Source organism: Peribacillus sp. NPDC006672 (assembly GCF_050274955.1).
In the GTDB taxonomy this organism is placed as follows: Bacteria; Bacillota; Bacilli; order Bacillales; family DSM-1321; genus Peribacillus.
In genome coordinates this window covers 57672-115342 of record NZ_JBNNOR010000007.1, presented here as the reverse complement: position 1 = coordinate 115342, position 57671 = coordinate 57672, and the positions used below count along the sequence as shown (strand labels likewise).

Below are 57671 nucleotides of genomic sequence, written 5' to 3'. Positions count from 1 at the left end.
AATTTACTGTTTGCCTGAATATTGGCTCACAACTGAAGCGAGTCCGACATCAGCTAGCAATCTTGAATGGTTTATTGATAAGTTCATGGTCGGAGAAAAGCTTGAGTATGAGAAACAAGGGAGGTCTGTGTATGATCTTTGCAATGAAATGGTGGATTCAACTGGGCCGGAGGACAGTAATTTGCTTTTTTTCCCTTTCTTGTTCGGGTCGAACACGGTACCAAATGCCACTTCTTGTTTTATTGGCATGAATAGTTGGCATAAGCAGGAGCATTTCGTTCGGGCCGTATACGAGGGAATCGTGTTTGGTCATATGCATCATATTGAGCGTCTGCTTAAATATGGCGATAAACCAGTCTCCTCACGCATTGCCGGGGGAGTAACAAAATCAGATGTATGGCTTCAAATATTTGCGGATTCCCTGCAAATCCCTCTTGAAATTGTTGAAGTAAAAGAACACGGTACACTGGGAACAGTAATGTGTGCCGCTGTAATGAATGGACACTATGGTTCTATTAAAGAAGCGTCTATTAAAATGGTGAATGTTGAGCGTATTATTAAACCGAATCTTGATAAAGCAAAAGTATATGCTGAAAAGTACAATCGGTATAAAGAAACCCTGAAACACATGGAGAAAATATGGAAGGTAGGTATTTAATACTATGGATTTAGGTATTCAAGGAAAAACGGCAATTATCACTGGCGGATCAAGAGGGGTAGGTCGTGAAATCGCCCTCGCCTTAGCTTATGAAGGTGCTAACATCGTCTTAACGTACCAAGGCAATCAAACAAAAGCACAAGAAGTGGTTGAGGAGATTAAGTCGCTCGGATGCGAAGCAGTCTCCTTTCAAGTAAACTTGGCCCACGCCGATACAGCTGTTGAGCTAATTCATAAGAGCATCGAGCATTTTGGTGAAGTGGATTTGCTTATTAATAATGCCGGGGTGTGGCCAACGAGCTATGTAAAAGATATGAGCTTAGCGGAATGGAATGAAACGATTGAAATCAATTTGACTAGCGTTTTTCTAACGTGTCAAACTTTTGCCAATCATTGCCTTGAAAGAAACAAACCTGGAAAAATTTTAAACATCACGTCGCAAGCTGCTTTTCATGGGTCGACGACTGGTCACGCTCATTACGCCGCAAGCAAGGCGGGGATGGTCGGGTTTACGATTTCACTCGCTCGTGAACTTGCCAAGAATGCTATAAATGTCAATAACCTTGCATTAGGTATTGTTGAGACCGACATGATCAGAGAATCACTTGAGAAGAATGAAGACTATTACGTCAATCGTATTCCACTTGGTCGGGTTGCTACAGCGAAAGAAATCGCTGACATTGCTAGCTTCCTAGTTTCTGAAAAAGCAAACTACCTTACTGGAGCGACGCTAGATGCCACAGGCGGTATGTTAATGCGCTAAAAGTATAAAAAATGATGGATAAGGAGTGTTAAATGGTGAAATGCTTAGCGATTGCAGATTTATTTATTACAAAAGATATGATGATACAGGGCTTAAAAAAAATGGTTGAAGCTGGAATAGACGTAACTGTCCGTGAATGGACACATGAGAGTTTAGAACAGCTGCAAAATGATAACTTAACTATTGAAAATGGAGGCAGCGAAGTTGTGGAGCTACCCGATTCTTTGCTTGAGGACATCGAGACATTTGATATCGTCATTACGCAATTTGCTCCTATAAACACGAAATTAATCCTTGCCGCTAGTAACTTGAAGTTGATAGGTGTCCTGCGTGGTGGCACGGAAAATGTCAATGAGGCACTGGCGAAAGACAGAAATATTGAAGTCATCAATACACCTGGACGCAACGCCCGTAGCGTCGCTGAATTTACAGTCGGTTTAATTCTATCAGAAATTCGTAACATAGCCCGTTCACACGCCTCTTTAAAACAAGGCAAATGGCGCAAAGACTTTCCTAACGGAGCTTTCGTCCCGGAACTCGAAGAAAGAACGATCGGTCTAATAGGATTTGGAAACATCGGACAACTCGTAGGACGTTTCTTAAGCGGATTCGATGCACGAATCATATACTACGATCCGTATTATAAAGGTCAAAACAACTTCGAACAAGTTGATCTTAACACATTACTTGCACAGTCTGACGTCGTTTCGATGCATGGACGACTAACTGAAGAGACAAAAAATATGATCTGTTACGAGCACTTCCAACAAATGAAGGACACAGCTATAATTGTCAATACGGCGAGGTCAGGCCTCATTAAGGAAGACGATCTCATTCAAGCATTACAAAATAATGAAATCGCAGGAGCAGCCATTGACACCTTTGATCATGAGCCTTTAGGAGACAACAGTCCATTCCTTCAACTTGACAATGTGACAATCACGTCGCATATGGCTGGAAGTACAAATGATGCCTTTCGAAACACGCCGAAAAAATTGGCGGAACGGCTGTTGGAGTGGAATAAGAAAAAATCATGACCCTTTATAAGAAAGAACCCCGGTAATTTTATGTGATTCCCCCATAGTAGACAGAAAGAAGAAAGCACACTAATCTGTCTGTTATACAGGGGATTTTTCTATGGGTAAAGTTAAGAAAACGTTTGATAAATCTTTTTTAAAACAGGTCGTTGATTTACACCTTAAAAAAGGAGATTCAAAGGAAGTAAAATGGGGGAATTATCTCGATACAATAGCAGGTTAATGGAATTTCACCTCAAAATAGTTGGTAATTCACTTTATAACGTGGCTTTGAAATAAAGCTTGATTGAAAATATTGGAAGAGCCTGCATTTTACAGAAAACTGAAAAGAATCCATTTTGAAAAAGATAAATCAAAATGGATTCTTTCCTTGTGATTTTGTAATTAGTTTTTATATTAATGTGCCGAAGTTAGACAGAATCTTCTGCTAGCTTTCAGCACTGTTGATTCACTTTTAATAATCACTCAGTCGTTTCATACTAAAAAAGTGCAACTATTTTTTTAGTATTCCAGTACTATCAAGAAATACGATGATAATTACTAAAGGAATAATGAACCTCAATATAATAAACCAAATATTAAATGCAGTTGCCCCTAAACGAGAATGTTGTAAGAGTTCCTCACGTAATGTGCTTTTCTTAATCTTAAGTGGTACGAAAATAGAGATTAAAAAACACGCCTAGTGGCATTAAAATAAACTAACTAAATAATCGGCTGAATCAAATAAATTCTTCGAGAAGATTAAAATATCAGCAAACGCACTATAGGATAATGAAGAGGGAATTCCTACTGCAAAAATTAAAACACCAATAATAAATGCATATTTTGTTCGCTTCTCCACTTTCCCTTTAATTAGAGATGCGACAATTATTTCTAACATAGAAAAAGCCGAAGTTAATGTGGCAAATAAAAATAGTGCTAAAAAACCTAATAAGAAAACTTCTCCAAAAACAATTTGATCAAACACAGCAGGCAGTACAACAAACAACAAACCAGGCCCTTCAGCTGGTTCTAAACCTAGTGAAAATACAGCTGGAAAGATTGCTAATCCTGCTAATAAAGCAATGAATAAATTCATTGTAACGATTGAAATAGCCGGTTGAATTAAGTTTTCTTTTTTTGAAAGATATGAACTTTAAGCACCATTACTGATACGCCGACACTTAAGGAGAAGAAAGCTTGACCTATAGCATACAGAATACTTTGAGATGAAATATTCGAGAAATCAGGTGCTAGAAAGAACTTCACACCTTCCATAGCGTTATCGAGTGTTAGTGAGCGAATGATTAGAACAAAAAATAGGATAAATAAAGCGGGCATCAAAACTTTATTTACTTTTTCAATGCCATTTTGAATCCCTGTTGCTACAACTAAAACTGCAATCGCCAAAAATGCAAATTGAGCTACAATCACCAAGATAGGATTTCCTATCGTCCCGTTAAAGACCGATCCATAATCTGCGCCCTCACTAATTATTCCGCCAAATAAACCTTTTACAAAATAGATAACAATCCAACCACCAATTACACTATAAAAAGACAATAAAAGAAAACAAGTAAATACCCCTAACTTTCCAATCCAATGCCAATTACTATTAGGAGCCAAACTGCGATAAGCACTAACTGCTTCCTTTTGTGTGCTTCTGCCAATTACAAATCTGCTAATAACAATGGAAAACCTATAAACAATGAAAATAAAATTAATAGAAGAAAGAATGCGCCTCCACCACTTATACCAGTTACATAAGGAAGCTTCCATATTGCGCCTACTCCTATAGCTGATCCTGCTGCTGATAAATTAAAACCAATCTTCGATGACCATTGCTCTGATGTTTGAATGATTATCAATCCAATCTATTTTTATTAGGTCCTGTCCTTTGTAAAACAAAGGAAAAGACAAAACAGCCACGTCTCTATCTACGATAGGGACGTGGCTGTTCACGCGGTACCACCCTAAGGGGCTGTCCCAAAAGTCATTTTCAATGACTTTTGGGACAGCCCCTTTTTATATCTATTTATAACAATTCATACAGGTGCAAAATAACGCCTAAAGTGGTAGCTTGTCTTTATTATTCTGAACATATTGTTCATTTTAAGTGTACATATATTGAGCTTTTGACACTCCTGATATATTAGGAGTGTTTCTTTTCAAATAGGATATTGTATCAGGCATTCTTAATGATACGAGAAACATATTTTTTATTTCATCTCTTTTAAAGGTTTCTATAAATCGTAATACATGATTTGTAAAACATCATTAGCACTGTATGGCTCACGAGGGAATTACTCGGACAAGTCAGCAAGAAAAACTTTCAATATTAATGCTTCTTTTCTTTTGAGCGTAAATATCAACGTCTATCTAAATACCATCTAGTTAAACCCAGTACCCCGATAATCTGTAATCAGGGGCACAGAAAGGTGTAAATGACTCATTTTAATTAAACTTCATATTTATCCATATGAAAACAGTGACAAAATAGCCATTTAAACCATAATCTACAATTGGCTGAACGAGTTATTAAACGTATTAAAAAATGAGTAGCTTTTTTTAATAACTAATGGAGGGCATTAGTGACATAAAAATAACAGAAATGATCGAACTTTTTTATAAAAAACTCCATAACTATTCACAAGAAAAGACTACATTTTGCTCAATCCTTTTTCAAAATGTAGTCTTCGTATTACCTTCCAAATAGGAATTAGCAATCTATTTTTAATCGAACTTTATTCTAAAGCTACACCACTTATGAATACTGATAAATTAGGCTCAGTCTTAAGACTGAGCCTTTGTGGTGTTTTTGAAAGAAAGAAGAATTCATCAATTATCTCGAATTATTCTGTCGACAAAACCTAGTAAACATGGGGGAGTGACAGGCACAGATTTTAAGTTTTTCATCACATGACTAAAGTAATAAGTACCAGTCCTGCGGACACCACGCTAAGGTAAGAAATTATAAAATGTTGGATGTGAATTTTCTGTAAATTGAAATTTACAAAAGCTTAGTGTTGGAATTATGTTTGCTTAAAATTTGTTTTGTATATTCATAGTGTGAAACAAAACAAAAACAAACATATTTAGGGGGAAATCCAAAATGTCTTGGAAACGTTATTGGAAAAAGGGAATAATCGGTGCAATGACTATGTCAATGTTAGCAGCATGTTCAAATAATACTACTAAAGAATCAAGTGCAGGAGAAAAAGAAGATTATAACAAATTGACATTGACACAGATAGAAGACAAGGCAAAAGTAGAAGGCAAAGTTAATTCGGTTGGGATGCCGGATACTTGGGCAAACTGGGTCGAAACTTGGGGTGAATTGGGTGAAAAATATAATGTGCAACATACTGATACAGATATGTCGAGTGCAGAAGAATTAGCAAAATTTGCAGCAGAAAAAAAAGATGCAACAGCTGATATTGGTGATGTTGGAATAGCTTTTGGACCTATTGCAGAGCAACAAGACTTAACGATTCCCTATAAAACGTCTTATTGGGATGACATTCCAGATTGGGCGAAAGATGATAACGGAGACTGGGTAGTTGGCTATACAGGAACGATGGCAATTATTACAGACAAAAATAACGTAAAATCGGCTCCGACTTCTTGGGAAGATATAAAAAATGGTAATTACACAGTTAGTATTGGTGATGCTCTAACAGCAAACCAAGCACAATTTGCTATATTAGCTGCTGCTTATGCTTTCGGTGGAGACGAAAAGAATATTCAGCCGGGTATTGACTTCTTTGCAGAATTAGCGAAACAAGGTCGTTTATCTGCTGGTGAGCCAAGTGTTGCTAATCTAGAAAAAGGTGAAATTGATGTTGCTTTACTTTGGGACTTTAATGCACTAGGTTATCGCAAACAAATTGATGAAGCACGATTTGATGTATTGATTCCAAAAGAGGCATCTGTTACATCTGGTTATGCCACAATCATTAATAAATATTCGAAAAACCCGCATGCTGCTATGTTGACTCGTGAATACATTCTTTCAGATGAGGGTCAAGAAAATTTAGCCAAAGGGTATGCACGTCCAATTCGTGAAAATGTTGAATTATCAGAAGAAGTTCAATCTCTTCTATTGCCGGATAACATGTATAAAAATGCCCAACCAGTTGGCGATCAAAAGGCTTGGGAAGAAACAACGAAACAGATTCCTCAAATGTGGCAAGAGAAGGTGTTAATCCATGTCAAATAATCGCTTAATTATGATCGTTGTAGATGCGTTACGTTATGATACAGCGTGTTCTCATATGGGTTTTATGCAACATCTTGTTGAACAAGGAAAAGTCGCGCGTTATGAAGTGAAATCGGAAGTCCCTTCTTTATCTCGGCCACTATATGAAACGATTTTGACTGGAACGCCACCTTTAGTCCATGGAATTGTTGGCAATGGAGTTGTTCGCTTATCAACACAAGAAAGTCTGTTTCATTTAGCAAGACGTAGCGGGAAGACAACTGCTGCAGCTGCTTACCATTGGGTAAGCGAGCTATATAATCATGCTCCATTTCGTCCTGAATTGGATCGAATTCAATTAGATAAAGATGCACCGATTGAAAATGGTCTGTTCTACTTTGAAGATCATTATCCAGATAACCATTTATTCGCAGAAGCTATGTGGCTCGTTTCAGAAAAGAAACCAGATTTCCTCTATATTCACCCGATGAATGTAGATGATGATGGACATAAATTTACAGGAGATTCTGTTCAATATCGAAATCGCGTTTTAGCAACAGATGCCTTATTGGCACTTTCGTTGCCAGAATGGATGGACCTTGGATACAACATTGTCGTGACAGCCGATCACGGAATGACAAGTGATGGAAATCATGGTGGGAATACGACTAATGATCGGCATGTTCCGTTATTTATTGCTTCGAATAAAGTGAAGCCGGTTGTACAGGATCAAATTATCCCACAGTTACAAGTGGCGCCACTTGCTTGCCATTTACTCGGAATCGATCCATCAGAAGCGATGGTCCCTCTCATCATACCTGGGGTCTAGTCAATAAAATAAAGGGAGACATCATGATTATGAATCGAAATAAAAGAGTACTTCTCATACTAGTCCCGTTCGCTTTGTTGATGACGTTCTTTTTTCTCGTACCACTCATTTACATGTTGATGAGTAGTTTTTCAAATAGTGAAGGGTTTACTTTAGAACATTATCAAGAAGTGTTAACAAGTTCTTATATTTTACAAGGGTTTAAAAACAGTTTAGCTTTGTCAGTCGTTTCAGCATTCGTCGCGTTAGTCGCTTCATTGTTAGGTGTGTATTCGATGACTTATTTTCCTGAACCGGTCCGTGAACGGTTATTGATTTTGTCCAATTTGACCTCTAATTTTGCGGGTGTACCACTCGCTTTTGCATTTATCGTCTTACTTGGAAATAGCGGGATCTTTACATTAGCGCTTGATTCTTTCGGTTGGGATTTATCTTTTTCTCTTTATAGTTGGTCAGGGCTTTTGCTCATTTATGTTTACTTTCAACTCCCGCTCTCAATCATGCTTTTATATCCGATTTATTACGGTATTCAGCAACAATGGAAAGATGCAGCTGCGTTATTAGGAGCTTCTAAATTTACATTTTGGAAAAAAATCGGACTGCCTATTTTATTTCCCGGTATTGCGGGCACGTTCACTATATTGTTCGCTAATGCGATAGGTGCATATGCATCTGCTTACGCATTAACAGGGAGTAATTTTAACTTGGCGGCAATTCGTATCGGTGCACTCATTTCAGGGGATATTTTTGCTCAACCAGAATTGGCGAGTGCCATTGCCGTTTTACTTGGTGTAATCATGATTATCGGGATGTTACTTAGTGAATGGCTCACCAAGAAAACGAGAAAGGGTTTGTCGGAACGATGAAAAAATTTACAATCGTCATGCTCATTCTGATCGGTGTATATTTAGCCCTACCAATTCTAGCGACCGCTTTGTATGCATTTTCAACGGAATGGAATAAAACCATTTTACCAGAAGGATTAACGTTGGAATGGATTAATATGTTATTTCAAGATACAAGATTTATGGAAGCATTCGGACGATCTGTTCTTCTTTCAGGTAGTGCAGTTTTCATTTCTATATTGTTTATTGTGCCGGCGATTTTCGTGATTGTATTATACTTTCCATCGTTAGAAAAGTGGTTTCAGGCAAGTGTTGTGATGGTGTATGCTTTCCCTGGTGTTATTTTAGCAGTTGGTTTAATTCGGTTTTATTCAGGAACTAGTTTACCGATGATCCTCGCTGTGATTGGGGTTTATGTCATTAGCGTGCTTCCATATATGTACCAAGGAACACGAAATAGCTTGCGGAATGTTCAAGGCCGTCAATTAATGGATGCGGCGGAATTACTAGGAGCTTCAAAAATGGAAGCTTTTCGTAAAGTGTTGCTTCCATCGGTTTATCCTGGATTATTTGTTTCAGCGTTATTATCATTCTCTGTTTTATTTGGCGAATTTGTTTTGATAAACCTCGTTGTAGGTTCTCGATTTGAAACAGTTCAAATTTATTTAATGTCAAAATTAAGTACAAGTGGTCATGTTGCGAGTGCAATTGTGTTCGTATACATCGTGTTGATGGGGATTTTGACGCTAGTAATGGCGACATTAACTAAAAGATCGAAAGGAATGACACGCACATGAGTTACGTAGTGTTAAAAGACGTTTATAAACAGTATCAAGATACAAAAGTTCTTTCTGGAATTGATATGAACATTAGAGATGGCGAGTTTGTCACGTTACTTGGACCAAGTGGTTGTGGGAAAAGTACTATCTTACGCATATTATCTGGACTAACAGATGCGACTGACGGTCAGGTGATGATTGATGGGAAAGATATGAAGAAAGTTCCGCCTAAAAACCGTAGAGTGGGTATGGTATTTCAATCATACGCATTATTTCCGAATATGACCGTATATGAAAATGTTGCGTTTGGATTAAAGATGCTCAAAAAAACAGAAACTGAAGTGGGAGAGCTAGTAGGGAAAATGTTAAACCTCGTTGGATTACAAGAGAAGAAAGGAGCGTATCAACATGAACTTTCCGGTGGTCAACAGCAACGTGTCGCGCTTGCTCGTTCGCTCGTCGTTCGTCCGAAAGTATTATTGCTTGATGAACCTTTAAGTGCGCTTGACGCTCAAATTCGTAAACATCTACAAGTCGAACTTCGGGCGATTCAACGTGAACTGGATATGACGATGATTCTTGTTACACATGACCAAGAAGAAGCCATGTCTGTTTCCGATCGTATTTTTGTCATGAATAATGGAAAAATTGCACAAGAAGGAACACCATCTGAAATCTACACACATCCTAAAACCGAATTTGTTGCCAATTTTATAGGACGATACAATGTTTTTTCAAAAGAGCAGCTAGGCAAAATAATTGGGAAAAATATAGATTTTTCCGCAGGTAAATATGCGATACGTCCAGAATCTATTCATTTACAAGCTCAGGTCTCCTCTTACAAATTAAGTGCAATTGCTGGCGATTCTAATATGAATGGAAATGTGATTCGTACAAATTTTCATGCGGACGATATGCAATTTACGACTGAACAATTGCATCATCGTGCCTCTACATTTGAAAAAGGTACGGAATATCAATTATTCGTAGAACCAGAGGATGTAATCGCCTTATCATGAATCAATTAAAGGAAGAACGCCATCGTTTAATTATTCAATGGGTGAATGAGGAGAAACGCGTATCAGTTGCACAAATGGCAAATAAGTTTTCTGTTACACCAGAAACGATTCGTCGAGACTTGACCGAGTTAGAAGAACTGGAACAGATAACTCGAGTGCACGGAGGAGCAGTTCTATATACAACATTAGAAAAAGAACAAGCTTACTTACGGAAACTCGATATCAATCGTGCAGAAAAAGAACAAATTGCATTCGAAGCGATATCACGTATTGAAGATGGTGATACGATTGCGATTGATGTTGGAACGACCACATTTCATATCGCTGATTTAATTCAAAATGTTCAAAATTTGACTGTTGTGACAAATTCAATTGCAGCAGCAGATCGCTTTAACCAAGCAATTGAAGAGAAGCGTGTGACGGGCAAGATTATTTTGTTAGGTGGTTTTACAAACCCTGCTCAATCCTCTGTCTCGGGTGCAATGACGTTGGAATGGTTAAGTCATATGCATATGGATAAAGCGTTTATATCCTGCGGTGGAATTGTTGCAGATACAATCTATGATTATGATTTAGATGAGTCACTTGTTTCAGCTAAAATGATGGCAAGAAGCAAGAAGAATATTTTACTTGTAGATTCATCAAAAATAGGTATTCCGTCTTTCTTTTCATTTGGTGATGCAAGCCATTTTGATGAAGTGATTAGTAATCAGCCTTGTCCGAAAGAATGGAAAAAATGGTATACAAGTTGGATAATAGCAAAAAGGAGTCGATCAGAATGCTAATCGATTATCATGTACATTTAGAAGAAGGCCCGTATTCTTTTAATTGGCTTGAACGTACGGCGAAAGCCCTTGGATCTTTTCAGTTAAATGAAGTGCAAGATTACGGCTCGAAAGAAAAAATTGAGAATCAAGTGAATCAGTTGCAAAAACGACTGAATGGTGGTTGTTACGGCGAAGAGTGGATTGATTTATATTTAAAAAAAGCGAAACAAATTGGATTGAAAGAAGTAGGTATTGTCGATCATTTGTATCGTTTTAAAGAAACGAAAAATTATTTTGAAAAGGCGTTAAATCTCGATCCGAACGATTCAATTGGTGAATTACAATCGTATTGGATAAAAAATGTTATGACTGAAAAGATGGATGAGTTCGTTGAAGCGATTGTAGCAGCAAAAAAACGCTGGGAAAAAGAAGGTGTCTCATTAAAGTTAGGAATTGAAGCGGATTATTTTGTTGGGCAAGAACAGGAGCTAGAAGAACTCTTAGAAGGAAAACCGTGGGACTATGTAATTGGTTCTATTCATTATGTGGATGGCTGGGGATTTGATAACCCACAAACCGCATCTCACTTTGAAAAATATGTTTTAGAAGAGCTATACACTCGTTTTTATGAAACAGTTGAAAAAATGATCCGTTCAAACATGTTTGATTTTGTTGCACATTTAGATAATTTAAAAGTATTTAATTTCAAAGTAAACAATGAATCTTTTAATCAAAAATGGTATGAACGCATTGCTGTTGCATTAAAGGAAACGAATACCGCCACAGAAGTAAATGCGGGTTTATACTATCGCTATCCGGCCAAAGAAATGTGCCCATCCATTGATTTTCTATCGACAATTGTTAACCAAGGTATACCGATTACCCTTTCTTCTGATTCACACTATCCAGATGACCTTGGAAAATATGTTGCAGAGAACAAGAAAATGTTGCAGCAATTAGGCGCCTCACATCTAGCAACCTTCCATCAAAGAGAAAGAAACTTAGTACAGATCGGGTAAAATGGGTCTTTTTTTGAGAACCTCCGCCCCTTAAAAGTAAGAGCACGAATTGAAGATCCAGCGACTTTAGCTACAAATTGTAACGGCCAAATATACGTGGCCGATAACAGTGTTCTTCCAACACAAGCTGCTGTTAGGCCAACCTAAAGGGGTACGTTAGTTGCCTAAGGATGAAACAGATACTTTTTATTACGACACATCTGCTTTTGTTTTAGAAAATGACAATGAATTACTTGAGGTAATCCAATTTATTAAAGAACATTAATGATAAAAATACAAATTTATAATATTAAATTAACATTTTTTTATTTTAATAGAGTAGAGTAATAAAACGATAGCAAGGAGATGTTTAATTTTGAGTAAAAATCTTTTTTCTAAGAAAAGAACTGCAATGGCACTCGCACTTGCATTAACTATACCAGCAATAATGCCTGCAGCAGCTGCTACTACAGATGATGTCAAAATTGATGCAGTTAAATTTAATAATATGGCTGCTCCAACTACTATTGAACAGATGGTTAAGACATACACAAATGCATCTGTGGAAGTGAAATATAGTGATGGAAAGATAAAAACATTCCCTTTATCATATAAAAGGTTATTCAAATCCGAGGATAAAGTAGCTACTGTAAAAGGTGAAAAAGTTGCGGCAGGTACACCGATTGACGTTAACGGTAATCCTATTGTAGATAATAGTATTCCTGGAGATCCACAATATTTTGTTTCGGATGCTCCGGATTCTAACAGCTTATTAAACCCAATTAAGGGCCAACTATACATGGTAACACATTATGAATATGACACTATTGATGCAGCTGGAAAATCAGCGTATGGCCTGGTACCAGCTTCCATGTCCTTAACACATTTGGGGCAAGATTCGAAAACAGGGGAGCTTCAACCCAAGGAAGTAAAGAAAATCGACTTCTCAGATGTGAACGGACTTTGGATTCCATGTAATGGGTCTACCTCCCCATGGAACACACATTTAGGATCTGAAGAGTATGAACCTGATGCACGCAGTTTTGAAACTGACCCTGCTTCAAGTGCAAGAACCTGGACTGAAAGCTTTGCACAGCTATACTTTGGTGATAAGTCAAAAGCTAACCCTTATTTCTATGGATATATCCCTGAAATCCATGTGAAGAAAGATGGAAAAACAAAAGTTGAGAAGCATTACAGTGCGGGCCGATTCTCTCATGAAGTCATGAAAATGATGCCTGATAACAGAACTGCATTCTTTGGAGATGATGGTTCCAACACCACAATGTTTATGTATGTAGCAGATAAAGCAGCAAACCTATCTGCCGGTACATTATACGCAGCTAAATTCCACCAAACAGGTGTTGAAAACGGTGGTTCTGGTAACCTTGAATGGATTAAACTTGGACATTCTACTGATAATGAAGTTAAGCATTTAATCGACAAAGGTATCAAGTTCAGCGATATTTTTGAAACCTCTGAAACACCAAAAGAAGGCTTTAAAGCAGTTAAACAATATTCAGCCGGTGGCAAAGTAGAATACTTGAAACTTAAACCTGGGAAGGAAAAAGCAGCCGCGTTCCTTGAGTCTCGCCGCTACGCAGCGTATATAGGAGCTACTTCAGAATTTAATAAGATGGAAGGTATCACATTAAACGAGAAAGACAAAAAAGTATATTTGGCTGTTTCAGATTTAAGCGGTGGGATGGAAAAAGATAAAACTGGAAAAGATCCAGTAGATGATATTCAGTTGCCAAAAAGTAAATCAGGTGTAACATACCAGCTGGATTTAAAACCAGGCCAAAAGGATAACAGTGGCAAGAGTATTGCAAGTGACTATGTAGCGTCATCCATGTCTGGATTGCTAGTAGGTGAAGACCTTCCAGTTGCGGATTCTTATGGAAACACTGCTAACGTCGATAAAGTAGCAGGTCCGGATAACTTGAGTTATTCCGAAGCGATGAGAACACTTTTCATTGGTGAAGACACTAGCAAGCACACAAATAACTTTGTATGGGCTTATAATCTCGACACTAAAAAGTTATCACGTGTGTTATCTACTCCAGCCGGTGCTGAATCAACTGGTTTATTTGCAGCAGATGACCGTAACGGCTTCTCTTACATCATGAGTAACTTCCAGCATCCTGGTGATGAATTAGATACGAAGGACATTACTGCTGTGAATAAAGATGAGCTTACAAAAGCTATTGATAAAGAAATTGGTATTAATAAAACTGGCGGTGTAGGGTATATCTCTGGACTTCCATCTCTTGTTTCAAAATCGGGCGTACAAGATAGTAAAGATCACAAAGACCACCACGGCAAGGAAGATAAAAGGAAATAAATTTTAATAGAAATAAATCAGCCCATGTTTATAAAACGGAGCCTACCTTTTTGAACTATACCCCGGATAACGGATACACATAAAAAAGTGTTCCTTATGGGGCTGTTGACAATCTAATAGGAATTTCTTAAACCTGTATAGAATTTATTCTATGCAGGTTTTTTATTGGAGGGATTTCTATGATGAGACGCAATGATGAGTACCAAAGCAAAATGGAGTTTATTGATTTAAACGATTTTGTTCCTGCTAATCATATTCTCCGCTTAATATTGGAGAGAATTGACTTCTCTTTTATATACGTTAAAATGGAAAGTTTTTATTCGAAACGGGGCCGGAAGTCTTTGGACCCCGTCCTCCTTTTCAAGATGTTGCTTATCGGCTATCTTTTTAATATTGACTCAGAACGCGAACTTGAACAGGAGGTTCATTTAAATCTTGTTCACGAGTAAAAGGGGTGAATTCACGAGTAAAGAGCGTAAACTCACGAGTAAAAGGCGTAAACTCACGAGTAAAAGGCTTGAATTCACGAGTAAAAGGCATAAATTCACGAATAAATGACTAAACTCGCGGTTAATGGCGTGAAATTACGAGTAAAGAGCAGAAATTCACGAGTAAAAGGATTGAATATCGATGGTTTTTAGGACTTGATCTAACTGATCGAATTCCCGACCACTCTACTTTTAGTCAAAATCTTCGAAGACGGTTCAAAGACAGTGCCGTATTCCAAGAAATCTTCGATCACATTGTTTCACTATGCATTGAAAAAGGATTGGTCACTGGGGAAACCATTGTGACAGATTCTACCCATATAAAAGCCAGTGCTTCTAAAAATCAGGTGAAAAAGGTTGAGAAGACTCCTTCCCAGTATTTAAATACTCTTGAAGAAGAGGCTGAGAAGCTTGAAAAAGAACTGCAGGAGAAAAGAGCAAACGTTGGCCTTAAACTTAAAACGAATGATAAAAGTAATGAACTAGCTACAAAGATATGAAGAAGAATAATAAATAAACAAGCAATTAACGATAAAAATCAAAATGGGGAAGGAGCAAAAGCTCTTCCCCATTTTGTCAACAGCCCCCTTATTCGGGGTTTTTTATGTTTCAATAGATGATACGAAAATATAAATAAGTTACTAAATATTACAGGTGTAGTTAGATTTATAACAAGATTCGGAAGAATACTAATTAATATCAACATTACAAAGTTTTCACGTCAATAGTTAGCAATAGTGAATTTTTAAGAACCTATGATAAATAATAAAAATATTTTTACAAAAAGATCCTATAATTCCACATTATGAAATTATAGGATTTTTTTTATTTTTAAGTTTAATATAATGAATTCATAATCAAAGAGTAGGAGGTGAAAAGATGGATGGGCGCGAGTTAAGAAATTGCTTTGGTAAATTCCCAACCGGAGTTACGATAGTGAGCTGGTTTGATGGGAAAGTTCAAAATGGCATTACTGTGAATTCATTCACCTCTGTTTCCTTGGATCCCCCGCTTGCTTTAGTGTCAATTCATAAAGAAGCAAAAGCCTGCAATAGCATGAAAGATAAATCATTTACCATTAATATTTTGTCGGATGAACAAGAATCCATTGCATGGCAATTTGCAGGCAATAAACGGGAAGCATTTGAAATTGACTGGGATAACAAGGGGATTTCGCCAAAAATAAAAGGAAGTGTCGCCTGGATGGAATGCAAACCATGGAAAGAATATGATGCGGGTGATCATGTTTTGTTCATCGGTGAAATCCAGGAATTACATTTCGAAGATTTGGAAGCGCTTACTTTTTATCAAGGGAAAATGGGGTCTGCTAAACAACTCGTAAAATAAGGGGGATTCTTATGGGCATTAAAACCGGCGAAGAATATATTAATAGGATTAAATCCAGAAAGCCAGAAGTTTGGCTTGGTGGAAGAGTGGTTGAGGATATTTATAATGAACCAATTTTTAAACAGCCGATACAAGAAATTGCGAAGTTGTATGACATTCAACATGATCCGGAATATCAAGATGAAATCACCCACATTTGTAAAGAAACCGGAGAACGTGTTAATAATGCTTTTTTATTCCCGAAGACTTCAGATGACCTGCAAAAAAGAAGTAAGTTATTTGAAGTGTATGCCAGGATGACATATGGACTTATGGGGAGAACGCCTGACTTTTTAAATGTTGTAGTCACTTCCATGGCACATAATTCCTGGTTCCTTGATAAATACAACAAAGACTGGTCTAAGAACATCAAGGATTATTATACCTATATTCGTGACAATGATTTATTCCTGACGCATGCAATCATTAATCCTCAAAATGATCGAAGTAAGGAATCTCATGAGCAAAAAGAAACATATACACACTTGGGGACCGTTGAGGAAAAAGAAGAAGGAATACTTGTCCGCGGTGCAAAAATGTTAGCAACCCTGGCTCCCATTACTGATGAAGTGATTATCTATTCTTTCCCGGGATTCACACCAGGAGATGAGCGTCATGCGGTAGCATTTGCGCTGCCGATCGATACACCGGGACTGCGCATAATCTGCCGGGAACCAATGCAGGACGGAACACGCTCGATGTTTGACCATCCACTGGCCTCACGCTATGAGGAAATGGATGCCCTGCTTGTATTTAATGATGTATTGGTTCCTTGGAATCGAGTCTTCTTATACAACAATGTAGAGGCGGCAAACCGCTTGTATCCAATGACAGGAATCGCTGAACAGCCTGCACACCAATCAGGCGTACGTGGATACATTAAACTGGCATTTGCCGTTGAAGTTGCTTGTAAAGTGGCAGACTCAATCGGTGTTGATGGGTTCCTGCATGTCCAGCGTGATTTGGGTGAACTTGTTCAATCCGTCGAAGTCATCCGTTCACTGCTTCGGGTAGCGGAATATGAGTACACGATTAATGACTACGGTGAGGCCCGGCCAAATCCGGATGCATTGGAATCGATTCGTGGTTTCCTTCCAGAGATGTATCCCCGTGCCATAGAGGTTATCCAGACCATTGGAGCTGGCGGGCTGTTGATGTCACCGACAGGGGCCGACTTTGATAATCCGGAATTGCGCTGTGATATTGATAAATATTACGGAGGACGAAGCGGAGTTTCAGCGGAAGAACGCGTACGGGTGTTTAAACTTGCCTGGGATTTATGCGGGGAAGCATTTGGGCAGCGCCTCCTTCAATACGAGCGCTATTACACGGGTGATCCAGTTCGGAAAAGAGCTATTTTTTATAATAAATATAAGAAAAACAATAAATTCACCATGGTAGATGAAGTGCTTAACAAACCGATGCAAGTAGCTATCGATGCGGTCAACCAGTAATTTTAATAGTTGAATAGGGAGGGGGGGCGTCATGATTTCGTCCATTGAGAAGGTAATAAAGATACTTGATTTATTCACAAATGAAGAACCCTCACTTGGAAATAAGGAAATTGCTGAAAAATTGAATATGAGTCCAAGCTCATCACATCATCTCGTGAAAACGATGTGTAAGGAAGGGATGCTGATCCAGGGCAAAGATCGAAAATACCGGCTTGGGTGGAAGTTACTTGAGTGGAGCAGTAAAGTCATGTATCAGCAGGATATTCATTATGAAGCAGGACCTATTTTAAGCAATCTTGTCCTGCAATTTAGAGGGAATTCTCATATTGGGATGTTTCACGAAGGCGAAGTCAGGTTTGTGATGAAAATGTCGTCCCCTCATGCAGAGCATATGACCACATATATAGGAGCAAGAAAACCAGCGTATTGTACGAGCAGCGGGAAAATATTACTTGCCTTTAACCCATCCTTTATTCAGCCTACGCTTGCAAAAGGGCTTTTGAAGCACTCAACAAATACGATTACTTGCATTAACCAATTGAATGAAGAATTAACGGTCATCCGCAAACAGGGATTTGCGATCAGTGATGATGAAAATGATTTTGGGTTATATGGGGTTGCTGCTCCCATTAAATCCTACAATGGTCAAGTTATTGCAGCACTTAACCTTGTCGGAGATCGAAATTATATGATTGGGAGAGAGAAGACGAATATTATTCAGTCTGTGATTCGGTCGGCACAAATGATTTCAAAACAGGTTGGTTATATGTCGTTAGCGTGAATTTTCGCGCCATTATGAAAATGAAAGCGAAAACGGGAGGTAGTTTATTTATGAAGGGATATGCTCAATCTTTAAAATTACAGGCTAGATCATTAAATCTAATGAAAGTAATTGAAGACAATAAGAATTTCTTGAAGCCGCCTGTTAATAACAAAGTGCTTTGGGAAGATTCCGAATTCATTGTCATGCTTCTGGGTGGCCCGAATTACCGGCGTGATTTTCATGTAGACCCTTCAGATGAGTTATTTTATCAGATAAAAGGCTCCTGCTATGTAGAATGCATCAACCAAAAGGGCGAGCGTGAAGTAGTGGAGGTGAAAGAGGGGGAAATGTTCATGCTGCCAGCTGATGTACCTCATTCCCCTCACCGGGTATCGGATACTTACGGCATTGTTATAGAGCGCAAACGTGCAATAGATGAGCTTGAAGATTTTGTTTGGTTCTGTGGGAAATGTAATCATGAGATGCACAAAGTTACTATTCAATTGACGAATATTGAGGTTCAGGTGAAAGAGGCCATTGAGGCTTTCAACGGAAGTAAGGAACTTCGCACTTGTCATGAATGCGGTCATGTTATGTCAGAAAACGTTGAGGCTTGGAAATGCGAATAGATTTTCATACTCATATTCTGCCGTTGGATCTACCGGACTTAACCGGAAAATTTGGTCAGGGACGCTGGCCGGTGTTAGAGCAGAAATGTTCATGCGGGGCGGATATCATGGTAAGCGGGAAACTGTTCAGGAACGTGACTGACCAGGTATGGGACCCGGAAAAACGCATTCAAGATATGGATGGCGAAGGAGTCGATATGCAGGTGCTGTCACCGGTGCCAGTGACATTTTCATACTGGGCGCCAATAGACCAGGCGCTATACATGTCTCAGTTCCAGAATGATTTTATTGCTGAGACTGTGAACAGGCATCCTGACAGGTTCATCGGTCTCGGGACTGTTCCGCTTCAGGATTTGAAAGTGGCAATTGGCGAAATGGAACGCTGTAAATTTGAACTTGGTTTGGCGGGTATTGAGATCGGTACAAACGTAAACGGTGAGAATCTAGATTCACCTGTTTTATTAGAATTCTTCCAGATGGCTGAAAAATGGAATGTCCCACTGTTTGTACACCCTTGGGAGACTATGGCAAAAGACCGAACGGAACGGCATAACCTTATGTATACAATCGCGATGCCGAGTGAAACGGCACTGGCGGCAGCAAGCATTGTATGGAGTGGCGTCATGGAAAAGTTCCCGGATCTGAAACTCTGTTTTGCTCATGGCGGTGGCTCATTCCCATATATTTTACCGCGGATTGATCGGGGATGGGAAGTATGGCCTGATTTAAGAAAAACCTCAATGCCACCAAGCCATTATGCACAAAAGTTTTATTTCGATTCCCTGAACTATGATATCCGGAATATTCAGTATCTGGTTGACCGTTTTGGATATAAGAAAGTGCTGATGGGTTCCGACTATCCATTTTTATTAAGAGAAAAGCCTCCAGGTAAAGTAATTGATGACGCTCTAAATCTTTCAGATGAAGTGAAAGCGAATCTTCTTGGGAAAAATGCATTGAGGTTTTTAAATTTGGAATCGCGAGGGGAGAAGCATGGAAAAACAGACTAAAGCACCGGAACAAGTTCTTGAGGAACTTGGAATCATGCTTGAGCCGCCAAGGGAAGCGGTCGGCAACTACGTCAGCCACGTACGGGTGGGAAATTTGATTTTCACATCCGGACAAGGTGTTGATGATTTTCACGGCAAGCTTGGCAAAGAGCTGACAGTAGAAGAAGGGTATCAGGCAGCGAGGCAGTCCATGATTAATCTTCTGCGGGTGCTGAAGGCTGAGCTTGGAGAACTATCCAGAGTGAAGAAGATAGTCAAAATTCTCGGCATGGTTAATTCAGCCCAAAATTTCACAGGACAGCCCAAAGTTTTGAATGGCGCATCAGACCTGCTTGTTAACGTGTTTGGAGAGAGGGGAAGACATGCTCGGTCAGCGGTGGGAATGGCCCAGCTTCCAAATAATACTGCAATTGAAATTGAAATGATTGTGGAAATACAAGATTAAGACCTTTTGCCATTATCTCAATAAAGAGAGAGGGATGTTTCATGCAAGCAGCAAAAGATAGTATAAATACAGTTAAATCAATGGATTGCCGGCATTTCATTAACGGAGAATTCCTGAATCCAAATCAATCTAAGACTTTTGACAATATCAATCCCGCAACGGAAGAAAAACTTGGATGGGTTGCTGAAGGAGGAAAAGAGGAGGTGAATCAAGCTGTTTCTGCAGCAAGGCATGCGCTAAAAGGTCCTTGGAAATCTTTTACCGATAATGAACGCTCCGCGGTACTAAGGCGAATCGGCGAGCTCATTTTAGAAAAGAAAGAAGAACTGACCATGTTGGAAACCCTCGATACAGGGAAACCGTATAGCCTTGCACTGGAAATGGACATCAAGCGTGCAGCTCATAATTTCCACTTTTTTGCTGATTATATCACTACACTTGGTAATGAATCCTATAATCAGAACAACATTGCACTTCATTATTCGATTAGACGACCCGTAGGGGTGGTAGGGATGATTAATCCTTGGAACTTACCATTGTTATTGTTGACATGGAAGTTGGCACCATGTTTGGCAGCTGGCAATACTGCGGTTATGAAACCAGCAGAACTGACACCGATGACAGCGACAAAATTGATGGAAATTTGTAAGGAAGCCGGAGTTCCGGACGGGGTTGTCAACCTTGTGCATGGATATGGTGTAAATTCAGCTGGAGCTGCTCTAAGCGAACATCCGGATGTCGATGCGATAACATTTACAGGGGAAACTAAAACGGGAACATCGATTATGAAAGCTGCGGCGCCTACATTGAAAAAAATTTCATTTGAACTGGGCGGGAAAAATCCGAATATTGTGTTTGCAGACTCGAATCTCGATGAAGTGATCGAAACGACATTGAAATCAAGCTTCATGAACCAAGGTGAAGTTTGTTTATGTGGATCAAGGATCTACGTTCAGCAAGGTTTGTATGATGAATTCCTTGAAAAGATGGTCGCGCAAACAAAAAATTTAAAAGTTGGGGATCCGTTTGATTCCGAAACGGAAGTAGGAGCTGTAATAGGAAAAGAACATTATAAAAAAGTGATGAGTTACATTGATCTGGCGAAAGAAGAAGGAGCGAAAATATTAACTGGGGGAAAAAGGGCCGGACAGTTTGAAAAAGGGTTTTTCATTGAACCGACAATTATTGCCGGAGTTGCGCGTGAATCCCGTTGCGTACGGGAGGAAATCTTTGGTCCTGTTGTAACGGTCATGCCTTTCGAAACGGAAGAAGAGGTACTAGAACAGGCAAATGACACTCATTACGGACTGGGGGCAACTATCTGGACCAATGATTTAAGAAGAGCGCATCGTGTCGCTGCTAAAATTGAAGCGGGCATTATTTGGGTGAATACCTGGTATTTGCGTGATTTGCGCACACCTTTTGGAGGCATGAAGCACAGTGGCATCGGTCGTGAAGGTGGGGCACATAGTTTCGAGTTTTACAGCGAATTGTCTAACGTCACGATTAAATTATAAGGAAGGAGGAAAGCATCATGAACGTTAGTTTAGCTGAGTGGTCTGCAAAGTTTTTGAAAGCGGAAAGAACAGGAATGGGAATATCGGCCCCCACCAGTGAAATTCCAGATTTGGATGTGGAGGATGCCTACCGAATTCAGCTTGAAACCATTCGAAGGAAAATCCAGTCCGGTCTTGAAGTATCGGGAAAGAAAATAGGCTTGACTTCAAAGGCTATGCAACAGGTTCTTGGAGTAAATGAACCAGATTACGGACATTTACTTGATGGGATGAAAGTACAAAATAATGGATATATTCCTAGATGCCGGTTAATCCAACCCAAAGTGGAGGCAGAAGTGGCTTTTATTTTAAAGAAGGATCTGCACGGTCCCAATATTACGGTTGATGATGTAATCGAAGCCACTGATTATGTAGTTGCTTCGATCGAAGTCGTTGATAGCCGTGTGATGGACTGGGAGATTAAACTCCCTGACACTGTGGCGGATAATGCATCATCGGGTTTATACATTCTGGGAGATCGCAAAACTCATTTGATTGATATCGACCTTCCTTCTATTCAAATGGACCTATATAAAAATGGCGAACTCATTAACCAAGGGACAGGTGATGCAGTACTTGGAAATCCAGCAACGTGCGTAGCCTGGCTCGCGAATAAACTACATGGGTTTAAAGGTTCATTGAATGCTGGGGAAGTAATATTATCCGGTGCATTATCCGCAGCAATCGAAGCGAAACCGGGTGACCGTTTTTCTGCAGACTTTGGAGAAAAACTTGGAAAGGTCTCGGTTAATTTTGAGTGAAAGGAGCCCAGCGGCCTTGAAAAAACTAAAAGTGGGCATTATTGGATCAGGGAATATCGGCACGGACTTAATGATGAAAATTCATCGGTCGGATGTTCTCGAAATGTCGGTAATGATTGGTATCGACACGGAATCAGAGGGTTTGAAGAAGGCTAGGATGCATGGACATCATGTCATCGCAAATGGCATGGATGGTTTTTTGGAAAGGCCGGAGCTTGCAGACATTTTATTCGATGCCACATCTGCGAAGGCGCATGTTTTTCACTGCGAAGCCCTGAAAAAGATGAACAAGAAGCTGATAGACTTGACGCCTGCCGCAATCGGACCGTTTATCGTCCCTTCCGTGAATTTAAAAGAAAATTTGAATGAGGCGGTTGTGAACATGATTACATGCGGTGGTCAGGCGACAATCCCTATCGTTCATGCAATCAGTCAAGTGACACAGGTCGAATACGCCGAAATAATCGCGACAATTTCCAGCAAGAGTGCCGGTCCCGGAACTCGGGCTAATATTGATGAGTTTACCCAAACGACGGCAAGGGCACTAGAAAAGGTAGGCGGAGCGAAAAAAGGAAAAGCGATCATTCTGCTAAATCCGGCCGAACCGCCACTCATTATGAGGGATACCATTCATTGTCTGCTTCAATCAGAGTCCTATGATGTAAAAGCAATAACAACGTCCATAAATAAGATGGCGGAAAAAGTATCTGAATATGTTCCAGGATACCGTCTTAAGACAGAGCCGATATTTGAAGGGAAACAAATAACAGTCCTTCTGGAAGTGAAAGGGTTAGGAGATTTTCTTCCCGTATATGCAGGTAATTTGGATATAATGACGGCTTCAGCTGTAAAAGTAGGGGAAGAAATCGCTAAAAGCCAATTCGAACACTATGTTTGAAGAAGGTAATCGGAACTTAAAGGTGGGGTTCATTTGCGTAAAGATGTATTGGTGACTGAGGTTGCATTGCGGGATGGGAGCCACGTAGTGGCACATCAATATACAATCGATCAAGTAAAGAACATGACTGGGAAACTTAGTGCTGCAGGTGTCCCTTATATTGAAGTGTCGCATGGGGATGGCCTAGGCGGATCATCCTTACAATATGGTATTTCTAAAGTGAATGATATTGAATTGGTGGAAGCCGCTGTTGAAGCTGCAGGCCAATCGGTTATATCAGTACTTTTAATCCCAGGCATAGGGACAATCGATCAATTAAGAGAAGCCGCTCACGTTGGTGCAAAAATGGCACGGATTGCAACCCACATAACGGAAGCGGATGTCTCAAAGCAACATCTGGAAGCTGCGAAACATCTCGGCATGGAAGCAATCGGGTTTTTAATGATGTCTCACATGGCATCACCGGAAAAACTTCTTGAGCAAGCCGTTTTAATGGAATCCTATGGAGCGGATGCTGTGTATGTTGTTGATTCCGCAGGAGCTTTTTTGCCCAAAGATGTGAAGACGCGGATCCGGTTATTAAAATCAAAGCTGAATATCGATATTGGTTTTCATGCTCATAATAACTTATCGCTCGCTGTGGCAAATTCACTTGTGGCAATTGAAGAAGGGGCGAATAGAATCGATGGCAGCATCCGCTGTCTCGGTGCAGGTGCTGGTAATACCCAGACAGAAGTCCTTGTTGCCGTTCTGGATAGGATGGGTATCCGTACCGAGATTGACTTATATAAAATGCTTGATCTTTCGGAGGAAGTGGGAACTACAATCATGCCCAAGCCCCAGGAAATAACAGACTCGAGTTTAATCATGGGTTATAGTGGCGTGTACTCCAGCTTTCTATTGCATGCAAATAAAGCGGCGAAAAAGTATGGAGTTGACGCCCGTGATATTTTGATGGAGCTTGGTCGACAAAAAGTGGTTGGTGGTCAGGAAGATACCATAATTGAAGTAGCTGAGCAAATGGCGCTGCAGAAGGAGGGGACTTTAAGATGAAACTAGTTCAACTAGCCAAACGGGTAGCCGAATCGCAAAAAAAAGGTCGTGAAATGGATAAGCTTACATTATCCAATCCTGAGTTAACAGTAAATCAAGCATATGAAATTCAGAAGTTGAGCATTAATGAGTCGCTTACTGATGATAACAGATTCATCGGGTGGAAGATGGGCTTGACGAGCAAAGCCAAACAACAGCAAGTAGGGGTAGAGGAAGCCATCTATGGAAGGTTAACATCTGCCATGGAACTAACTAAACCAGTATTAAAAGTTGGAGAATTCATTCATCCGAGAGTGGAACCCGAATTTGCGTTTATGTTCAAAGACGAACTGAAAGGTGCAAATATAACGGCGAAAGATGTCTGGCCGGCTGTAGAATGTGTATTTCTTGCGATGGAAGTTATTGACAGTCGTTATAAAAATTTTTCCTTTACACTTACAGATGTAGTAGCGGATAATGCATCCTCAGCCAAAATTTTGCTTAGCAATCAAGCTTTTTCACCGTATCACACGGACTGGGCCCAAGCAGAAGTTACGCTTTATCAAAATGGTGAAATGCAAAAGAAGGGTCTTGGAGAAGCTGTACTGGATCATCCGATTCATTCGATTGTGGAACTTGTAAAAATGATTAGCCGTGAAGGACTTTCCATACAGGCTGGAATGATTGTTTTAGTGGGCGGGATCACAGATGCCATTCCCATAAAGGCAAACGATGAAGTTATAGCTGATTACGGTGAATTAGGGAAACTGACTTTACATGTTATAACGTGAACCGAAGGGAAAGAGGAGGGAATTAATTGCGAGAAGTAAATGCTTCAGAAGTGGTGGGTAATAGTAAATTTGGCCGTTTTCATTTAATGGTCTTTATGTGGTGTTTGTTCGCAATTACCTTCGATGGATTTGATATAGCAATGTACGGAGTGGGTTTACCTTTGATGATGGAAGAATGGAACTTAACGCCAGTCGAAGCTGGCGGAATAGCAAGTTATTCATTGTTCGGAATGATGGTAGGGGCCCTCATTTTTGCACCACTGGCGGATAAAATGGGGAGAAAAAAAGTGCTTGCAATTTGTATCAGTATATTCAGTGTTTTTACATTACTTTCAAGTTTTGCCCCGAATCCTGCCTTTTTCTCGATTATGCGATTTATAGCAGCCTTGGGAATGGGAGGATTAATGCCAAACGTTATCTCCTTAATGGCGGAATACTCACCCAAAAAGAACAAGGTGCTCATTGTAACCTCTATGTACTGTGGATATTCCATTGGAAGCATACTGGCTTCTTTAATTGGAATGTATGTGATGGAACAAATGAGTTGGAGGGTTTTATATTGGATAGGGGCGCTTCCCTTGCTGGCACTACCATTCTTCATGAAGCAATTTCCTGAATCGCTTTCCTATTATGTTATTCGAAAACAAGGTGTAAAGCTTGCCGGAATTCTGAACCGCATTGATCCAGACGGCGACTATAAAGACTCGGACGATTATGAGTTTGCTAAAGTCCAAGAAAGGGCAAAGGGCTTTCCAGTCAAGAAACTCTTTGAAGATAAGCGTACTCTTAGTACATTTGCATTTTGGGTAGCTGCCTTTAATTGTTTACTTATGGTTTACGGGCTCAATACATGGTTACCTAAAATCATGCAGCAGTCCGGATACGGACTTACATCCAGTTTATCTTTCAATCTTATATCGGGGATAGGACAAATTGGCGGATCGATAATCGGAGGGTACTTAGTTGGGAAAATTGGCCATAGAAGAGTACTTTTATCCCTCTGTGCCATTGGTACGGTCTGCTTTGTAATATTAGGATTAACTTCAAATGTAGTAGCATTATATATTTTAATCGCTTTTGGAGGTGCCTGTACAGTGGGTACGATGAATTTGGCCAATACGTATATTTCCGAGTATTACCCACGGGAGATAAGGACCACCGGGATAGGTTGGGCCTTGGCGTTTGGTAGAATTGGAGCAATTGTTGCCCCTACATTAATAGGTTTATTGCTGGCTGCAAACTATTCGCCACAAAATGCATTTATGGCCTTCACAGTTCCGAGCATAATGGCTGCCTTGGCGTTACTGGTTGTGAAAGAGAGGTATGGTAGCTATGATAAACCACAGATGGAGGAAAATATTAAACTAAAAGCAACATCGAATGTTTAAATTAATATTATACTTTCTTCGGTAGTAGATGGCCTATATGTCAGGTGACAGTCATGCAGACTGTTCCCTGACATATAGGCCATTTTTTTAGAAAATGGCTTTGTTAAATTATAATGTTGATAATTACGATAAAAAATGACTTATTATCTTGATAAGTCATTTTTAACTATTAGTACGGTTATTAATAATTTTAAGTGACCTCTTCGCTTCATTTCTTATAACCAATTGACTATCGTTTTGTGCTAGTTCCATAAGAGTTTTAATGACATTGATGTCATTAAAACTTTCAAATGCTCTGACCAATTTCCATCGGATAATGTTATTGTTGAAATTGTTCCTTAAACACAGAATAAGTGCATCAATAATTTGAGTATTAGAATGTATTTTGTTATAGAAACAAATGAAACCTATTGCATCAATAACTTCCCTAATTGCAGGAATATTATTTGTCTTTAGTACATCCGTTAAAACTGGTAGAATCTCTTCTTTCATATGAGCTAAAGTCCGAGCGATAATATCCCTCGGTAAAGGATAACTTCTCTTATTGAAACCATTAGTAGGTAATACTGTATATTGATTATTGCCTATCTGTCCTAAATATTCGACCATAATCTTTGCAGACTGCACATCACCTTGTGATAGTGCGTCACATAATTCAATCTTTGTATAGAGTTTTTTCTCTTGTTTAAGAGTATGAAGAAACAAACGAATCAAGTCATCGGTCAAATCATATTTCTCTGATAATATGTTCACAGCGATAGTTCTTTTATATGCTTCTTTGAATTTAAGCATTTCCAATAGTTCAATTTGTGTATGATTGCTATATTGTTGTAAATCTTTGCTTGTAATCTTCCCACGACTTTTTAACTGAGAATCAGAACTTTTCATTTTATTCCCCCTCGTATCAATCGGTAAAAAGTGATGTTCTAAGACTATCGTAGGTTGTATTAATTGAGAATAAACAACTTTCGACAATCATTCTGCTACTAGATACATTGTCACTTCGGTGTTTAACAATATCTAAGAATTGAAACCAACTCAAATAATGCTCGAGGTATTTTGTAGCCACACCATTAAATCGTTGCATCCAACCTTTTAGACGGCTGTGATAGTTATTTACATTTTGGATATGATAAAGCCCCTTTAATTCTGTTCCATCTGACTTAAAACGGTAATGCTCCAATCCTTTGCTTTTTGCATACGCAGAAAAAGCCCTCCAAGCATCGGTACATAGGGTATTACCTGATGATAATTTAGAGCCGATAGCCTTATCTAATTGAGTTTTCACAATTCGACCTCTACCAAGTACACCTGAAAACGTTGCTTTTTGGCGGTCTCTTGCGATTAAAACACAAATTTGTTCGTGACTAATGCCCCGAAACCTTGAAGAACCACCACGTTTTCGAGGTTTACGACCTTCAATATTTCTTTTCCCCTTTTCAGAGTACAAAAAATATGTTTCATCCATCTCTACAATCCCTGAAAATGTGTTGAAGTCCATTTGTTTTAAAGCAGACAATACTTTGTGTCTCCAATAGAACAAAGTAACATAATGAACTTCACCAATAAGATCTGCTGATTTACGAAGGGAATAGCCTTCCAACATACATTTAATAAAATCCAACCATTTATCAGGCTTATGAGTACGGTATAGGGGTGTTGAGGTTACATCTGTAAAAGTTTTTCGGCAATTTTTACAGCGGTATCTTTGCCGTTCAATCTCTTTAAGACCGAGTTTTACCATATACTTACCGAAACGCACAACTCGTTTAGAGTCACAATGCACACAAGTGTAGCCATCTTTATTTTTTCGTTCAGTTACTTCTTGAAATACAGGTTCACTTGCTGAAAATGACGCAAGAGAACTGATAAAAAATTCTTTTAATCTATGTTGTTCTGCTGAATTTAATTTTTTTATTTCTGCTATTAATTCTCTTAACGTCATTTAAAGCCATCCGAACAAACGTTCTTTTATTTATTATAGAACATTTGTTCGGTTTAATCAAATATCAACAGAGTTAATTAACATATCCTAGAAAATAAAAGAATTCACGAGTAAAGTGGCTGAACTCACGAGTAAAACACTCAAACTCACGAGTAAAGTGGCTGAACTCACGAGTAAAACACTCAAACTCACGAGTAAAGTGGCTGAATTCACGAGTAAACATCAAACTTAGAAGTAAAATCGTCGAATTCACGAGTAAACATCAAACTTAGAAGTAAAATCGTCGAATTCACGAGTAAAACACTCAAACTCACGAGTAAAGTGGCTGAATTCACGAGTAAATCACTCAAACTCACGAGTAAATATCAAAATCAGAAGTAAAATCGTCGAATTCAAGAGTAATCTACGAAATGAACTCCCTTTGGTCAAAGCATTTGAAGGACATTCGCAAGATTGAAAGGCTAGTAGCCTTTAAGCATTAGGATGAAAACTTATCTAATACGTTTGACAATTGGATTTATCGTGTTAATATAAAGGCAAATGAAATATATATACAATTTGTACCACTAGGGGTGCTTTATAGGTAAAAGCTGATTTTACCTGAGAAGCTGAGATTAAAGTATGACTTTAAGACCCTTAGAACCTGATCTGGTTTATACCAGCGTAGGGAAGTGGGGTCTGGGACAATACGTTTCTGTATTATTTCAAGTACAACCACTTTCTTTACGTTAAAGAAAGTGGTTTTTTATTTGCAAAAAAAGGGGTGATAAAAGGCTTTATCCCGTATCATTCATAGAAAAATAGAATTTGGAGGTAATGGAAATGAAGTTTTCAGATGAAATCCGCCAGGAAGTTGATCATATTTGGGAGGCTAGCTTTAATCACCCGTTTGTTGCAGGAATAGGAGATGGCACATTGCCATTAGAGTGTTTTCGTTTTTATGTCATGCAGGATGCCTATTATTTATCTCATTTTGCTAGAGTTCAAGCTTTAGGAGCAGTCAAAGCTACAGATTTACATACAACAAGCAGACTTGCCGGCCACGCACAAGGAACATATGAAGCGGAGTTGAAGCTTCATGAAAATTTTTCTGAGAGATTAGGCATCACCAAAGAAGAAAGGGAAAATTTCAAACCTGCCCCGACTGCCTATGCTTATACTTCCCATATGTATCGTGCGGCATATTCTGGACATTTAGGTGATGTTATTGCGGCTATCTTGCCATGTTATTGGCTGTATTATGAAATAGGCGAAAAGCTGCAAGAGTGTAAACCGGAAGAGCCGATTTATCAAGAATGGATAGCGGCTTACGGTGGAGAGTGGTTCCGCTCGTTGGTTGAAGAACAAATTGCGAGGCTTGATGAGATTGCTGAAAAGGTAACAGATGAAGATAAGGAAAGAATGAAGGAGCATTTTATCCTTAGCAGCCAATATGAATACTCATTTTGGGAAATGGCTTATCGTTTAGAGACATGGCCTGTGCATAAGGAAACACTAGAAGTATAAAGGAGATTGAAACATGAAAAAAGGATTGAAATTAACGGATATATTAGTCACGATCGTGATTTCCGTAGCATTTGGAATCGTTTATATCCTTTGGGGTTCGATTTATTATTCCTTTAAACCATTAGGATTACATCTAGATCAACTTATTTATGGAATGTGGTTTATAGCTGGCCCCGTCGCCTTTTTGATTTTACGGAAACCGGGTGTGGCACTTCTGGCAGAGATAGCTGCAGCTTCAGGTGAATTCTTTCTGGGTTCACCATGGGGGCTGACTGTACTCTTATATGGGGTGGTCCAAGGTTTGTTCGCTGAACTGGTATTCATGGCGTTCAGATATAAAACATTCAATATGTCGGTGGCCGTTTTAGCTGCGATAGCTTCCTGCCTTGCATCAGTACTAATGGATTTTGCCTACGGGGAAATAGGTGCTCTCTCCCTTTGGAATTTATCGTTATTCATGATAGCGAGGTTCTTGGGTTCTATATTCTTTGCAGGTGTAACCGCTTATTATCTAGTTAAAGTTCTGGAAGCAACAGGAGTAACTAATCTTGTTCGTCCGGTTTCAAGCAAAGATTATGAAGAACTGGACCTAAAGTAGAGGGTGATGGCCATGGAACCAATCGTTTCTGTTGAGAAGTTAAGAATGAAATTTCCAGGTGATGAGTCATTGATTTTCAAGGACCTATCCGTCTCGATTGATAAAGGTGAAAAAGTTCTATTGTTGGGACCATCAGGATGTGGTAAGTCGACTCTTTTGCAAGTGTTAAGCGGATTGATTCCGAATTCCATCGAAGTCCCGATGAAAGCGGAAGAATTGATATGCCCTTCCTCATGGGGATATGTTTTTCAAGACCCTGATAGTCAGTTTTGCATGCCATTTGCCGATGAGGAAATTGCTTTCGTCCTTGAGAACCTTTCCGTCCCTAAACAAGAAATGAAAGAGAGGATCCGTCATCATATCCGTCAAGTTGGATTGAACCTAAAGGATATCCATACAAGTATAGATATATTATCAGGCGGGATGAAACAGCGTCTGGCAATTGCTTCAGTATTGGCCCTTGAACCGGAAGTGATATTTTTAGATGAACCAACCGCTATGCTTGATCCGGAAGGAACGAAAGAAATCTGGGACTTGTTGAAGGACGTCGGACGAGACAAGACGGTGATTATCGTGGAACATAAAATTGACCATGTTTTAGAATTCATCGAACGAATCGTACTTTTTAATGATGAGGGTCAAATCATAGCTGATGGTCCAAAAGACACCATCCTTTCACTATATAAAAATGAAATGAAAGAACATGGAATTTGGTTCCCTGGTGTTTGGGATGAATATATCCATGACAATAAACCCATTCGTGAACACCAATTTAGTGGCGGTGTCCCCCGTATGCATGTCCAAGTTTTTAGCGGTTTTCGGAAAAAAGAAGAGAAAATCAAGGTTGAAGAGCTGGAGGTCCATTCAGGGGAATGGATTGTAATCAGGGGAGAAAATGGCGCGGGGAAGAGTACTCTTTTGCATGCACTGATGCAGTTCATAAAAACGAATGGTACGTATGAATTAATGGGAGCCCCTATTAAAAAAGTGAAAAATCTAACCGAACATATGACGTTTGTCTTTCAAAATCCTGAGTTTCAGTTCGTTGCAAATTCAGTATATGAAGAGATTGCTTATTCATTGCGAATTGGAAAAAGGCCACAACAAGAAATAAGGGAGAGAGTTCAATCATTGCTTGAAGTGTTCCGCCTAGAGGCACATCGGGATAAACACCCGTTTCAATTATCAATGGGTCAAAAGCGTCGTTTAAGTGTAGCTGCCTCTATCGTTATAGACAAAAAAATCATTCTCTTGGATGAGCCTACCTTTGGCCAAGATTCGAAAAATACCTTTGCATTACTGGAATGGTTTGAGGAATATCGAAGGCGAGGAATAACAGTGATCATGGTAACTCATGACGATCATATTTCAAGAAACTTTGCAACCAGGATCTGGACGGTTAAAGACGGAAACGTAATAAGTGATGAAAACATCGCGCAAACCGGATTTTTGGAGACCAAAGGTAAAAGGAGTGTCATGTAGATGAATGTTTCAAGTGCAGAAACATGGCTCCATAAGGTTAATCCAAGCCTTAAACTATGCGCATTGCTTGTTTTATGCATTGTGGCATTATTCATTCATGATCTGAATTATATGATGAATGTGACCATTGGTGTTTTACTCTTATTTTTGTGTTTTACAGGACATTCGATGAAACGCATCTTACTTTTGTCAATTCCTTTTTGTTTCATTTTTATATCCACTTCTCTAGCAATGATTTTATTCGGTAAAGGTGAGACACTTTGGTTTAAGTGGGGTCTTATATCGATTACGGAAGAAAGTTTCATAAGGGGGTTACTGGTAGGCTTTCGGGCTTTGTTTTTTGCGGCACTTGGTTTAACTTTTTCCTTGACGACGAGACCTGTAAACTTGTTTTATTCATTAATGCAGCAAGTTAAGCTTAAACCGAAATATGCTTATAGTTTCATGGCGGCTTTAAGGCTCATCCCCATCATGATGGAGGAGTTCCAAACAATTCAAAACGCGATGAAGGTACGCGGTTACGAAAAGGGAAAAGGGATCAGATCGGTATATTTTAAAATGAAAGCCTATTCCATCCCATTGTTATCCGGAAGCATCAGACGTGCTCACCGAATCGCGATTGCGATGGAGGCGAAGCGATTTACAGACACTCGGGATCGAACATACTATTATGAATTTGGGTTTTCAATAAAAGACCATGGATTCATTCTGTATTTTATCATCCTGCTGTTGGCAGGGTTTTATCTATCGGTTCATTTCCCTTTACTACCTATTTGATTTTATGAGATTGCAAGTTTACTAGTTAGGGGTTCTTAGTATGAATGCACAAGAATTGCATATTATTTCTACTGGGAAACAGCCAATTGAAAGGTTCGTAGAAATCGCTTCAAACATTCAGGAACATGTTGATTTCTTCTATCTAAGGGAAAAAAATATGAATGCATCAGAACTTTATCGAGCAGTGACCCTTTTACATGATAATAAGATTCCGCTGTCTAAGATCATTATTAATGACAGGGTGGATGTTGCCTGGGTGCAGAAAGTATTTGGTGTGCAATTGGCATTTCATAGTTTAGATGCAGGAGTCGTAAAAAGAGCATTTCCAGGGATGAATGTTGGCTGTTCGATCCATTCCATGGATGAAGCAAAAGCCGCTTTCCGTAACGGGGCCAAATACGCGATCTATGGACATGTTTTTGAAACGAATTCAAAACGCGGCCTTCCTCCTAAGGGAGTTGAGGAGCTTCGTGCAATCACAAAAAATGTCAATATTCCGATTATTGCAATAGGTGGAATAACACCCTCCAATTGCCAAATCGTACGGGATGCTGGGGCACAAGGAATTGCGGTCATGTCAGGTGTGCTTGAAGCGGAAAATCCGGTTAGAGCCGTTAAAGAATATTCGAAGTCTTTAGGAAAGGAGACATAAGATGAATTCTATATATGATGCAATCATTGTTGGGGGAGGAGTAATTGGTGGATCCATTGCTTTTCAATTAGCCAAACGAGGTAAAAAAGTCCTTTTATTGGAAAAAGATAGACTTGCCAGTAAAGCTTCCAGTGCTGCAGCCGGGATGTTAGGAGCACAGGCTGAGTTGGATGCTCATAACCCGCTCTATACATTGGCAAGCCGAAGCAGAGGGATGTTTCCTGCACTGTCGGAAGAATTGAAAGACATAAGTGGAATAGATATCGAATTAGTGAATAAGGGTATGTTTAAGGTGGCACTTACGGATGATCAGGTTGCAGAGCTGAAGAAAATGATCAAAGTCCAGCAAGATGCGGGACTTGAGGCGGAATGGTTATCTACTGCCGAAATAAGGAAAATGGAACCGCTTTTATCGGATGAGATTAAGGGAGCCATGTTCCTTCCGGAGGATGGACAAGTTTCAGCCACTAGGCTGTCACTCGCTTTTTCTAAATCTGCAGCTGCCCTTGGTGTAGATATAAAGGAATTTGTTCATGTCTCCGATTTAGTTACGGAAAACGGATGTGTGACGGGAGTGGTCACGAACATAGGTCGATTTTCAAGTGAAAATGTCATCGTAGCAGGTGGAGCGTGGAGTGCTTTCCTCCTTGAAAAATCAGGGATAAACCTCGACACCTATCCGATAAAGGGGGAGTGCTTCTCCGTCCTGACTGATCGTCCATTACTTGAAAAAACGATCTTTTCACATGGCTGCTATCTTGTACCCAAAGTTGGCGGGAGAATCATTGTTGGGGCAACGGTAAAAGCGAACACTTTCGATCAAAAGGTAAGTATGGAAGGGATCTCAACGTTAATAGAAAAGGCAACGCAATTGCTTCCGGCAATTAAAGGAACCGAGTGGGAAAAGACATGGGCAGGTATACGCCCTCAAACAGGGGACGGCCTGCCGTACTTTGGTGAACATCCAGCATACAAAGGACTTTTCATTGCAACGGGTCACTTCAGGAATGGTATCCTGCTTTCCCCAATTACAGGTGTACTTATTGCGGATATTGTGGAAGGGAAGACGAAGCCTGAATGGTCCGCTTTTCGATTGGAGCGTTCGATATAGACCCAATTTTCATAATGGAGGTGAATGAATTGGAATTGATTATTAACGGGGAAAAAATACGGATCCCTGCTGATGAGTCAACAGTTACTGGACTTTTGCAACACTTTAATTTACATCAAAAAGTAGTGATCGTTGAATTGAATGATGAAATATTAGCAAAAGAAAATCAAAGTGAAACACTTTTGTCAAATGGAGACAAGGTCGAGATTGTACATTTTGTAGGAGGCGGATGATATGTTAAAGATTGGTTCTTATGAATTTTCTTCAAGGTTATTATTAGGTACTGGGAAATATCCAAACTTCGATGTTCAAAAGCAATCAGTGGAGGTTTCTGAGACGGAAATATTAACATTTGCAGTTCGGAGAATGAACATTTTCGAAGCCAGTCAACCAAATTTTTTAGAAAAGCTTGATTTGAAAAAATATACACTCCTTCCCAATACAGCAGGAGCCAAGACGGCAAAAGAAGCAGTGCGCATAGCCCATCTTGCTAAGGCTTCTGGTTTATGTGACATGATTAAGGTGGAAGTCATCGGCTGTCAAAAAACACTTCTGCCTGATCCGATTGAAACTTTAAAAGCTGCTGAAGAATTAGTGAAACTGGGATTCACTGTATTACCCTATACTTCGGATGATGTTTTGCTTGCAAAACGCTTGGAAGAAGTGGGCTGTCATGCAATAATGCCTGGTGCTTCACCAATTGGCTCAGGTCAAGGAATTATAAACCCACTGAACTTGCGATTCATCATGGAACAATCAGAGGTTCCTGTAATTGTTGATGCAGGGATTGGAACGCCCTCCGATGCGGCAATTGCCATGGAATTAGGGGCGGATGGCGTATTGCTTAACACTGCTGTTTCCGGCGCAAAAGATCCCGTCAAAATGGCGAAAGCAATGAAACTGGCCATTGAGGCAGGACGATTAGGGTATGAAGCGGGAAGAATCGCCAAAAATGAGTACGCGATAGCAAGCAGCCCAGTTGAAGGATTGAGCATTGGATGAATGAACGTTATTCACGTCAAGAACTTTTTGGCCCCATAGGGAGAGAAGGGCAATTGAAAATTCGCAAAAAACACGTTTTGGTGATTGGAGCGGGTGCTCTCGGTACGGGAAGTGCAGAAGGTCTTGTACGAGCAGGAATTGGGAAACTCACCATTGTGGACAGAGATTATGTAGAGTGGAGCAACCTTCAAAGACAACAGCTTTATTGTGAAGAAGATGCTGAAAAAAGAATACCGAAAGCTGTGGCAGCGAAGAATCGTTTGAATGCGTTAAATTCAGATGTTATTGTAAAATCGCTTGTTACGGATGTTTCGGTTGATGAACTGGCGAAGCTTGTTGAAGGCGTGGATTTAATATTGGACGCCACTGATAATTTCGATACCAGGATGCTAATTAATGATAGTGCACAAAAATATAAAATACCCTGGATTTACGGGGCATGTGTAGGGAGTTATGGGATAAGCTACACGGTGATTCCAGAGGTGACCCCGTGTTTGAATTGTTTGCTGGAAGCGGTTCCGATTGGTGGACTGACCTGTGATACGGCGGGGATCATTAGTCCTGCTGTTCAAACGGTCGTTGCTCATCAAATGACGGAAGCCTTAAAAATCCTTGTTGAAGATTATGCATCACTAAGAAACAAGATCGTTTCGTTCGATCTTTGGAAAAATGAGCAATCGTCCATAGATGTAGCGAAATTAAAAAAAGACAATTGTTTGTCTTGTGGGACAAATCGTACTTATCCGCATCTATCCTATTCAAATCGTATAAAGACTGCCGTATTATGCGGGAGGGATTCTGTCCAGATTCGGCCGGCGATGAAACTTGAAAGAGACTTAGCGGAACTTGAAAAAAATCTGTTTGCACAAGGTGGCAAAATTGTTAGAAATCCCTATTTACTTTCATTTTCAAACGGAACCCATCGAATGGTTGTTTTTAAAGATGGACGTGCCTTGATCCATGGAACAAAAGAAATCGCAGAAGCCAAAACTTTATATCATCGTTATTTTGGCTGAATAATTGAAATGAAACGGACCTAAAATCCACGATAAAGTGTTTTAAAGAGGTGTTGATAATTTCTGCATTATAATAGGAAGTTATCGAACATTCCTCTTACGACTTATTTGCTGCAAAAACATCAAACGAAAGCGGTGTCTGCCTTTTAAGGACGGCACCGCTTCGTTATGGAATGGTTATATAAGCAGCTTACATATCATGACTGCTATTATGCTTCTGACGGGAGTGCTGTCTATTTTTCACCTTATGAGAACCGCTTAACGGTGCAGGTTGACCTGTGTTATTCCCTTTAGGTGCGTTTTTTCGAATATCTTTACCATCATTTTTGTTCATGTGCGATCCCTCCTACTTCTTAAGATAATCAGTCCGTAAAATTTTATTCACATACATATATTTGCAAACCTCGTACATGCTATGGATGGATACTATTTAAGGAGCTGAACCAAATGCAGGATAAACAAGATAAGCGAAGGACATTCCAGGAAGCCCAGCAAAGTTATCAACAAGTATTTGATGTATATTCATCCATCGAGAAGAACGCACCGAATTACGGAACGGAATTGAAACATGTGAAGCAGGAAGTGAACGAGGCCTATCAGCAAATCCAATCTGCTTTAGTCACCGCTTCCGAACATCAGAGGGAACAATTGAAACAATTCGAGCAGGATATTCAGGCAATCGTCAATGAGGTCAATGCAGAGGACTATTGAGTGACTTGGTTCTTTTCGGCGTTTCCTGTGTTTAGAAGGGAGTAGGCTTCTTGAAAAATGCAGTACATCTGCCATTTCAAAAAGCCTATCCTTTTAAAGCCTAGAAATGAGTAAAATCATTGGTTTTTCTTTCTTTTTTTATTATTTTGCCTTTGCATTTCCGATAATGGCGGTTCATTTCCCAGTTCATCATTGTACCCAGCTCCATTACCTTGTGCTTTTGCAGCATTCATACCTGGTATAACATGATTTGCCTTTTGTTTTGTCATTTTCGACACCTCCACCCATAGAATGCGATAATGCTGAATGATTATGTATGAATGTCTAATATGTTTTACTGGAATAATTTATCAGACCACAAAAAGGAGTATTTTCAATAAAATGCATATCAGTAAGGCTTTCTAAATGCACTTTAATATGTGGGGAATTTTTTTCTATAAGAGAAACTTATCAAAAACAATAACTTTCTTGTTATTTACTTATACTCATTTCTATATTAGTATTAGGTTGAAGGAAGAGTTAGGGTGGGAGAAGAGAGAGGAAATTCGACAAACTAACTTTTTTTACTTATATTTATAGTAGACATGGTTTCAGTGAACCAGGTTTTACTTTTATGTGCAGAATAAGTTCTGACAGTTTAATAGGGGGTAATATTCATGACGAAAAATGACGTATACCAAGCGCGTAAATCCTTTGAAATTGAAGGGGAACGCTACAACTACTACAGCCTAGACGCTATTGAAAAAGCAGGGGACGGCCAAGTATCACGCCTTCCATATTCCATTAAAGTCCTACTTGAAGCAGTGCTTCGCCAAGTAGACGGAAGAGTAATCACAAAAGAACACGTTGCGAACCTTGCTAAATGGGGAACAAGTGAGCAGCAAGATATAGATGTTCCGTTCAAGCCTTCACGTGTTATTCTACAAGATTTCACTGGTGTTCCAGTTGTTGTAGATTTAGCTTCACTACGTAATGCATTCGCTGCACTTGGTGGAGATCCTGATAAAATCAACCCGGAAATTCCAGTTGACCTTGTAATCGACCACTCTGTACAAGTTGATAAAGCAGGTACAATTGATTCTCTTGATGCCAATATGGATCTTGAATTCGAACGTAATGCAGAACGTTACCAGTTCCTAAGCTGGGCTCAAAAATCATTCAACAACTACCGTGCGGTTCCACCAGCAACTGGTATCGTTCACCAAGTTAACCTTGAGTACCTTGCGAACGTAGTACATGCGGTTGAATCTCCAAACGGCGACTTTGAAGTATTCCCTGACTCTGTATTCGGTACAGATTCACATACTACTATGATCAACGGTATCGGTGTTCTTGGTTGGGGCGTCGGCGGTATCGAAGCAGAAGCAGGTATGCTTGGACAGCCTTCATACTTCCCAGTACCAAAAGTAGTTGGTGTGAAACTAACTGGTCAACTTCCTAAAGGAACAACTGCTACTGACCTTGCATTGAAAGTAACTCAAGTTCTTCGTGCACACGGCGTAGTTGGTAAATTTGTTGAGTTCTACGGCCCTGGAGTAGGACATCTTCCACTTGCTGACCGTGCAACAATTGCTAACATGGCTCCTGAATACGGTGCTACAGTCGGTTTCTTCCCAGTTGATGCAGAAGCCATCGATTACATGCGCTTAACAGGCCGTGATGAAAAACAAATTAAAGTTGTTGAGTCTTACTGCAAAGAAAATGGATTGTTCTACTCTCCTGAAAACGAAGATCCAGCTTACAATGATGTTGTGGAAATCGACCTTTCAGCAATTGAACCAAACCTTTCAGGCCCTAAACGCCCGCAAGATTTGATTCCACTTTCTCAAATGAAACAATCTTTCCATGATGCTATCAATGCACCTATGGGTAACCAAGGTTTCGGCATGGACAATTCTGAATTGGATAAAGAAGTAACTGTTAAATTTGCCGATGGTAAAGAAACGGTAATGAAAACAGGCGCGATTGCAATTGCTGCAATCACAAGCTGTACGAACACTTCTAACCCATACGTAATGCTTGGAGCAGGTCTTATTGCTAAAAAAGCAGTTGAAAAAGGATTGACTGTTCCTGAATATGTAAAAACATCATTGGCACCAGGTTCTAAAGTTGTTACTGGTTACCTTCGTGATGCAGGTCTTCAACCATACCTTGATCAATTAGGATTCAACGTAGTTGGTTACGGCTGTACAACATGTATCGGTAACTCAGGTCCATTAGCGGACGAAATCGAAGCAGCAGTTGCTGAAGCAGATCTTCTAGTAACTTCAGTACTTTCTGGTAACCGTAACTTTGAAGGTCGTATTCACCCACTAGTGAAAGCAAACTATCTTGCTTCTCCAACTTTGGTTGTGGCATATGCACTTGCTGGAACTGTGGACTTCGATCTTAACAATGATTCACTTGGTAAAGATAAGGATGGCAACGATGTATATCTTGCTGATATCTGGCCTTCACAAGAAGAAGTTAACGCTGCTGTTAAAGCAACAGTTACACCGGAATTATTCCGTAAAGAATACGAAACAGTATTCAACGATAACAAACGTTGGAATGAAATCCAAACAAGCAACGAAGCAATTTACGCTTTCGATTCTAAATCAACATACATTCAAAATCCTCCATTCTTTGAAGGATTGTCACCAGAACCAGGTTCAGTTAACCCACTTTCTGGCTTGCGCGTAGTTGGTAAATTCGGTGACTCAGTAACAACTGACCACATTTCTCCTGCAGGTGCAATCGGTAAAGATACACCAGCTGGTATCTACCTTCGTGAAAATGGTGTGAAACCACGTGACTTTAACTCTTACGGTTCTCGTCGTGGTAACCATGAAGCAATGATGCGTGGAACATTCGCAAACATTCGTATCCGTAACCAAGTTGCTCCAGGTACAGAAGGTGGTTTCACTACTTACTGGCCAACAGGCGATGTAATGGCTATCTATGATGCATGTATGAAATACAAAGCTGATGGAACAGGTCTTGCAGTTATTGCTGGTAAAGACTACGGTATGGGAAGCTCTCGTGACTGGGCTGCAAAAGGTACTAACCTTCTAGGCATTAAAACAGTTATCGCTGAAAGCTTCGAACGTATTCACCGTTCTAACCTTGCGTTAATGGGTGTTCTTCCTCTTCAATTCAAAGAAGGCGAAAACGCTGAAACACTTGGATTAACTGGTAAAGAAGCGATTGCTGTTAAAATCGACGAAACAGTTAAACCGCGTGATATCGTAACAGTTACAGCTACTGATGAAGCTGGAAACGTAAAAGAATTTGATGTACTAGTTCGTTTCGACTCTGAAATCGAAATCGACTACTACCGTCACGGTGGTATCCTTCAAATGGTATTACGTAATAAATTAAAAGGCTAATTTAAGCTTTTGAGGAGCGGCAAACCTACATGTTTAGGTTTGCCGCTTTTTTGTGTCAAATTTATGAAATACTGGAATAATATGAAATGATTTTAGGGATAGCGCTTTTCTGAATATGCATTTATTGATAAGATGGAAGAGGTTAGTTGAAATGGAAGTAAGTTGTTCTATTTCTGGAATTGAACAAATATTATATTGAAATGGGACTAGGGGGACGAGTATGCTTAAAAAAATTATTGCCTCGGTGGTCTTACTGTCACTGATTACGATAGCAATCGTGCAAGCGATGGATAATAAACCGGATAAAAATTCTGAAAATGATCCCCTGGGCGGACTGAAAATTGGTGCAGTGGCACCAGATTTCTCTCTAAAGACGCTCGATGGCGAGCAGGTTAATTTATCGGACTATAAAGGGAAAAAGGTAATGCTGAACTTCTGGGCTACTTGGTGCCCGCCTTGCAAAAAAGAAATGCCGGATATGCAGAAATATTCGCAACAGGCAGGTGATGATGTCGTCATTCTAGCTGTCAACATTGATCCAGAAAATGATGTACAAGCATTTGTTGAGGATAATGATATCACTTTTACTATTCCTTTAGACAGTCAGAGTGCAAAAAAAACGGTAAGTGAGCGTTATAAAATTCTTAGTATTCCGACGACGTACTTTATCGACAGTAAGGGTATTATCAGGAATAAAGCTATTTCAGCGATGCAACTTAAAGATATGGAACGAAACATCAATAGCATACAATAGCGAAACCTTTATATAGTTCTGTCTTTTTATCGACAAAAGGGATTCGGATTGATCTCATCCCGAACCCCTTTGACGTTGGAGGCACAAGTTGTTCAAAAGCGATGATTTCAATTTGGTCTCTTTGAATAGATTGATGTTTCGCAGATTGGTCAACTCGAGGGAATTTTCACCATGGATACTTTTTTATTTGGGATTATATCCTCACTAAATTGAAATTGCGGGAATCACTGTATAATAATTGGCTGGCCGAGACCCCGCAGATGCTTGTTGCGGTGAGGAGGCTTGGAAGACAGTCTTTGAAAAGGGAACGGGGTTCTGAAAACAGCTGGAACGTTTTTTAAAGGAAAAACTTAGTTTCAACCTCGCTTTTCTTCAAGCGTACCTACAGTCATACGGAATCTTTATATGTTCCGTTTATTTGTTAACAAAGTTGTCAAAAGTTAATGGGAAAATCAAAAAAGATAAAAAATTATGGTTAGTGTTTATGAAAAAAGGGTTAAAGTATAAAGAGTTGAATTTTTATCGGATTAAAAATCTGATAATTATGACAATTAATGGAGTGAAGACCATATAGTCATAATTTTACGTTAATTCGGCAATACTGAATAGTAAATTAAAAATAAGTAGGTGAAAAGCATGAAAAAAAGAAAAAGGACATTTGAAGAATTGATTAAAGAAAACAAAAAGGAATTATTGATGGACGTTAAACAAATGGAAAGACTTGAGGAACGTCTTGAAAAAAAACATATGCAAAAGGCTGAATAGATTTTGCGAAAGATTTCTTAAAAAGTCCAGTGCCGAAGGTCCCTTCGGAGTGCTGGCTTTTTTTTTATATCTTTTTCAAAAACTGGCATTCATGAATTTCCGCTTTTTTATCCATGATAAGAGAAGGAGGCGATAAAATGGGTAATCCCAAAAAAGATTCCAAACACTTTAGACCGAGCCATCAAGGGACACAACCAATAGCAGCGGGTGGGAATAACGGTAAGAAAATGCAGGACAAATCCGGCAAACATGCTCAGGTCATTCAAACTAAAGGCGAGTAACCAAGTGCTTAATACAGTACGTAATAATATTATGTAAACAAAATAACGTGAGGTGAAATTAATGGGCTCTTATAAACACAATCAGGATAACCGTTTGGATAATGTTGAAAAAATTCAGGATGCGATTCAAAATACAGAAGAAAACATAACCGCTGCAAATGAAACGTTATCATTCTCTTCAGGTGTGGAGAAACAGGCAATTGAGGCCAAAAATGACCGAAGAAGAAAGAGTATCGAGGGAATGAAGGAAGAAATGCAAGATGAGCAAGAAGCACGGGAAAGCGGTTATAGTAACGATAATATTTAACAAATAGGTAATGGGGAGAAAGAGGCGCGTAATCTTTCTCCCCTTCTCTGTATAGGGAAGCAGACAGTTGAGACAGCTTAAATGAAATTTGAACAGTTGTTATGGTAGAATGTTTATTGCAATAGAAATGAAAGTGGGGAAACAAAATGTTCATAGCTGAAAACGAAATTGAAGTGCGGTATGCAGAGACAGATCAAATGGGAGTTGTTTACCATGCAAATTATTTTATCTGGATGGAACTAGGCAGGACAAAATTGATAAATGATTTAGGATTTTATTATGCTGATATGGAAGCGGATGGCATCCTCTCGCCTGTTATGGATATTCAGGCTTCGTATAAAACCCCTGTTAGATATGGTGATAAGGTAAAGGTTAAAACCTGGATTGAAAAATATGACGGCTTACGGGTCGTTTATGGGTATGAGATCGTTAATGGGAAAGATGAAGTGGCGGCTACAGGTCATTCTTCCCACGTTTGCGTGAAAAAGGAGAGCTTCCGCCCGATATCCATTAAACGCATGTATCCTGAATGGCATGAGGCCTATGAGAAAAATAAAAAGCAGGATGAATTGGTTTAATTACAATTATTGAGGTGATCAAAAAATGGCTTTTGGGATTAAACGGGCAAACGTAGTAGCCTGGAAGCAGAAAATCGATCAAGGCCAAATAGCTTTTTTAACTCATTATTGGCTGGATGACCGATTTCCCGGTTGCAAGACGGTTACAAAAGTCGGATGCAAGGATTTAAGGCGTTTATCGGAGTGGGGTAAGAAATACGGGCTTAAAAAAGAATGGATTCATCACAGGAAGGATGGCTATTCTCATTTCGATCTTTTAGGGGATAAGCAAGCGGAAATTCTTAGGGCGGAAGATATTAAAGAGCGCCTGCTCGATTGAATAAGAAAAAAACAGCAGTTTACACCGCTGCTTTATTGTCAAGCATCCTTTTCATAGTGAAATTCAGGTTCAGCCAGTTTTTCATTGAAAGTAACAAGTAAATCATGACCATCAAAGTACCATAAATCTTTTTCTTCTACATAGAAATTAATTTCATTTATAGTTGTTACGGCTGCTTCAGCTTCAGGTTCTTCTTGCATGATACCTAATGAAAAGCCGCTTTGGACGGTACTATGCCCGCCATATCTTACATAAAAGCGCAAATGAGAGCCTTCTTGAAGCCCCAGCTCATCAATATACCACTTAGCTGCTTGATCGGAAATGGTCAGTTTCATACTAATTCTCCTTCCTAGAGGTTCGTTATTTAAGTATAAAGTAATTATAAAGTAGATGCGAATAATGTGCGTTTAAGAAAGGAAACAACCATGGACATAATATATAATATTTGTTTCATAACTCGAAAAAGATCCAACGAAGTTGAAGTGTTGATGCTATTTCGCCAAAAGAATCCGAATAGGCATAAATGGAATGGTATAGGCGGGAAAATAGAACAAGGTGAAACCATTGATGAATCGATGGAACGCGAAATTCTAGAAGAAACGGGGTTGAAGGTAAAGGGTATGACCTTTCGAGGGATTGTGACATGGAATCAAGCGGGTGGAATGTATGTTTACCGAGCTGAAGAGGCAGGGGGCGGGCTTACTGCCTGTGATGAAGGGGAACTTGCCTGGAAGCCATATCAATGGGTTATGGAGGCAGATGAAGTAGTGTCCAACATAAAGTTTTATCTAGAAGATATATTACAGGATGACCCACCACTGGAATTTGCCTGTATTTATGAAAATGAACAATTAATATCCGTCAAAAAGAAGCCGTTGGCTGATTTGGCAAAAGAATTGACTTTCACCAATTAAAAACCGCCCATATGCGGTTTTTTTGCAGATATTCCGATTTCTAAGCTATGTATCATAAAGTGGTGAAGAATATTCGGAATATTGTTATGTTTAATGAAATAAGCAAGATTGATATCGTTTCAAAATGATTAAGCTGAAAACTATATAGTGTGAAGATATGCGAAATACCATCTATTTAATGACCTTATACAGAGGAGGCTAACTGCTTTGCGGAAAACGGAGCTGTTAAAAGGAAGTACGGAAATGGTGTTGCTTTCTTATTAGCTCAAAGGATATGTATGGGTATGAGATGATCGAACAGCTCAAACAGTTAAGTGATGTATTATTAAGAAGGAATGCTTTACCCAGTTTTAAAAAGGCTGAAGGAGAAAGAGTATTTAAAAAGTTACTGGCGGGATTCCTTAGAAGGACCAAAAAGGAAATACTATTATGCGACGAAATTAGGTGTTACTCAGTTTCAGGATCAATGGAACGCCTTTCAAGAATGTAATCCTTAAGGTCGTTTCACACACAGGTGAACGCACACAAAAATAGCTGCAGATTCCTGCAGCTATTTTGTATTTTCTTTTGCTTCAGCTTCGGCCAGCTTTTTCAGCAAGACAGGTGTAGGCATATGCATGATTTGCTCTAAAGGCAAATTTAGGGACTTGGATAACTTTATTGCGGTTTCCGGTGATATTTGCAATGGCTTCATGGCTCTTTCTCCTATCGATATTTAATAGCTAGTTCCAGTGTAGCCTCTGTTCTTCAATTATTCAATCCTAACTTAACCATTTCTCTTAAACGAAATCCATATTATTCTTTTAATGTGAAGTAAATGTAGAAATATTCTAGTGCCTTTTACCTTGACAAAAGAATTTTAATGAGGAAATAATAAAATAGGTGTAGTCTAAATGAATCATTAAATTTACATTAATTTTCAGTTAAATGAAATCTTATGTTAAATCGGTGGAATATATTGGATGATTTTCATAAAATCGAAGCCGAAAAAAGCAATCTGGTTTCAAAAAGCAAAAGAGAGACAGAGGGTATATTGGATGTAAGCAGTGAACAGGTGAAACATTGGGTTAATATCATCGATTTAACCGAATTTGATTTAAAGCTGATTCATGCTTTTAGCGAACAACCGAACCGACGAAAGAGTTGTTGATACCTTTTATCAAGCGATTCTGCTGGTTTCTGAATTGAAAGGGATAATCACGGAGCACTAGGAAAGTTAAGGAAAATGTTAATTTCTCATATGCTAATGCTACCTTTATTCAATGGTGTGATTGACGATGAATTTGTTGAATTGCGGACGAAGGTGGCGAAGACTCATTATAGAATTGGTTTACAGCCCCGGTGGTATTCCTCCGGTTTTCAAAATGTACCTGAACACGGCAAAAGAATTATAGAATGGAAATAAGCCCGTGCGGCGGACGGGCTTATTTCCATTCAAATATCCTCAAGAATTTCTCTTAAAGCCATTTGACTTTGGGTTCAGTTTTATCGATAATTCGTTTAATGTTCGCCCGATGCCGGTAAAAAATGAAAATTGTCAATATAGCCATTACAATAATAAGGGCCCAATCCTTAGGATGAAATACTAAACTGTATATAAGAGCAATCAGACAAGCAATCATGGAAGAAAGCGAGACATATTTGGATATGTATAAGGTAATGAAGAATATGATAACGGCAATGCCAAAAAATAATGGTTCATAAGCAAGAATGACACCAGCAGAGGTTGCCACCGCTTTTCCGCCCCGAAAGTTTGCGAAAATGGGAAACATATGCCCGATGACTGCAAAAACGCCGGCTAGCAATAAATGGATTTCCACACCCAGTAATACAGGAAGAAAAGTAGCTAAAGTCCCTTTAAGTATATCCATGATCGTAACGGTAAGCCCTGCCTTGACACCTAGTGTCCGGAAAGTATTTGTCCCGCCCAGATTTTTACTGCCGTGCTCCCTAATGTCGATTTTGTAAAAGGTTTTACCGATAATTAAACCGGAAGGAATCGAACCAATCAAGTAGGCAGACAGTATAGTGATGAATGTAAGCATTGTATGACCCTTTCTTTAAAGAAAAATCTTCTTATTTTTATCACGATTAAGAGGCTGTTTTTTCCCTTTTTCGGAAATAAACTGAAGGAATAGCTAAAAAACAACCTAAAAATACCTGATAAGCTTTTCTTATTGTAACATTTTCGTGACAAAATGGTACGGATGTCCAAAAAAAATCCATTGGAAAATGAATTTTCCTTGATGAACATGCGTCTTTTGATATACGTTTAAGTTCAAAGGTTTATGTTTTTTTATTTTCGTTAATATAATGAAGAGTACCTATTTGTGTATAATGATACAATACGTGTGGCCTGTTTGAACATAAGGATAATTAAGTGGTGCACACCTTTTCGAAACCTATTCTTTCTTGTATAATGGTTTTTCTTAATAATGGTAATACTCAGCTTTACTCTGTAAAATATCTTTGTTAAGGAATACTTTTTAAGCAAATATTACATTTTATGATAAAGGGGATTGATAAGAATGATACAAAATCCAAGCAGAGAAGAAATGGGTCAGATGTTAAAAAAATCGAAGCGCATAGCTGTTGTTGGTTTATCAAATAACCCCGAGCGTACTTCTTATATGGTATCGAAGGCCATGCAGGATAGCGGGTATGAAATCATCCCTGTAAACCCAGCTGTATCTGAAGTGCTGGGTGTCAAGGCAGTAAAGGCACTTAAAGATATTGAAGGGCACGTCGATATCGTCAATATTTTTCGCCGTTCAGAATTCCTTCCCGAGATTGCCAAAGAATTTGCAGAAATCGATGCTGATATCTTTTGGGCGCAGCTAGGGGTAGAAAACGGGGAAGCCTATAATTTTTTGAAAGAAAAAGGTTATACTGTCATCATGGATCGATGCATAAAAGTGGAACACGCCCTTACTAAGTAGAGTGAAAAGAGCGGGACTTCCGCTCTTTTTTAAAGGAATCGCAATGTTTAGCTGTGTAAAAATCAATAATGCCAGCCATAGCGGAGGTTGAGAACGGGCGGCATATCCAGGCAATTTAAGAATAATTTGATTAAAAAAGTAAAAGTATATTTGCCAAATGAAAAATTACCGCTACAATTAGAACGGTAGCTATGACACGTTTCAACAATGTGAAAAGATCCAACCAAGGGTGCTAACGCTAATAAAAGGGACGAAAAAATAGAACACTTGTTCTTTGTTCGTAAAAGTATTATACTTTTAACATGATATTAACGTATGAATTAATTTGTTAAAGCTAGTGAGTCATTTCATTGCAGTATGATTTGGCCCGGAAATTGTGTTTAGTAAGGAAAGGGGAATTTCTGTGGCAAAGAAAGTAAAAACAATCGAGTACAATGATGATGCAATTCAGGTACTGGAAGGACTCGAAGCGGTCAGAAAACGTCCCGGTATGTATATCGGCAGTACTGATGCACGCGGACTTCATCATTTAGTGTACGAGATTGTAGATAACTCCGTAGATGAGGCTTTGGCTGGATATGGAGACCAAATTAGTGTGAAAATACATAAAGATAACAGTGTAAGTGTGTCAGATAAGGGCCGTGGAATGCCTACCGGTATGCATAAATTGGGTAAACCGACGCCTGAAGTCATTTTGACGATTCTTCATGCTGGCGGTAAATTTGGACAGGGCGGATATAAAACGAGCGGAGGCCTTCATGGAGTAGGTGCCTCGGTCGTCAATGCGTTGTCTGAATGGCTTGTCGTGACAATCAAAAGGGACGGGTTCATTTACGAACAACGGTTTTTCAATGGCGGAAAGCCAGAAACGACTCTTGAGAAAATCGGTAAAACCAATCAAGCTGGTACCAGAATCCACTTCAAGCCCGATCCGAAAATATTTTCGGTGACAACTTTTAATTATGATATCCTTTGTGAACGTCTCCGTGAATCGGCATTTCTTCTGAAAGGCATGAAAATCGAATTGACGGATGAACGTAACGACCAGCAAGAAACTTTTCACTATGAAAATGGAATAGAGGCTTTTGTGGATTACTTAAATGAAGAAAAAGAAACCCTTCATAGTGTTGTCAGTCTTGAAGGGGAACAGAATGGGATAGAAGTCGATCTGGCCTTTCAATTCAATGATGGTTATTCAGAAAATATTTTAAGCTTTGTAAATAATGTTCGTACAAAAGACGGCGGCACCCATGAGATTGGTGCAAAAACGGCCATGACGCGGGCATTTAATGATTATGCCAGAAAAATGGGGCTATTGAAGGAAAAAGATAAAAACCTCGAAGGTACCGATATACGCGAAGGATTGTCTTCAATCATTTCTGTACGTATCCCAGAAGAACTTCTTCAATTCGAAGGACAGACCAAGAGCAAGCTTGGAACAAGCGAAGCCCGTTCTGCAGTTGATTCTATCGTGTCAGAGCACTTAGCCTACTTTTTTGAAGAAGATCCGACCACGAGTACCCTGTTGATCAAAAAATCGATTAAAGCTTTCCAGGCCCGGGAAGCAGCACGCAAAGCGCGTGAAGATGCAAGAAGCGGGAAGAAACGGAAGAAATCCGATGCCATCCTTTCTGGAAAATTAACACCAGCTCAATCGAAAAATCCTGAACGGAATGAATTGTATCTTGTAGAAGGGGACTCTGCAGGAGGTTCCGCAAAGCAAGGTCGTGATCGCCGTTTCCAAGCGGTACTGCCATTACGTGGTAAAGTTATCAATACGGAAAAGGCCAAACTAGCGGACATTTTTAAAAACGAGGAAATAAATACAATCATCCACGCTATCGGGGCAGGGGTCGGGGCAGAGTTCAATACGCCGGACACCAATTATGATAAAGTGATCATCATGACTGATGCCGATACGGATGGGGCCCATATCCAAGTGCTTCTGTTAACATTCTTTTACCGCTATATGAAGCCATTGATAGAGTCAGGAAAGGTTTATATTGCCTTGCCTCCTTTATATAAAGTGAGTAAAGGGACCGGAAAGAAAGAAGTCATTGAATATGCTTGGAGTGATGAGGAACTTCAGGGAGCGATAGACAAGGTAGGGAAAGGCTATATGATTCAGCGCTATAAAGGGCTGGGTGAAATGAATGCCGATCAATTATGGGATACTACCATGAACCCGGAAACCAGGACATTGATACGCGTGAAGATCGACGATGGTGCCCGTGCAGAAAGACGTGTAACAACGTTAATGGGGGACAAGGTTGAACCGCGCCGTAAATGGATTGAAGCCAATGTCGCTTTTGGTCTCGAAGAAGAATCGAATATTTTAGATAATGAAAATATGTCGATTGAAGAGGAGGTCATTAACGATGGCATTTGAAGAAACGTATAGAGATTTACCGCTTGAAGAGGTAATCGGAGACCGCTTCGGGCGATACAGTAAATATATTATCCAAGATCGGGCACTTCCAGATGCAAGGGACGGATTAAAACCGGTACAGCGCAGGATATTGTATGCAATGCATGTAGAAGGAAATACACAGGAAAAAGGATTTAGGAAATCAGCAAAAACTGTCGGTAATGTAATTGGTAACTATCACCCCCATGGAGATTCATCTGTTTATGAGGCAATGGTCCGTATGAGCCAAGACTGGAAGCTTCGGAAAGTCATGGTTCAAATGCACGGAAACAATGGTAGTATTGATGGCGATCCGCCTGCTGCGATGCGGTATACTGAAGCCAGGCTTTCATCGATAGCCTCAGAGATGTTACGTGATATTGAAAAAAGGACTGTAGATTTTGTACCGAACTTCGATGATACTTCGGAAGAACCCATTGTATTGCCAGCGATGTTCCCTAACTTGCTTGTAAACGGATCCACAGGAATATCTGCCGGCTATGCAACGGAAATTCCACCACATCAAATAGGTGAAGTCATTGATGCAGCCATTATGCGAATCGATAAGCCTGAAGCGACAGTCGCTGATTTAATGACAGTCATAAAGGGGCCGGATTTCCCTACAGGCGGTATCATTCAAGGAATTGAAGGCATTCGTAAAGCCTATGAAACAGGTAAAGGGAAAATCATCATTCGCGGCTTGGCGGAAGTGGAAACGATTCGCGGCGGCAAACAGCAAATCGTCATCACTGAAATCCCTTATGAAGTCAATAAAGCGAACCTTGTTAAGAAAATGGATGAGTTCCGTCTTGACCGGAAAGTTGAAGGTATCGCTGAAGTAAGGGATGAAACGGACCGTACAGGACTGCGTATCGTCATCGAATTGAAAAAAGAAGCGGATGCCAATGGCGTCCTGCATTATTTATATAAAAATTCCGATCTTCAAATTGCTTACAATTTTAATATGGTCGCGATTTATAAAAAACGGCCAACATTGATGAGCCTGCCAAAAATGCTTGATGCGTATATCGATCACCGTAAAGAGGTAATTGTGAATCGTTCCCGTTATGAGTTGCAAAAAGCACATGACAGGGCACATATCGTAGATGGTTTAGTAAAGGCTTTGTCCATATTAGATGAAGTCATCTCTGTCATCCGTGCGTCTAAAGATAAACGGAATGCCAAAGATAACCTTATTGCTAAATTCGCTTTTACAGAAGCGCAGGCTGAAGCCATTGTTTCCTTACAGTTATATAGACTGACAAATACTGATATTACGGCACTTGAAGCAGAGGCAGCGGAATTGAAGAACAAAATCGAGGAATTGACCAAGATTCTCGGCAGTGAAAAAGTTCTTCTTCAAGTAATAAAAAAAGAACTTCGATTCATTAAAAAGGGCTTTGATGACGGACGGCGTTCCAAAATAGAAAAAGAAATTGAAGAAATCAAAATTAATCTTGAAGTCTTGATTGCGAGTGAAGACGTGATGGTGACAGTGACGAAAGAAGGGTATGTCAAACGGACGTCATTACGGTCATATGCAGCATCAGGCGGTCTTGATTTTGGCATGAAGGATTCCGATCGCCTGCTCCAGAGGTTGGAGATGAATACAACAGATGTCCTGTTGCTTTTCACATCCAAAGGAAACTACCTCTATTGTCCAGTTCATCAGCTTCCTGACATTCGATGGAAGGAAACAGGTCAGCATATCGCGAACATCATTCCGATTGACAGGGAAGAACAAATCATAAAAGCGATTCCGGTCAAGGATTTTACCCTGCCGCAATTCTTAGTGTTCATCACGAAAAATGGTATGGTTAAAAAGACTGAAATAGCTTCTTATAAAGCACAGAGACATTCAAAACCGCTGGTTGGTGTCAATTTAAAAGGTGAAGATGAACTGGTCGATGTCCATCATACCGATGGACAGGCAGACCTTTTCCTAGTCACTCATAACGGCTATGGTTTATGGTTTGATGAAGAAGAAGTAAGTGTTGTCGGTGTTCGGGCAGCAGGAGTCAAAGGGATTAATTTGAAAGAAGATGACTATGTCATTGGCGGAAAGGTTTTAGCCAAGGATAGTAAAGAATCGATCCTTATAGTTACCCAGCGCGGAGCCATCAAGAAAATGAAATTAACCGAGTTTGAAAAAACGAGCCGGGCAAAACGCGGTGTCGTGGTCTTGAGGGAATTGAAATCCAATCCTCATAGGGTCATTGGATTTGATACCATTAACAAAACCGACAGTCTATTCATTCTTTCTGAAAAAGGAATCATTGAAACCATTCATGCCGCTTCATTAAAAAATCATGATCGATACACGAATGGATCATTTGTTTTTGATGAATCGGTTAGTGGAAAAGCGAAAGAACTATGGAAAATATCATTGGAAGATGACTCTCCCATAGAGTAGTGAATCATTTTTTAAAACGGGATGCTGATTATTATCAGCATCCCGTTTTATATAGTAAGAAGATGATATACAACAGTTATATCGGTCAAGAAAATTCCCCAGTCATGCCCCATACATATTGACTTCATTTTGAGGTTACCTTCTTAATTCAAAAATGACTTATTGAGTCATTTTTAAATCCTTGTTTACGAACTTAATAATGTTACCCGGTCCATAAATCATTCAATTTTGAATTTTAATTTCGATTGAATCTAGGTAGTATAACGTTTTATTTTTGGCACATTCCTTGCATCTTGTTAGTATGACTTCTTGGATTCATGGCGGGAAGGGATACATGAAGGATTATCCAGTTGAATGTTTCTATAGGGATGCTTGAATCACTAGAATATTTGATTGTACGTCCGAAATCCCATTATTATACAATTGAAGAGAAAAATATAAAACTAGTCTAATTGGAAAGTGGAGGGGTTAAAATGGATTTACGCTTATCGGATGAACAAAAAATGGTGCAAAAAACTATACGCAAGTTCGTGGAAAATGAGTTGATTCCCTTGGAAAATGAAGTGCTTCGCAATGAAATAGCAGGAAAACCCAGTTTACCAGATAGGACATTAAAAGAATTACAGGAAAAAGCAAAAAAGGCTGGGTTTTGGGGCATCAATACTCCTGAGGAATTTGGCGGGGCAGACCTAGGGCAGCTAATGATGGCAATTGTCTTGATGGAAGTATCAAAAACGTTCGTGCCTTTCAGCTTTGGGGGTTCGGCGGACAATATTCTTTATTATGGAAATGAAGAACAGAAACAGAAATATCTGATTCCTACGATTAACGGGGAGAAAAAGTCCTGTTTTGCCATGACGGAGCCGGGAGCGGGGTCCGATACGCGAAATATTAAAATGACTGCAGTAAAAGAAGGTAACGAGTGGGTGCTTAATGGGGAAAAAACTTTCATTACAGGTGGAAATGATGCCGATTTCGTCATGATCATTGCTGTAACCGACAAAGAACGTCATCAAGTAACCGGAACGGAAGGGGTCACCTGTTTCATTGTAGACCGTGACATGGGCTGGAGATCGGAGTATATCAACACGATGGGAGAATGGGGACCGGCCAGTCTAGTTTTTGATAAGGTCAGGGTACCCGAAGAAAATATTTTAGGGGAAGTGCATGGCGGTTATAAACTAGGCTTGGAATGGATTGGGTTTGCAAGATGGATTGTAGGCGCACGCGCTGTCGGCTCTGCAGAAAGACTGCTGCAAATGGCTATAGAATACGCTAAAGAACGAGTCACATTCGGTAAACCGATCGCTGAGCGACAGGCCATTCAATGGCAGATTGCAGATTCGGCTGTAGAAATCGAAGCTGCAAGATGGCTTGTATTGAATGCGGCATACACACTTGATAATGGGGAAGATAATCGCCATTTAGCTTCAATGGCTAAACTCTATGGAGCGAATATGGGGAATAGGGTAGTTGATCGCGTATTGCAGATTCACGGTGGCATGGGTTATACGAAGGAGCTTCCTATCGAACGTTGGTACCGTGAGGCTAGGCTTTGGAGGATTTATGATGGAACGGATGAAATACAGCGAATGATCATTTCCCGCAATTTGATTAAAGGACATGTTAAATTAGGACAATTTTTATAAAAGATTAGGAGGAAACGATTATGACTGGGAGATTTTCAGGGAAAACGGCTTTAGTCACGGGTGGGAGCAGAGGGATTGGCAGGGCAATCGTCGAACTATTTGCCAGTGAAGGCGCTAAGGTAGCCATAATCGATATCAATGAAGAGGCTTTGACATCAACAGGAAATGAATTAAGGGATAAGGGGTATACCATTTTTACAAAAGTGGCCAATGTCGTCAATTCCGATGAAGTCGAGGCATCCATAAAAGAAATAGCTGACGCATTCGGATCACTTGATATTCTCGTGAATAACGCAGGGGTCATCCGGGATAATTTACTTTTTAAAATGACCGATTCAGATTGGCAGACGGTAATGGATGTGCATTTAAAAGGTACCTTCAATTCAGTACGTACCGCCCAAAAGCATATGGTTGCAAATAAATATGGAAGAATCATCAATATATCATCCACATCAGCCCTCGGGAACCGCGGGCAGGCTAATTATTCAGCTGCTAAAGCCGGGCTTCAGGGGCTAACAAAAACACTAGCGATCGAGCTTGGTAAATATGGGATAACGGCGAATTCAGTCGCACCTGGTTTTATCGAAACCGAAATGACGAAAGAAACAGCTAGACGGGTGGGAGTGAGTTTTGAACAATTCATCCAGGATAGGGTAAACAGTATTCCTGTGGCTAGAAGCGGGTTGCCAAGTGATATTGCTCATGCTGTTGCATTCTTTGCTGATGAAGCATCCTCATTCATCAGTGGACAGGTTTTATATGTTGCAGGAGGTCCAAAGAATTAAGGGAAAAGGCGGAAAGATGTTCAACGAAAGTATGGAAAACGATCCTAACCCGTAAAAATATAGTGGAACGGGGAGCCATGAAAAAATTTGCATTATCGATAGGTGATCCCCACCCGATTTTCATAGATGAAGAAATAGGCAGGCAATCAAGGTATGGAACGAATATGCACCACCAAATTTGCCGAGGGTTTTTGACTTTGGGATGATTGAAGGCTTAAACCTTCCGAAAAAAGGGTTGATTCGCGAGGAGCAGATATAACGCTACAACAGGCTACTGGAGGTGGGGAAGAAATCATCTGTTATACAAAAGTGAAATACTATTATGAGCAAAAAGGAAAACAAGGGAAAATGGGATTTCTAGCCTTTAAAAATGATGGGACGGATTCTAATGGGAAATTGTCTTTACTGCTGAACAGCCTGTCATAATCAATGAAACTTATCAGAAGGATAGTGATGAGTAAGTGACGACATTAACTGAACTTCATATTGGTGACTCGTTACATTCAATTGAGCTTGAACCTGTAACCCGTCTGGATCTCATTAAGTATGCTGGCGCATCAGGGGATTTCAATCCCATTCATACGATTGATGAGGAAGCAAAAAATGCAGGTCTTCCCGGTATCATCGCACATGGAATGTGGACATTGGGAAACCTCGCAAAGCTTTTCAGTAATCTCTTTATGAAATTGGATTTATCGAAGAATACAAGATTCGTTTCAAAGGTACGGTATTCTTGAATGATGTCATAACTCTGCAAGCGGCGGATCTAAAAGAAAAAAATGGGGCCAGATATTTTTTCAATGTAGCGGCACTAATCAGTCAGGTAAGGAAGCGATCGGTGGAGAGGTTATTTTTAAGGCCTGAAAGTAGTGATGAAAATTATTTCATCACTACTTTTTTTAGTAGCGAAATTCGACAATTTTAAAGGAGATTCGAAATTTATCCAGAATTGTACTTAAAAAGATTTCTCTTTAGCGGCGGTGAATAATAATGAATCAAGTGAAACAGGATTCTCAGGTTAATTTGCTTAAAGGTTGGACTTTTCCTGCACTTGTAGTGGATTCTGCGAACCGGATAAAGGATTGGAGCAATTATTTTAATCAATCGATAGGTCAGAATCTTAATAAAACATTGACCGAACAATTCGATGAATGGCAATTTCTCGATAAAAGCCTTGCAGCTGCAAGACTGTATGATAAACGGTATTTATTTTTATTAATGAAACAAATGGATGCTGACAATTTTCTTTATATTGGAAAAGAAACACAATTTTCGGATGATTCATTGATTGATGCTCATGAAACGGATAAATTGAATCGGGCTCTGGATGCCATTATCGAAAATTCCTATGACGGGATATATATCACCGATCAATATGGAATCACTCTTTATACCAATTCAGCAATTGAACGGATCACGGGCATTCCAAAAGAGTATTATATAGGCAAGTCAGTGGACCAATTGATCAAACGCGGCATCTTGAACGCTTCGGTAACGCATAAGGTAGTGAAGCTGGGGCGAACGGTATCAGTCGTACAAGATAATTTTGCTGGAAAAGAAACATTGATTACAGGAAGTCCCGTTTTTAATGCAGCAGGGGAAATAGAGCAAGTCGTTACGAATATAAGGGATTTATCAGATTTAAATGAACTGATGCATGAGTTGACGAAAGTTAATGAATTGAATAATCATTATAAGCAGGAAATTGAAAAACTGCGGAAGATAACAAGTCAGGATGGAGTCGTTTTTGTCAGTGACAAGATGAAAATGATCTATGAGATTGCTGAAAGAATATCGGATATAGATGCGACCGTACTCATTCTAGGAGAAACTGGCGTTGGAAAAGATGTCCTTGCCCGTAATATTTATAATCGGAGCATCCGATCTAAAAAAGGGGATTTCATCAAAATAAACTGTGGGGCAATTCCTGCTGATTTATTGGAATCAGAGCTCTTTGGATATGAAGGAGGGGCATTTACGGGTGCCAATCAAAAAGGTAAACCTGGGATGTTTGAGCTGGCAGAGTGTGGGATCTTATTTTTGGATGAAGTCGGTGAGCTTCCCCTGCAACTTCAAGTGAAGCTGCTTCGGGCCCTTCAGGAAAGGGAGATTCAAAGAATCGGAGGTACAAAGCCAAAGAAAATCGATGTTCGCATTATAGCAGCCACTAACCGAAATCTATCGGAAATGGTCAAATCGGGTGATTTTCGTGAAGACCTCTTTTATAGGCTGAATGTCATTCCGATAACGATTCCCCCTCTGAGGGAAAGAAGAGAAGATATCTTAGCGTTGACTGACTTATTTTTAACAAAGGCAAACGAACAATATAAATTCTCAAAAGAAATTGATTCGAAACTGAAGGAATATTTTTATCAACTTGATTGGCCAGGAAATGTCCGTGAATTAATTAATATTGTGGAAAGGCTCGTCGTGCTGACTGAAAATCAATTATTATCGATTAACGACCTTCCAGAAGAATATCAGCCGGAAAATAGGAATCAGCCGAACCGTAATTCTTCCTTAACTTTAAAAAAAGCGGTGGAAAGAGCCGAAAAGGAAATCTTGACGAAAGCGG

61 protein-coding genes, 4 pseudogenes and 1 riboswitch (2 of these 66 cut by a window edge) are annotated in these 57671 nt (G+C 39.6%); of the genes and pseudogenes, 56 read left to right on the top strand and 9 right to left on the bottom strand.

What is annotated here, in order from left to right; genetic code table 11:
• The 4 genes from ACQKKK_RS13265 to ACQKKK_RS13250 all read left to right on the top strand — a co-directional run.
• Nucleotides 1–658 carry the 3' end of an FGGY-family carbohydrate kinase gene (locus ACQKKK_RS13265; RefSeq protein WP_427616611.1) on the top strand. The gene continues 860 nt to the left of window position 1, outside the view, so 658 of the gene's 1518 nt are visible here — the last part of the coding sequence; the start codon falls outside the window, past its left edge; its stop codon occupies nt 656–658.
• Between the two features lie 4 nt (nt 659–662).
• Nucleotides 663–1421: an SDR family NAD(P)-dependent oxidoreductase gene (locus ACQKKK_RS13260; protein WP_427616610.1), complete on the top strand. Its 759-nt coding sequence runs from the start codon at nt 663–665 to the stop codon at nt 1419–1421.
• A 32-nt stretch (nt 1422–1453) separates the two neighbouring features.
• On the top strand, nt 1454–2458 hold the full coding sequence (locus ACQKKK_RS13255; protein ID WP_427616609.1) for a 2-hydroxyacid dehydrogenase: 1005 nt from the start codon (nt 1454–1456) through the stop codon (nt 2456–2458).
• 100 nt (nt 2459–2558) lie between these two features.
• Complete coding sequence (locus ACQKKK_RS13250) at nt 2559–2681, top strand: hypothetical protein (RefSeq protein ID WP_427616608.1); 123 nt, start codon at nt 2559–2561, stop codon at nt 2679–2681.
• 270 nt (nt 2682–2951) lie between these two features.
• Here the strand turns inward: ACQKKK_RS13250 and ACQKKK_RS13245 are convergent.
• Nucleotides 2952–4296: pseudogene (locus ACQKKK_RS13245) on the bottom strand (sodium-dependent transporter).
• A gap of 1253 nt (nt 4297–5549) precedes the next feature.
• Between ACQKKK_RS13245 and ACQKKK_RS13240 the strand changes: the two are divergent.
• From ACQKKK_RS13240 to ACQKKK_RS13130, 23 genes and pseudogenes are all read left to right on the top strand, one after another.
• Nucleotides 5550–6656: an ABC transporter substrate-binding protein gene (locus ACQKKK_RS13240; protein ID WP_427616607.1), complete on the top strand. Its 1107-nt coding sequence runs from the start codon at nt 5550–5552 to the stop codon at nt 6654–6656.
• A complete protein-coding gene (locus tag ACQKKK_RS13235; protein ID WP_427616606.1) occupies nt 6646–7464 on the top strand; it encodes an alkaline phosphatase family protein in 819 nt (272 codons plus the stop codon). Before ACQKKK_RS13240 ends, ACQKKK_RS13235 begins: the two co-directional genes overlap by 11 nt.
• 29 nt (nt 7465–7493) lie before the next feature.
• Nucleotides 7494–8330 (top strand): ABC transporter permease, encoded by an 837-nt coding sequence (locus tag ACQKKK_RS13230; RefSeq protein WP_427616605.1) that lies wholly within the window; start codon nt 7494–7496, stop codon nt 8328–8330.
• Nucleotides 8327–9106 carry an ABC transporter permease gene (locus tag ACQKKK_RS13225; protein WP_427616771.1) on the top strand — a complete coding sequence of 260 codons (780 nt, stop codon included), beginning with the start codon at nt 8327–8329 and terminating at the stop codon, nt 9104–9106. The genes ACQKKK_RS13230 and ACQKKK_RS13225 overlap by 4 nt, the downstream gene beginning before the upstream one ends.
• Complete coding sequence (locus ACQKKK_RS13220; protein WP_427616604.1) at nt 9103–10107, top strand: ABC transporter ATP-binding protein; 1005 nt, start codon at nt 9103–9105, stop codon at nt 10105–10107. The genes ACQKKK_RS13225 and ACQKKK_RS13220 overlap by 4 nt, the downstream gene beginning before the upstream one ends.
• A complete protein-coding gene (locus ACQKKK_RS13215; protein ID WP_427616603.1) occupies nt 10104–10892 on the top strand; it encodes a DeoR/GlpR family DNA-binding transcription regulator in 789 nt (262 codons plus the stop codon). The genes ACQKKK_RS13220 and ACQKKK_RS13215 overlap by 4 nt, the downstream gene beginning before the upstream one ends.
• Nucleotides 10886–11893, top strand: coding sequence for a histidinol phosphate phosphatase domain-containing protein (locus tag ACQKKK_RS13210; RefSeq protein ID WP_427616602.1), 1008 nt, complete (start codon nt 10886–10888; stop codon nt 11891–11893). Before ACQKKK_RS13215 ends, ACQKKK_RS13210 begins: the two co-directional genes overlap by 7 nt.
• Nucleotides 11894–12284: 391 nt before the next feature.
• Nucleotides 12285–14216, top strand: coding sequence for a PhoX family protein (locus ACQKKK_RS13205; protein ID WP_427616770.1), 1932 nt, complete (start codon nt 12285–12287; stop codon nt 14214–14216).
• A 179-nt stretch (nt 14217–14395) separates the two neighbouring features.
• Nucleotides 14396–14665: a transposase gene (locus ACQKKK_RS13200; RefSeq protein WP_427616601.1), complete on the top strand. Its 270-nt coding sequence runs from the start codon at nt 14396–14398 to the stop codon at nt 14663–14665.
• Between the two features lie 134 nt (nt 14666–14799).
• Nucleotides 14800–14949 (top strand): annotated as a pseudogene (locus tag ACQKKK_RS13195) (transposase); the annotation flags it as partial.
• Nucleotides 14950–15006: 57 nt separating this feature from the next.
• A complete protein-coding gene (locus ACQKKK_RS13190) occupies nt 15007–15204 on the top strand; it encodes a hypothetical protein (RefSeq protein WP_427616600.1) in 198 nt (65 codons plus the stop codon).
• A gap of 379 nt (nt 15205–15583) precedes the next feature.
• A complete protein-coding gene (locus ACQKKK_RS13185; protein ID WP_427616599.1) occupies nt 15584–16051 on the top strand; it encodes a flavin reductase family protein in 468 nt (155 codons plus the stop codon).
• 11 nt (nt 16052–16062) lie between these two features.
• Nucleotides 16063–17544 (top strand): 4-hydroxyphenylacetate 3-hydroxylase family protein, encoded by a 1482-nt coding sequence (locus tag ACQKKK_RS13180; RefSeq protein WP_427616598.1) that lies wholly within the window; start codon nt 16063–16065, stop codon nt 17542–17544.
• A gap of 31 nt (nt 17545–17575) precedes the next feature.
• Nucleotides 17576–18325 (top strand): IclR family transcriptional regulator, encoded by a 750-nt coding sequence (locus tag ACQKKK_RS13175; RefSeq protein ID WP_427616597.1) that lies wholly within the window; start codon nt 17576–17578, stop codon nt 18323–18325.
• A 50-nt stretch (nt 18326–18375) separates the two neighbouring features.
• Complete coding sequence (locus ACQKKK_RS13170) at nt 18376–18936, top strand: 3-hydroxyanthranilate 3,4-dioxygenase (RefSeq protein ID WP_427616596.1); 561 nt, start codon at nt 18376–18378, stop codon at nt 18934–18936.
• The gene (locus tag ACQKKK_RS13165; protein WP_427616595.1) at nt 18921–19946 is read left to right on the top strand and encodes an amidohydrolase family protein; all 1026 of its coding nucleotides are present in this window, start codon (nt 18921–18923) and stop codon (nt 19944–19946) included. Before ACQKKK_RS13170 ends, ACQKKK_RS13165 begins: the two co-directional genes overlap by 16 nt.
• On the top strand, nt 19930–20391 hold the full coding sequence (locus tag ACQKKK_RS13160) for a RidA family protein (RefSeq protein WP_427616594.1): 462 nt from the start codon (nt 19930–19932) through the stop codon (nt 20389–20391). The genes ACQKKK_RS13165 and ACQKKK_RS13160 overlap by 17 nt, the downstream gene beginning before the upstream one ends.
• A gap of 41 nt (nt 20392–20432) precedes the next feature.
• Entirely contained in the window at nt 20433–21908 is a 1476-nt protein-coding gene (locus tag ACQKKK_RS13155) for an aldehyde dehydrogenase (protein WP_427616593.1), read from the top strand.
• Nucleotides 21909–21925: 17 nt separating this feature from the next.
• On the top strand, nt 21926–22708 hold the full coding sequence (locus ACQKKK_RS13150) for a 2-keto-4-pentenoate hydratase (RefSeq protein WP_427616592.1): 783 nt from the start codon (nt 21926–21928) through the stop codon (nt 22706–22708).
• Between the two features lie 16 nt (nt 22709–22724).
• Nucleotides 22725–23606, top strand: a complete 882-nt coding sequence (locus tag ACQKKK_RS13145; RefSeq protein WP_427616591.1) for an acetaldehyde dehydrogenase (acetylating) — start codon at nt 22725–22727, stop codon at nt 23604–23606.
• A gap of 33 nt (nt 23607–23639) precedes the next feature.
• On the top strand, nt 23640–24659 hold the full coding sequence (dmpG, locus tag ACQKKK_RS13140; RefSeq protein ID WP_427616590.1) for a 4-hydroxy-2-oxovalerate aldolase: 1020 nt from the start codon (nt 23640–23642) through the stop codon (nt 24657–24659).
• Complete coding sequence (locus ACQKKK_RS13135) at nt 24656–25429, top strand: 2-keto-4-pentenoate hydratase (RefSeq protein ID WP_427616589.1); 774 nt, start codon at nt 24656–24658, stop codon at nt 25427–25429. Before dmpG ends, ACQKKK_RS13135 begins: the two co-directional genes overlap by 4 nt.
• A 26-nt stretch (nt 25430–25455) precedes the next feature.
• Entirely contained in the window at nt 25456–26817 is a 1362-nt protein-coding gene (locus ACQKKK_RS13130) for an MFS transporter (RefSeq protein ID WP_427616588.1), read from the top strand.
• 162 nt (nt 26818–26979) lie between these two features.
• Here ACQKKK_RS13130 and ACQKKK_RS13125 read toward each other — a convergent pair whose 3' ends face one another.
• The 3 genes from ACQKKK_RS13125 to ACQKKK_RS13115 form a co-directional block, all read right to left on the bottom strand.
• Nucleotides 26980–27705, bottom strand: coding sequence for a HEAT repeat domain-containing protein (locus ACQKKK_RS13125; protein WP_427616587.1), 726 nt, complete (start codon nt 27703–27705; stop codon nt 26980–26982).
• 16 nt (nt 27706–27721) lie between these two features.
• A complete protein-coding gene (locus ACQKKK_RS13120; protein WP_427616586.1) occupies nt 27722–28762 on the bottom strand; it encodes an IS1595 family transposase in 1041 nt (346 codons plus the stop codon).
• An 87-nt stretch (nt 28763–28849) separates the two neighbouring features.
• A complete protein-coding gene (locus tag ACQKKK_RS13115; RefSeq protein WP_427616585.1) occupies nt 28850–28975 on the bottom strand; it encodes a hypothetical protein in 126 nt (41 codons plus the stop codon).
• Nucleotides 28976–29320: 345 nt separating this feature from the next.
• A riboswitch (TPP riboswitch) is annotated at nt 29321–29449 on the top strand.
• 135 nt (nt 29450–29584) lie between these two features.
• On the opposite strand from ACQKKK_RS13115, the gene tenA reads away from it, so the two are divergent.
• The 9 genes from tenA to ACQKKK_RS13070 are packed head-to-tail and all read left to right on the top strand — an operon-like array spanning nt 29585 to nt 36906.
• Nucleotides 29585–30268, top strand: coding sequence for a thiaminase II (gene tenA / locus ACQKKK_RS13110; RefSeq protein WP_427616584.1), 684 nt, complete (start codon nt 29585–29587; stop codon nt 30266–30268).
• Between the two features lie 13 nt (nt 30269–30281).
• Nucleotides 30282–30866 (top strand): ECF transporter S component, encoded by a 585-nt coding sequence (locus ACQKKK_RS13105; RefSeq protein ID WP_427616583.1) that lies wholly within the window; start codon nt 30282–30284, stop codon nt 30864–30866.
• A 12-nt stretch (nt 30867–30878) separates the two neighbouring features.
• Nucleotides 30879–32348: an ABC transporter ATP-binding protein gene (locus ACQKKK_RS13100; protein WP_427616582.1), complete on the top strand. Its 1470-nt coding sequence runs from the start codon at nt 30879–30881 to the stop codon at nt 32346–32348.
• On the top strand, nt 32349–33125 hold the full coding sequence (locus ACQKKK_RS13095; RefSeq protein ID WP_427616581.1) for an energy-coupling factor transporter transmembrane component T family protein: 777 nt from the start codon (nt 32349–32351) through the stop codon (nt 33123–33125).
• Between the two features lie 40 nt (nt 33126–33165).
• Nucleotides 33166–33777, top strand: coding sequence for a thiazole tautomerase TenI (gene tenI, locus ACQKKK_RS13090; RefSeq protein WP_427616580.1), 612 nt, complete (start codon nt 33166–33168; stop codon nt 33775–33777).
• 1 nt (nt 33778) lies between these two features.
• Nucleotides 33779–34888: a glycine oxidase ThiO gene (gene thiO / locus ACQKKK_RS13085; protein WP_427616579.1), complete on the top strand. Its 1110-nt coding sequence runs from the start codon at nt 33779–33781 to the stop codon at nt 34886–34888.
• 29 nt (nt 34889–34917) lie between these two features.
• Nucleotides 34918–35121 (top strand): sulfur carrier protein ThiS, encoded by a 204-nt coding sequence (gene thiS / locus ACQKKK_RS13080; RefSeq protein ID WP_061462977.1) that lies wholly within the window; start codon nt 34918–34920, stop codon nt 35119–35121.
• Between the two features lies 1 nt (nt 35122).
• Nucleotides 35123–35890, top strand: coding sequence for a thiazole synthase (locus ACQKKK_RS13075; protein ID WP_427616578.1), 768 nt, complete (start codon nt 35123–35125; stop codon nt 35888–35890).
• Nucleotides 35887–36906 carry a thiazole biosynthesis adenylyltransferase ThiF gene (locus ACQKKK_RS13070; RefSeq protein ID WP_427616577.1) on the top strand — a complete coding sequence of 340 codons (1020 nt, stop codon included), beginning with the start codon at nt 35887–35889 and terminating at the stop codon, nt 36904–36906. Before ACQKKK_RS13075 ends, ACQKKK_RS13070 begins: the two co-directional genes overlap by 4 nt.
• Before the next feature lie 190 nt (nt 36907–37096).
• On the opposite strand, the gene ACQKKK_RS13065 is transcribed toward ACQKKK_RS13070, so the two are convergent.
• The gene (locus tag ACQKKK_RS13065; RefSeq protein ID WP_427616576.1) at nt 37097–37240 is read right to left on the bottom strand and encodes a small acid-soluble spore protein P; all 144 of its coding nucleotides are present in this window, start codon (nt 37238–37240) and stop codon (nt 37097–37099) included.
• 113 nt (nt 37241–37353) lie between these two features.
• Between ACQKKK_RS13065 and ACQKKK_RS13060 the strand changes: the two genes are divergently transcribed.
• Nucleotides 37354–37617: a hypothetical protein gene (locus ACQKKK_RS13060; RefSeq protein WP_427616575.1), complete on the top strand. Its 264-nt coding sequence runs from the start codon at nt 37354–37356 to the stop codon at nt 37615–37617.
• Between the two features lie 116 nt (nt 37618–37733).
• On the opposite strand, the gene sspO is transcribed toward ACQKKK_RS13060, so the two are convergent.
• Entirely contained in the window at nt 37734–37886 is a 153-nt protein-coding gene (gene sspO / locus ACQKKK_RS13055; RefSeq protein ID WP_034312428.1) for a small acid-soluble spore protein O, read from the bottom strand.
• 387 nt (nt 37887–38273) lie between these two features.
• Between sspO and acnA the strand changes: the two genes are divergently transcribed.
• From acnA to ACQKKK_RS13020, 7 genes are all read left to right on the top strand, one after another.
• On the top strand, nt 38274–40985 hold the full coding sequence (acnA, locus tag ACQKKK_RS13050) for an aconitate hydratase AcnA (protein WP_427616574.1): 2712 nt from the start codon (nt 38274–38276) through the stop codon (nt 40983–40985).
• Nucleotides 40986–41205: 220 nt separating this feature from the next.
• Nucleotides 41206–41739, top strand: coding sequence for a TlpA disulfide reductase family protein (locus ACQKKK_RS13045; RefSeq protein ID WP_427616573.1), 534 nt, complete (start codon nt 41206–41208; stop codon nt 41737–41739).
• A 636-nt stretch (nt 41740–42375) separates the two neighbouring features.
• A complete protein-coding gene (locus ACQKKK_RS13040; RefSeq protein WP_081108788.1) occupies nt 42376–42504 on the top strand; it encodes an FbpB family small basic protein in 129 nt (42 codons plus the stop codon).
• 137 nt (nt 42505–42641) lie between these two features.
• A complete protein-coding gene (locus tag ACQKKK_RS13035) occupies nt 42642–42785 on the top strand; it encodes an acid-soluble spore protein N (protein ID WP_048678620.1) in 144 nt (47 codons plus the stop codon).
• A gap of 61 nt (nt 42786–42846) precedes the next feature.
• Nucleotides 42847–43092 (top strand): small acid-soluble spore protein Tlp, encoded by a 246-nt coding sequence (tlp, locus tag ACQKKK_RS13030; RefSeq protein ID WP_427616572.1) that lies wholly within the window; start codon nt 42847–42849, stop codon nt 43090–43092.
• A gap of 146 nt (nt 43093–43238) precedes the next feature.
• Nucleotides 43239–43670: an acyl-CoA thioesterase gene (locus tag ACQKKK_RS13025; RefSeq protein WP_427616571.1), complete on the top strand. Its 432-nt coding sequence runs from the start codon at nt 43239–43241 to the stop codon at nt 43668–43670.
• Between the two features lie 25 nt (nt 43671–43695).
• Nucleotides 43696–43989 carry a hypothetical protein gene (locus ACQKKK_RS13020; protein WP_427616570.1) on the top strand — a complete coding sequence of 98 codons (294 nt, stop codon included), beginning with the start codon at nt 43696–43698 and terminating at the stop codon, nt 43987–43989.
• Nucleotides 43990–44027: 38 nt separating this feature from the next.
• Here the strand turns inward: ACQKKK_RS13020 and ACQKKK_RS13015 are convergent, their stop codons facing one another.
• Nucleotides 44028–44324, bottom strand: coding sequence for a HesB/YadR/YfhF family protein (locus tag ACQKKK_RS13015; RefSeq protein ID WP_427616569.1), 297 nt, complete (start codon nt 44322–44324; stop codon nt 44028–44030).
• A 90-nt stretch (nt 44325–44414) separates the two neighbouring features.
• Here ACQKKK_RS13015 and ACQKKK_RS13010 point away from each other — a divergent pair, with 90 nt between their 5' ends.
• Both ACQKKK_RS13010 and ACQKKK_RS13005 read left to right on the top strand, forming a co-directional pair.
• A complete protein-coding gene (locus ACQKKK_RS13010) occupies nt 44415–44903 on the top strand; it encodes an NUDIX hydrolase (protein ID WP_427616568.1) in 489 nt (162 codons plus the stop codon).
• Nucleotides 44904–45238: 335 nt separating this feature from the next.
• Entirely contained in the window at nt 45239–45400 is a 162-nt protein-coding gene (locus ACQKKK_RS13005; protein WP_427616567.1) for a PadR family transcriptional regulator, read from the top strand.
• Nucleotides 45401–45453: 53 nt separating this feature from the next.
• Here the strand turns inward: ACQKKK_RS13005 and ACQKKK_RS13000 are convergent, their stop codons facing one another.
• Nucleotides 45454–45597, bottom strand: a complete 144-nt coding sequence (locus ACQKKK_RS13000) for a YycC family protein (protein ID WP_427616566.1) — start codon at nt 45595–45597, stop codon at nt 45454–45456.
• Between the two features lie 264 nt (nt 45598–45861).
• On the opposite strand from ACQKKK_RS13000, the gene ACQKKK_RS12995 reads away from it, so the two are divergent.
• Complete coding sequence (locus tag ACQKKK_RS12995) at nt 45862–46053, top strand: hypothetical protein (protein WP_427616565.1); 192 nt, start codon at nt 45862–45864, stop codon at nt 46051–46053.
• A 33-nt stretch (nt 46054–46086) separates the two neighbouring features.
• Complete coding sequence (locus ACQKKK_RS12990) at nt 46087–46308, top strand: protoglobin domain-containing protein (RefSeq protein WP_427616769.1); 222 nt, start codon at nt 46087–46089, stop codon at nt 46306–46308.
• 52 nt (nt 46309–46360) lie between these two features.
• Here ACQKKK_RS12990 and plsY read toward each other — a convergent pair whose 3' ends face one another.
• Complete coding sequence (plsY, locus tag ACQKKK_RS12985) at nt 46361–46948, bottom strand: glycerol-3-phosphate 1-O-acyltransferase PlsY (RefSeq protein ID WP_427616564.1); 588 nt, start codon at nt 46946–46948, stop codon at nt 46361–46363.
• 483 nt (nt 46949–47431) lie between these two features.
• Here plsY and ACQKKK_RS12980 point away from each other — a divergent pair, with 483 nt between their 5' ends.
• The 8 genes and pseudogenes from ACQKKK_RS12980 to ACQKKK_RS12945 all read left to right on the top strand — a co-directional run.
• Complete coding sequence (locus ACQKKK_RS12980) at nt 47432–47842, top strand: CoA-binding protein (protein WP_125161544.1); 411 nt, start codon at nt 47432–47434, stop codon at nt 47840–47842.
• Between the two features lie 403 nt (nt 47843–48245).
• On the top strand, nt 48246–50231 hold the full coding sequence (gene parE, locus ACQKKK_RS12975; protein ID WP_427616563.1) for a DNA topoisomerase IV subunit B: 1986 nt from the start codon (nt 48246–48248) through the stop codon (nt 50229–50231).
• The gene (gene parC / locus ACQKKK_RS12970) at nt 50221–52662 is read left to right on the top strand and encodes a DNA topoisomerase IV subunit A (protein WP_427616562.1); all 2442 of its coding nucleotides are present in this window, start codon (nt 50221–50223) and stop codon (nt 52660–52662) included. The genes parE and parC overlap by 11 nt, the downstream gene beginning before the upstream one ends.
• 473 nt (nt 52663–53135) lie before the next feature.
• Nucleotides 53136–54311 (top strand): acyl-CoA dehydrogenase family protein, encoded by a 1176-nt coding sequence (locus ACQKKK_RS12965; protein WP_427616561.1) that lies wholly within the window; start codon nt 53136–53138, stop codon nt 54309–54311.
• Between the two features lie 20 nt (nt 54312–54331).
• Nucleotides 54332–55096, top strand: a complete 765-nt coding sequence (locus tag ACQKKK_RS12960) for an SDR family oxidoreductase (protein WP_427616560.1) — start codon at nt 54332–54334, stop codon at nt 55094–55096.
• 41 nt (nt 55097–55137) lie between these two features.
• Nucleotides 55138–55557: pseudogene (locus ACQKKK_RS12955) on the top strand (FAS1-like dehydratase domain-containing protein).
• Nucleotides 55558–55960 (top strand): annotated as a pseudogene (locus tag ACQKKK_RS12950) (MaoC/PaaZ C-terminal domain-containing protein).
• Nucleotides 55961–56086: 126 nt separating this feature from the next.
• Nucleotides 56087–57671, top strand: the 5' portion of a protein-coding gene (locus ACQKKK_RS12945) for a sigma-54 interaction domain-containing protein (RefSeq protein ID WP_427616559.1). 113 nt of this gene lie beyond the right edge of the window; 1585 of the gene's 1698 nt are visible here — the first part of the coding sequence; it begins with the start codon at nt 56087–56089; the stop codon falls past the right edge of the window.

What these genes read in the sequence shown, in the direction of transcription:
- parC (WP_427616562.1), top strand. Translation starts at nt 50,221, where the DNA reads ATGGCATTTGAAGAAACGTATAGAGATTTACCGCTTGAAGAGGTAATC.
- ACQKKK_RS13205 (WP_427616770.1), top strand. Translation starts at nt 12,285, where the DNA reads ATGGCACTCGCACTTGCATTAACTATACCAGCAATAATGCCTGCAGCA.
- ACQKKK_RS13105 (WP_427616583.1), top strand. Translation starts at nt 30,282, where the DNA reads ATGAAAAAAGGATTGAAATTAACGGATATATTAGTCACGATCGTGATT.
- ACQKKK_RS13065 (WP_427616576.1), bottom strand. Translation starts at nt 37,240, where the DNA reads ATGAACAAAAATGATGGTAAAGATATTCGAAAAAACGCACCTAAAGGG.
- ACQKKK_RS13180 (WP_427616598.1), top strand. Translation starts at nt 16,063, where the DNA reads ATGGGCATTAAAACCGGCGAAGAATATATTAATAGGATTAAATCCAGA.
- ACQKKK_RS12965 (WP_427616561.1), top strand. Translation starts at nt 53,136, where the DNA reads ATGGATTTACGCTTATCGGATGAACAAAAAATGGTGCAAAAAACTATA.
- ACQKKK_RS13215 (WP_427616603.1), top strand. Translation starts at nt 10,104, where the DNA reads ATGAATCAATTAAAGGAAGAACGCCATCGTTTAATTATTCAATGGGTG.
- ACQKKK_RS13010 (WP_427616568.1), top strand. Translation starts at nt 44,415, where the DNA reads ATGGACATAATATATAATATTTGTTTCATAACTCGAAAAAGATCCAAC.
- ACQKKK_RS13000 (WP_427616566.1), bottom strand. Translation starts at nt 45,597, where the DNA reads ATGAAGCCATTGCAAATATCACCGGAAACCGCAATAAAGTTATCCAAG.
- ACQKKK_RS13155 (WP_427616593.1), top strand. Translation starts at nt 20,433, where the DNA reads ATGCAAGCAGCAAAAGATAGTATAAATACAGTTAAATCAATGGATTGC.
- tenA (WP_427616584.1), top strand. Translation starts at nt 29,585, where the DNA reads ATGAAGTTTTCAGATGAAATCCGCCAGGAAGTTGATCATATTTGGGAG.
- ACQKKK_RS13185 (WP_427616599.1), top strand. Translation starts at nt 15,584, where the DNA reads ATGGATGGGCGCGAGTTAAGAAATTGCTTTGGTAAATTCCCAACCGGA.
- ACQKKK_RS13135 (WP_427616589.1), top strand. Translation starts at nt 24,656, where the DNA reads ATGAAACTAGTTCAACTAGCCAAACGGGTAGCCGAATCGCAAAAAAAA.
- ACQKKK_RS13240 (WP_427616607.1), top strand. Translation starts at nt 5,550, where the DNA reads ATGTCTTGGAAACGTTATTGGAAAAAGGGAATAATCGGTGCAATGACT.
- thiO (WP_427616579.1), top strand. Translation starts at nt 33,779, where the DNA reads ATGAATTCTATATATGATGCAATCATTGTTGGGGGAGGAGTAATTGGT.
- tlp (WP_427616572.1), top strand. Translation starts at nt 42,847, where the DNA reads ATGGGCTCTTATAAACACAATCAGGATAACCGTTTGGATAATGTTGAA.
- ACQKKK_RS13040 (WP_081108788.1), top strand. Translation starts at nt 42,376, where the DNA reads ATGAAAAAAAGAAAAAGGACATTTGAAGAATTGATTAAAGAAAACAAA.
- ACQKKK_RS13060 (WP_427616575.1), top strand. Translation starts at nt 37,354, where the DNA reads ATGCAGGATAAACAAGATAAGCGAAGGACATTCCAGGAAGCCCAGCAA.
- sspO (WP_034312428.1), bottom strand. Translation starts at nt 37,886, where the DNA reads ATGACAAAACAAAAGGCAAATCATGTTATACCAGGTATGAATGCTGCA.
- ACQKKK_RS13170 (WP_427616596.1), top strand. Translation starts at nt 18,376, where the DNA reads ATGAAGGGATATGCTCAATCTTTAAAATTACAGGCTAGATCATTAAAT.
- ACQKKK_RS13025 (WP_427616571.1), top strand. Translation starts at nt 43,239, where the DNA reads ATGTTCATAGCTGAAAACGAAATTGAAGTGCGGTATGCAGAGACAGAT.
- ACQKKK_RS13015 (WP_427616569.1), bottom strand. Translation starts at nt 44,324, where the DNA reads ATGAAACTGACCATTTCCGATCAAGCAGCTAAGTGGTATATTGATGAG.
- ACQKKK_RS13175 (WP_427616597.1), top strand. Translation starts at nt 17,576, where the DNA reads ATGATTTCGTCCATTGAGAAGGTAATAAAGATACTTGATTTATTCACA.
- ACQKKK_RS13120 (WP_427616586.1), bottom strand. Translation starts at nt 28,762, where the DNA reads ATGACGTTAAGAGAATTAATAGCAGAAATAAAAAAATTAAATTCAGCA.
- ACQKKK_RS13045 (WP_427616573.1), top strand. Translation starts at nt 41,206, where the DNA reads ATGCTTAAAAAAATTATTGCCTCGGTGGTCTTACTGTCACTGATTACG.
- plsY (WP_427616564.1), bottom strand. Translation starts at nt 46,948, where the DNA reads ATGCTTACATTCATCACTATACTGTCTGCCTACTTGATTGGTTCGATT.
- ACQKKK_RS13005 (WP_427616567.1), top strand. Translation starts at nt 45,239, where the DNA reads ATGCTTTACCCAGTTTTAAAAAGGCTGAAGGAGAAAGAGTATTTAAAA.
- ACQKKK_RS13235 (WP_427616606.1), top strand. Translation starts at nt 6,646, where the DNA reads ATGTCAAATAATCGCTTAATTATGATCGTTGTAGATGCGTTACGTTAT.
- ACQKKK_RS13260 (WP_427616610.1), top strand. Translation starts at nt 663, where the DNA reads ATGGATTTAGGTATTCAAGGAAAAACGGCAATTATCACTGGCGGATCA.
- ACQKKK_RS12960 (WP_427616560.1), top strand. Translation starts at nt 54,332, where the DNA reads ATGACTGGGAGATTTTCAGGGAAAACGGCTTTAGTCACGGGTGGGAGC.
- ACQKKK_RS13095 (WP_427616581.1), top strand. Translation starts at nt 32,349, where the DNA reads ATGAATGTTTCAAGTGCAGAAACATGGCTCCATAAGGTTAATCCAAGC.
- ACQKKK_RS13070 (WP_427616577.1), top strand. Translation starts at nt 35,887, where the DNA reads ATGAATGAACGTTATTCACGTCAAGAACTTTTTGGCCCCATAGGGAGA.
- ACQKKK_RS13150 (WP_427616592.1), top strand. Translation starts at nt 21,926, where the DNA reads ATGAACGTTAGTTTAGCTGAGTGGTCTGCAAAGTTTTTGAAAGCGGAA.
- ACQKKK_RS12980 (WP_125161544.1), top strand. Translation starts at nt 47,432, where the DNA reads ATGATACAAAATCCAAGCAGAGAAGAAATGGGTCAGATGTTAAAAAAA.
- ACQKKK_RS13020 (WP_427616570.1), top strand. Translation starts at nt 43,696, where the DNA reads ATGGCTTTTGGGATTAAACGGGCAAACGTAGTAGCCTGGAAGCAGAAA.
- ACQKKK_RS13100 (WP_427616582.1), top strand. Translation starts at nt 30,879, where the DNA reads ATGGAACCAATCGTTTCTGTTGAGAAGTTAAGAATGAAATTTCCAGGT.
- ACQKKK_RS13210 (WP_427616602.1), top strand. Translation starts at nt 10,886, where the DNA reads ATGCTAATCGATTATCATGTACATTTAGAAGAAGGCCCGTATTCTTTT.
- ACQKKK_RS13160 (WP_427616594.1), top strand. Translation starts at nt 19,930, where the DNA reads ATGGAAAAACAGACTAAAGCACCGGAACAAGTTCTTGAGGAACTTGGA.
- ACQKKK_RS13225 (WP_427616771.1), top strand. Translation starts at nt 8,327, where the DNA reads ATGAAAAAATTTACAATCGTCATGCTCATTCTGATCGGTGTATATTTA.
- ACQKKK_RS13200 (WP_427616601.1), top strand. Translation starts at nt 14,396, where the DNA reads ATGATGAGACGCAATGATGAGTACCAAAGCAAAATGGAGTTTATTGAT.
- acnA (WP_427616574.1), top strand. Translation starts at nt 38,274, where the DNA reads ATGACGAAAAATGACGTATACCAAGCGCGTAAATCCTTTGAAATTGAA.
- ACQKKK_RS13255 (WP_427616609.1), top strand. Translation starts at nt 1,454, where the DNA reads ATGGTGAAATGCTTAGCGATTGCAGATTTATTTATTACAAAAGATATG.
- ACQKKK_RS13220 (WP_427616604.1), top strand. Translation starts at nt 9,103, where the DNA reads ATGAGTTACGTAGTGTTAAAAGACGTTTATAAACAGTATCAAGATACA.
- ACQKKK_RS13125 (WP_427616587.1), bottom strand. Translation starts at nt 27,705, where the DNA reads ATGAAAAGTTCTGATTCTCAGTTAAAAAGTCGTGGGAAGATTACAAGC.
- ACQKKK_RS13035 (WP_048678620.1), top strand. Translation starts at nt 42,642, where the DNA reads ATGGGTAATCCCAAAAAAGATTCCAAACACTTTAGACCGAGCCATCAA.
- ACQKKK_RS13230 (WP_427616605.1), top strand. Translation starts at nt 7,494, where the DNA reads ATGAATCGAAATAAAAGAGTACTTCTCATACTAGTCCCGTTCGCTTTG.
- ACQKKK_RS13075 (WP_427616578.1), top strand. Translation starts at nt 35,123, where the DNA reads ATGTTAAAGATTGGTTCTTATGAATTTTCTTCAAGGTTATTATTAGGT.
- ACQKKK_RS13250 (WP_427616608.1), top strand. Translation starts at nt 2,559, where the DNA reads ATGGGTAAAGTTAAGAAAACGTTTGATAAATCTTTTTTAAAACAGGTC.
- tenI (WP_427616580.1), top strand. Translation starts at nt 33,166, where the DNA reads ATGAATGCACAAGAATTGCATATTATTTCTACTGGGAAACAGCCAATT.